General features: G+C 60.3%; 56 protein-coding genes and 1 tRNA gene (2 of these 57 running past the window's edge). 28 read left to right on the plus strand and 29 right to left on the minus strand.

What is annotated here, in order from left to right:
- The 3 genes from EQW76_RS01030 to EQW76_RS01040 form a co-directional block, all read right to left on the minus strand.
- Positions 1–1,716 carry the 5' portion of a bifunctional 2',3'-cyclic-nucleotide 2'-phosphodiesterase/3'-nucleotidase gene (locus EQW76_RS01030; RefSeq protein WP_142822451.1) on the minus strand. It extends 270 nt beyond the left edge of the window, so the window shows 1,716 of its 1,986 coding nt (coding positions 1–1,716); the start codon lies at positions 1,714–1,716; its stop codon lies off the left edge, out of view.
- Positions 1,717–1,828: 112 nt separating this feature from the next.
- Positions 1,829–2,173, minus strand: a complete 345-nt coding sequence (locus EQW76_RS01035; protein ID WP_244615219.1) for a PilZ domain-containing protein — start codon at positions 2,171–2,173, stop codon at positions 1,829–1,831.
- 88 nt (positions 2,174–2,261) lie between these two features.
- Complete coding sequence (locus EQW76_RS01040) at positions 2,262–2,723, minus strand: Lrp/AsnC family transcriptional regulator (protein ID WP_142822454.1); 462 nt, start codon at positions 2,721–2,723, stop codon at positions 2,262–2,264.
- Between the two features lie 151 nt (positions 2,724–2,874).
- On the opposite strand from EQW76_RS01040, the gene ald reads away from it, so the two are divergent.
- Entirely contained in the window at positions 2,875–3,993 is a 1,119-nt protein-coding gene (gene ald / locus EQW76_RS01045) for an alanine dehydrogenase (protein WP_142822456.1), read from the plus strand.
- A 15-nt stretch (positions 3,994–4,008) separates the two neighbouring features.
- Here the strand turns inward: ald and EQW76_RS01050 are convergent, their stop codons facing one another.
- Positions 4,009–4,518 (minus strand): DUF1203 domain-containing protein, encoded by a 510-nt coding sequence (locus EQW76_RS01050; RefSeq protein WP_142822457.1) that lies wholly within the window; start codon positions 4,516–4,518, stop codon positions 4,009–4,011.
- Between the two features lie 114 nt (positions 4,519–4,632).
- On the opposite strand from EQW76_RS01050, the gene EQW76_RS29285 reads away from it, so the two are divergent.
- Positions 4,633–4,797, plus strand: a complete 165-nt coding sequence (locus tag EQW76_RS29285; protein ID WP_202617105.1) for a hypothetical protein — start codon at positions 4,633–4,635, stop codon at positions 4,795–4,797.
- A 2-nt stretch (positions 4,798–4,799) separates the two neighbouring features.
- On the opposite strand, the gene EQW76_RS01055 is transcribed toward EQW76_RS29285, so the two are convergent.
- Genes EQW76_RS01055 through EQW76_RS01070 form a run of 4 tightly spaced genes read right to left on the minus strand, consistent with a single transcriptional unit; the run spans position 4,800 to position 8,022 of the window.
- Positions 4,800–5,363, minus strand: coding sequence for a GNAT family N-acetyltransferase (locus EQW76_RS01055; RefSeq protein ID WP_142822459.1), 564 nt, complete (start codon positions 5,361–5,363; stop codon positions 4,800–4,802).
- 2 nt (positions 5,364–5,365) lie between these two features.
- Complete coding sequence (sseA, locus tag EQW76_RS01060) at positions 5,366–6,220, minus strand: 3-mercaptopyruvate sulfurtransferase (RefSeq protein WP_142822461.1); 855 nt, start codon at positions 6,218–6,220, stop codon at positions 5,366–5,368.
- Between the two features lie 17 nt (positions 6,221–6,237).
- The gene (locus EQW76_RS01065; RefSeq protein WP_142823576.1) at positions 6,238–6,975 is read right to left on the minus strand and encodes an alanyl-tRNA editing protein; all 738 of its coding nucleotides are present in this window, start codon (positions 6,973–6,975) and stop codon (positions 6,238–6,240) included.
- 6 nt (positions 6,976–6,981) lie between these two features.
- On the minus strand, positions 6,982–8,022 hold the full coding sequence (locus EQW76_RS01070; protein WP_142822463.1) for a cysteine synthase A: 1,041 nt from the start codon (positions 8,020–8,022) through the stop codon (positions 6,982–6,984).
- Positions 8,023–8,234: 212 nt separating this feature from the next.
- Here EQW76_RS01070 and EQW76_RS01075 point away from each other — a divergent pair, with 212 nt between their 5' ends.
- Positions 8,235–8,885 (plus strand): ChrR family anti-sigma-E factor, encoded by a 651-nt coding sequence (locus tag EQW76_RS01075; RefSeq protein WP_142822465.1) that lies wholly within the window; start codon positions 8,235–8,237, stop codon positions 8,883–8,885.
- 100 nt (positions 8,886–8,985) lie between these two features.
- Positions 8,986–9,816 carry an SDR family NAD(P)-dependent oxidoreductase gene (locus EQW76_RS01080; RefSeq protein ID WP_142822467.1) on the plus strand — a complete coding sequence of 277 codons (831 nt, stop codon included), beginning with the start codon at positions 8,986–8,988 and terminating at the stop codon, positions 9,814–9,816.
- Here EQW76_RS01080 and EQW76_RS01085 read toward each other — a convergent pair.
- The 5 genes from EQW76_RS01085 to EQW76_RS01105 form a co-directional block, all read right to left on the minus strand.
- Entirely contained in the window at positions 9,752–11,188 is a 1,437-nt protein-coding gene (locus EQW76_RS01085; protein WP_224128474.1) for an MFS transporter, read from the minus strand. The two genes, EQW76_RS01080 and EQW76_RS01085, sit on opposite strands and share 65 nt — an antisense overlap.
- On the minus strand, positions 11,175–12,434 hold the full coding sequence (locus EQW76_RS01090) for a cyclopropane-fatty-acyl-phospholipid synthase family protein (RefSeq protein WP_142822468.1): 1,260 nt from the start codon (positions 12,432–12,434) through the stop codon (positions 11,175–11,177). Before EQW76_RS01090 ends, EQW76_RS01085 begins: the two co-directional genes overlap by 14 nt.
- A 95-nt stretch (positions 12,435–12,529) precedes the next feature.
- The gene (locus EQW76_RS01095) at positions 12,530–13,381 is read right to left on the minus strand and encodes a DUF1365 domain-containing protein (RefSeq protein ID WP_142822470.1); all 852 of its coding nucleotides are present in this window, start codon (positions 13,379–13,381) and stop codon (positions 12,530–12,532) included.
- The gene (locus tag EQW76_RS01100) at positions 13,378–14,733 is read right to left on the minus strand and encodes an FAD-dependent oxidoreductase (RefSeq protein ID WP_142822472.1); all 1,356 of its coding nucleotides are present in this window, start codon (positions 14,731–14,733) and stop codon (positions 13,378–13,380) included. Before EQW76_RS01100 ends, EQW76_RS01095 begins: the two co-directional genes overlap by 4 nt.
- A complete protein-coding gene (locus EQW76_RS01105; RefSeq protein ID WP_142822474.1) occupies positions 14,730–16,187 on the minus strand; it encodes a deoxyribodipyrimidine photo-lyase in 1,458 nt (485 codons plus the stop codon). Before EQW76_RS01105 ends, EQW76_RS01100 begins: the two co-directional genes overlap by 4 nt.
- A gap of 220 nt (positions 16,188–16,407) precedes the next feature.
- Here EQW76_RS01105 and EQW76_RS01110 point away from each other — a divergent pair, with 220 nt between their 5' ends.
- Positions 16,408–17,523 carry a sn-glycerol-3-phosphate import ATP-binding protein UgpC gene (locus EQW76_RS01110; protein ID WP_142822476.1) on the plus strand — a complete coding sequence of 372 codons (1,116 nt, stop codon included), beginning with the start codon at positions 16,408–16,410 and terminating at the stop codon, positions 17,521–17,523.
- Between the two features lie 144 nt (positions 17,524–17,667).
- Here EQW76_RS01110 and EQW76_RS01115 read toward each other — a convergent pair whose 3' ends face one another.
- From EQW76_RS01115 to EQW76_RS01125, 3 genes are all read right to left on the minus strand, one after another.
- Entirely contained in the window at positions 17,668–18,582 is a 915-nt protein-coding gene (locus EQW76_RS01115; protein WP_142822477.1) for an ABC transporter permease subunit, read from the minus strand.
- Between the two features lie 7 nt (positions 18,583–18,589).
- A complete protein-coding gene (locus EQW76_RS01120; protein WP_142822479.1) occupies positions 18,590–19,474 on the minus strand; it encodes an ABC transporter permease subunit in 885 nt (294 codons plus the stop codon).
- A 96-nt stretch (positions 19,475–19,570) separates the two neighbouring features.
- Positions 19,571–20,929: an extracellular solute-binding protein gene (locus tag EQW76_RS01125; protein WP_142823578.1), complete on the minus strand. Its 1,359-nt coding sequence runs from the start codon at positions 20,927–20,929 to the stop codon at positions 19,571–19,573.
- Between the two features lie 348 nt (positions 20,930–21,277).
- Here EQW76_RS01125 and EQW76_RS01130 point away from each other — a divergent pair, with 348 nt between their 5' ends.
- The 6 genes from EQW76_RS01130 (at position 21,278) to EQW76_RS01155 (ending at position 25,162) form a co-directional block, all read left to right on the plus strand.
- Complete coding sequence (locus EQW76_RS01130; RefSeq protein ID WP_142822481.1) at positions 21,278–21,472, plus strand: hypothetical protein; 195 nt, start codon at positions 21,278–21,280, stop codon at positions 21,470–21,472.
- A 137-nt stretch (positions 21,473–21,609) separates the two neighbouring features.
- The gene (locus EQW76_RS01135) at positions 21,610–21,885 is read left to right on the plus strand and encodes a hypothetical protein (RefSeq protein WP_142822488.1); all 276 of its coding nucleotides are present in this window, start codon (positions 21,610–21,612) and stop codon (positions 21,883–21,885) included.
- 134 nt (positions 21,886–22,019) lie between these two features.
- A complete protein-coding gene (locus EQW76_RS01140) occupies positions 22,020–22,706 on the plus strand; it encodes a hypothetical protein (RefSeq protein ID WP_142822490.1) in 687 nt (228 codons plus the stop codon).
- A 186-nt stretch (positions 22,707–22,892) separates the two neighbouring features.
- The gene (locus tag EQW76_RS01145; protein ID WP_142822492.1) at positions 22,893–24,548 is read left to right on the plus strand and encodes a phosphoethanolamine--lipid A transferase; all 1,656 of its coding nucleotides are present in this window, start codon (positions 22,893–22,895) and stop codon (positions 24,546–24,548) included.
- A gap of 180 nt (positions 24,549–24,728) precedes the next feature.
- On the plus strand, positions 24,729–25,034 hold the full coding sequence (locus tag EQW76_RS01150; protein ID WP_142822494.1) for an ETC complex I subunit: 306 nt from the start codon (positions 24,729–24,731) through the stop codon (positions 25,032–25,034).
- Positions 25,035–25,085: 51 nt separating this feature from the next.
- Positions 25,086–25,162, plus strand: a tRNA-Arg gene (locus EQW76_RS01155).
- A gap of 22 nt (positions 25,163–25,184) precedes the next feature.
- Here EQW76_RS01155 and EQW76_RS01160 read toward each other — a convergent pair.
- The 3 genes from EQW76_RS01160 to EQW76_RS01170 form a co-directional block, all read right to left on the minus strand.
- Complete coding sequence (locus EQW76_RS01160; protein ID WP_161991060.1) at positions 25,185–25,634, minus strand: PAS domain-containing protein; 450 nt, start codon at positions 25,632–25,634, stop codon at positions 25,185–25,187.
- A 278-nt stretch (positions 25,635–25,912) separates the two neighbouring features.
- A complete protein-coding gene (locus tag EQW76_RS01165; RefSeq protein WP_142823579.1) occupies positions 25,913–26,800 on the minus strand; it encodes a cation diffusion facilitator family transporter in 888 nt (295 codons plus the stop codon).
- 351 nt (positions 26,801–27,151) lie between these two features.
- Positions 27,152–27,826, minus strand: coding sequence for an isochorismatase family protein (locus tag EQW76_RS01170; protein ID WP_142822497.1), 675 nt, complete (start codon positions 27,824–27,826; stop codon positions 27,152–27,154).
- A gap of 329 nt (positions 27,827–28,155) precedes the next feature.
- Here EQW76_RS01170 and EQW76_RS01175 point away from each other — a divergent pair, with 329 nt between their 5' ends.
- Both EQW76_RS01175 and EQW76_RS01180 read left to right on the plus strand, forming a co-directional pair.
- Positions 28,156–29,994: a potassium transporter Kup gene (locus tag EQW76_RS01175; RefSeq protein ID WP_224128588.1), complete on the plus strand. Its 1,839-nt coding sequence runs from the start codon at positions 28,156–28,158 to the stop codon at positions 29,992–29,994.
- Positions 29,995–30,121: 127 nt separating this feature from the next.
- Positions 30,122–32,254, plus strand: a complete 2,133-nt coding sequence (locus tag EQW76_RS01180) for a mechanosensitive ion channel family protein (RefSeq protein ID WP_142822500.1) — start codon at positions 30,122–30,124, stop codon at positions 32,252–32,254.
- Between the two features lie 93 nt (positions 32,255–32,347).
- Here the strand turns inward: EQW76_RS01180 and EQW76_RS01185 are convergent, their stop codons facing one another.
- The 4 genes from EQW76_RS01185 to EQW76_RS01200 all read right to left on the minus strand — a co-directional run bounded on the left by EQW76_RS01185 (position 32,348) and on the right by EQW76_RS01200 (position 36,610).
- Positions 32,348–33,121: an amino acid ABC transporter ATP-binding protein gene (locus tag EQW76_RS01185; protein WP_142822501.1), complete on the minus strand. Its 774-nt coding sequence runs from the start codon at positions 33,119–33,121 to the stop codon at positions 32,348–32,350.
- 17 nt (positions 33,122–33,138) lie between these two features.
- The gene (locus EQW76_RS01190) at positions 33,139–34,293 is read right to left on the minus strand and encodes an amino acid ABC transporter permease (protein WP_142822503.1); all 1,155 of its coding nucleotides are present in this window, start codon (positions 34,291–34,293) and stop codon (positions 33,139–33,141) included.
- Position 34,294: 1 nt separating this feature from the next.
- Positions 34,295–35,488: an amino acid ABC transporter permease gene (locus EQW76_RS01195; RefSeq protein WP_142822505.1), complete on the minus strand. Its 1,194-nt coding sequence runs from the start codon at positions 35,486–35,488 to the stop codon at positions 34,295–34,297.
- Positions 35,489–35,581: 93 nt separating this feature from the next.
- Complete coding sequence (locus tag EQW76_RS01200) at positions 35,582–36,610, minus strand: amino acid ABC transporter substrate-binding protein (RefSeq protein ID WP_142822506.1); 1,029 nt, start codon at positions 36,608–36,610, stop codon at positions 35,582–35,584.
- Positions 36,611–36,977: 367 nt separating this feature from the next.
- Between EQW76_RS01200 and EQW76_RS01205 the strand changes: the two genes are divergently transcribed.
- A complete protein-coding gene (locus EQW76_RS01205) occupies positions 36,978–38,168 on the plus strand; it encodes a cystathionine beta-lyase (protein ID WP_142822508.1) in 1,191 nt (396 codons plus the stop codon).
- On the opposite strand, the gene EQW76_RS01210 is transcribed toward EQW76_RS01205, so the two are convergent.
- Positions 38,169–39,329 (minus strand): FAD-dependent monooxygenase, encoded by a 1,161-nt coding sequence (locus EQW76_RS01210; protein ID WP_142822510.1) that lies wholly within the window; start codon positions 39,327–39,329, stop codon positions 38,169–38,171.
- Between the two features lie 22 nt (positions 39,330–39,351).
- A complete protein-coding gene (locus EQW76_RS01215; RefSeq protein ID WP_142822511.1) occupies positions 39,352–39,597 on the minus strand; it encodes a zinc-finger domain-containing protein in 246 nt (81 codons plus the stop codon).
- A 176-nt stretch (positions 39,598–39,773) separates the two neighbouring features.
- Here EQW76_RS01215 and EQW76_RS01220 point away from each other — a divergent pair, with 176 nt between their 5' ends.
- From EQW76_RS01220 to clpA, 6 genes are all read left to right on the plus strand, one after another.
- Complete coding sequence (locus EQW76_RS01220) at positions 39,774–40,595, plus strand: alpha/beta hydrolase (RefSeq protein ID WP_142822513.1); 822 nt, start codon at positions 39,774–39,776, stop codon at positions 40,593–40,595.
- Positions 40,596–40,699: 104 nt separating this feature from the next.
- Positions 40,700–41,524 (plus strand): serine O-acetyltransferase, encoded by an 825-nt coding sequence (gene cysE / locus EQW76_RS01225; protein ID WP_142822515.1) that lies wholly within the window; start codon positions 40,700–40,702, stop codon positions 41,522–41,524.
- Between the two features lie 111 nt (positions 41,525–41,635).
- Complete coding sequence (locus EQW76_RS01230; RefSeq protein ID WP_111215499.1) at positions 41,636–41,839, plus strand: DUF3126 family protein; 204 nt, start codon at positions 41,636–41,638, stop codon at positions 41,837–41,839.
- Between the two features lie 188 nt (positions 41,840–42,027).
- The gene (locus tag EQW76_RS01235) at positions 42,028–42,387 is read left to right on the plus strand and encodes a phasin family protein (RefSeq protein WP_142822516.1); all 360 of its coding nucleotides are present in this window, start codon (positions 42,028–42,030) and stop codon (positions 42,385–42,387) included.
- Between the two features lie 263 nt (positions 42,388–42,650).
- The gene (gene clpS / locus EQW76_RS01240) at positions 42,651–43,004 is read left to right on the plus strand and encodes an ATP-dependent Clp protease adapter ClpS (RefSeq protein WP_111215503.1); all 354 of its coding nucleotides are present in this window, start codon (positions 42,651–42,653) and stop codon (positions 43,002–43,004) included.
- A 9-nt stretch (positions 43,005–43,013) separates the two neighbouring features.
- Positions 43,014–45,536: an ATP-dependent Clp protease ATP-binding subunit ClpA gene (clpA, locus tag EQW76_RS01245; protein ID WP_142822518.1), complete on the plus strand. Its 2,523-nt coding sequence runs from the start codon at positions 43,014–43,016 to the stop codon at positions 45,534–45,536.
- Positions 45,537–45,734: 198 nt separating this feature from the next.
- Here the strand turns inward: clpA and EQW76_RS01250 are convergent, their stop codons facing one another.
- From EQW76_RS01250 to EQW76_RS01265, 4 genes are read right to left on the minus strand one after another with little or no spacing between them, the layout of a single operon-like run.
- Positions 45,735–46,163 (minus strand): HIT family protein, encoded by a 429-nt coding sequence (locus EQW76_RS01250; protein ID WP_142822520.1) that lies wholly within the window; start codon positions 46,161–46,163, stop codon positions 45,735–45,737.
- Positions 46,164–46,206: 43 nt separating this feature from the next.
- On the minus strand, positions 46,207–47,394 hold the full coding sequence (locus EQW76_RS01255; RefSeq protein WP_142822522.1) for a GNAT family N-acetyltransferase: 1,188 nt from the start codon (positions 47,392–47,394) through the stop codon (positions 46,207–46,209).
- The gene (locus EQW76_RS01260) at positions 47,384–48,121 is read right to left on the minus strand and encodes a glycerophosphodiester phosphodiesterase (protein WP_142822524.1); all 738 of its coding nucleotides are present in this window, start codon (positions 48,119–48,121) and stop codon (positions 47,384–47,386) included. Before EQW76_RS01260 ends, EQW76_RS01255 begins: the two co-directional genes overlap by 11 nt.
- Positions 48,118–48,588: a RidA family protein gene (locus tag EQW76_RS01265; RefSeq protein ID WP_142822525.1), complete on the minus strand. Its 471-nt coding sequence runs from the start codon at positions 48,586–48,588 to the stop codon at positions 48,118–48,120. The genes EQW76_RS01260 and EQW76_RS01265 overlap by 4 nt, the downstream gene beginning before the upstream one ends.
- A 135-nt stretch (positions 48,589–48,723) precedes the next feature.
- Here EQW76_RS01265 and EQW76_RS01270 point away from each other — a divergent pair, with 135 nt between their 5' ends.
- The 8 genes from EQW76_RS01270 to rseP all read left to right on the plus strand — a co-directional run.
- Positions 48,724–49,554: a cell envelope integrity EipB family protein gene (locus EQW76_RS01270; RefSeq protein ID WP_142822527.1), complete on the plus strand. Its 831-nt coding sequence runs from the start codon at positions 48,724–48,726 to the stop codon at positions 49,552–49,554.
- A gap of 203 nt (positions 49,555–49,757) precedes the next feature.
- Positions 49,758–50,537, plus strand: a complete 780-nt coding sequence (gene rpsB / locus EQW76_RS01275) for a 30S ribosomal protein S2 (protein ID WP_142822528.1) — start codon at positions 49,758–49,760, stop codon at positions 50,535–50,537.
- A gap of 268 nt (positions 50,538–50,805) precedes the next feature.
- On the plus strand, positions 50,806–51,732 hold the full coding sequence (gene tsf, locus EQW76_RS01280; protein ID WP_142822530.1) for a translation elongation factor Ts: 927 nt from the start codon (positions 50,806–50,808) through the stop codon (positions 51,730–51,732).
- A gap of 98 nt (positions 51,733–51,830) precedes the next feature.
- Positions 51,831–52,550, plus strand: a complete 720-nt coding sequence (gene pyrH / locus EQW76_RS01285; protein ID WP_111215517.1) for a UMP kinase — start codon at positions 51,831–51,833, stop codon at positions 52,548–52,550.
- Between the two features lie 51 nt (positions 52,551–52,601).
- On the plus strand, positions 52,602–53,162 hold the full coding sequence (frr, locus tag EQW76_RS01290; protein ID WP_142822532.1) for a ribosome recycling factor: 561 nt from the start codon (positions 52,602–52,604) through the stop codon (positions 53,160–53,162).
- 44 nt (positions 53,163–53,206) lie between these two features.
- The gene (locus tag EQW76_RS01295) at positions 53,207–53,953 is read left to right on the plus strand and encodes an isoprenyl transferase (RefSeq protein ID WP_142822534.1); all 747 of its coding nucleotides are present in this window, start codon (positions 53,207–53,209) and stop codon (positions 53,951–53,953) included.
- A complete protein-coding gene (locus tag EQW76_RS01300) occupies positions 53,954–54,787 on the plus strand; it encodes a phosphatidate cytidylyltransferase (RefSeq protein ID WP_142822536.1) in 834 nt (277 codons plus the stop codon).
- A gap of 24 nt (positions 54,788–54,811) precedes the next feature.
- A protein-coding gene (gene rseP, locus EQW76_RS01305) for an RIP metalloprotease RseP (RefSeq protein WP_202617104.1) crosses the window boundary here: on the plus strand, positions 54,812–55,055 show its 5' end (the start). It continues 890 nt past the right edge of the window; the window shows 244 of its 1,134 coding nt (coding positions 1–244); its start codon is at positions 54,812–54,814; its stop codon lies off the right edge, out of view.

The following is a 55,055-nucleotide window of genomic DNA, read 5'->3' on the forward strand; positions in this document are numbered from 1 at the left end:
GCCGCCAGCCCTATAGTTGTTGGTGACCACCAGGAATTTCATCGCAGGATCAATCGGTTTTCCGTCGAACTGAAGGTTTTGGATGCGATTGGAATCGGCATTCACCAGCTTGCCGTCGTCATCGAACCGACGCTTCTGCGAAAGGTCGATCTGATAGGTGACGCCGTCTATGACGTCGAAATTGAAAGACGGGAAGGACTGGTTCAGCAGCGGTGCATCTTTTGCCCCGGGTGTGATCTGGTTGAACATCGATGCCGACATCTCGAGCCAGTTCTTGACCTGCGCTCCGTTGATGACCACGGCCTGCACTGTGTTCGGATAGAGGTAGAGGTCGGCGACGTTCTTGATGGCGATGGGGCCTGCGGCGACGTCGGTGTAGTAGTCCGGGCCGTTGCGGCCACCGCATTTGAACGGCGCTGCGGCAGATAGAACAGGCAGATCCTTGTACTGCGTCTCCTTCAGCATGTCCTTGATGTACCAGCTTTGCGCCTTGGAGACGATCTGGACCGAGGGGTCGTCGGCCACCAGCGCGAAATAGGAATAGAGCGGTGCTGCCGTCTTGCCGACCGGCGTGCGGACATAGGCGAGGGTTGCCTCGTGCTCGGCTTTCGCTGCCTCGACCACTTCCTTCTTGTCGCCGACATCGGCGATAACCTTCTTCTTTTCGTCGCGGTGATAGATCGGCCGGGCTTCGCATGTGAAGTCGACGATCTTCCAGTCCTTGCCGTCCTTTTCCAGCAACAGGTCGATAAGGCCGAGGTGGGAACCCCAGAAGCCCCCCATGACTGCAGGCTTGCCTTGCAGCGTGCCCTTGACGGGGTCGGCGCCCTTGATCCCATCCCACGTTTTCGGGCCGGGGAAGACCAGATGCTGGTGCCCCGTGAAAACCGCATCTATGCCTTCGACTGCCGCAACGTAGAGCGACGCATTTTCCATCCGGTCGGTTGGTGCAGCGCCATCGATGCCGGAATGCGACAGGGCGATGATGATATCGGCGCCCTGTTCCTTCATGACGGGTACCCATGCCTTGGCGGCCTCGACGATGTCGCGGGTCTGCGCCTTGCCCTCGAGGTTCTTGATATCCCAGAGCATGATCTGTGGCGGCACGAAGCCGATGAAGCCGATCTTGATCGGCGTCTCCTCGCCGGCGCCATCCTTGATGGTCTTGTCGAGGATCAGATAGGGCTTGAAGAACAGGTCGTCCTTCTTCGGGTCGCTGGCCAGCTGCCCCTTGGTGAGGTTGGCGCAGACGAACGGGAAGTTGGCGCCGCCCAGAACCTTGAACATGAAGTCGAGGCCGTAATTGAATTCGTGGTTGCCGAGCGTGCCGACATCGTAATTGAGCGTGTTCATCGCCTTGATGACGGGGTGGACGTCGCCGTCCTTCATGCCGTGCTGATAGGCCATGTAGTCGCCCATCGGATTGCCCTGCAGAACGTCGCCATTGTCCACGAGAATCGAATTGGTCGCCTCGGCGCGGATGGAATCGATGATCGTTGCCGTCCGCGTCAGCCCCATCGTCTCGTTCGGCTTGTCGGCGTAGTAGTCATAGGGGAAGACGTTGACGTGGATATCCGTGGTTTCCATCAGCCGCAGATGGGCCTGATTGCCGGCTGCGCGCGCCGAAAAGGGGTGCAGCATCACAAGTGCTGCAGACGCACCGAGACCGCCCAGCAACGAGCGGCGGGACATGGAAAAATCGAAACTCGCAGGCATGGCTTTCTCCTCAGGATTCATCGACGTCCCCCGACGCCGGGCGAGACTAGGATGATTTATCGAGGAGTGCACCCGTTAAGTGACAGGTAGATGGCACCGGTCCGGCAAGCGATCAGCGTTTCAGAACCGGCGTGATATCCTTGTGGAAAAATCGGAAATAGGAGCTGACTTGCGCCGCCGCATTGGAACTGCGGTTGAATTCGACGCCAATGCGGCCATTGCGCATCCAGCGGACCGTCCCCTCGATGGTGCCGATTTCTTCGCAGTCGATGCGGACCTTGCTGCCGGCCGCGCCAAGGAAGGCGCCGCCCAGATCGAGCGCCAGGCCCGTGGGCGAAAGATCGACGATGCGGCCCTCGGTTTCACGGTTGAGATATCTGACGCTGCCGACCAGGCGCGCATGGCGTCGAACCTGGCTGCGCACCTTCATACCGAGCATGTTAGGTTCGTTCTGCATTGTCATTCCTGCCTCCAGTTAAGGATTAGCCGACAGACGTTGATAATGAGTCTATGCCAAGCTTAAGTTTCGAAACGCCGTACGCCGGTCAGAGACCGACATTAGGCCTGTCGATCACCTCCCGCAGCGCGAAGCTCGAGTTGATCTTGACCACATGCGGCAAGGCGGACAGCCAGTCGCGGTGGATGCGCTCGTAATCTTCCAGATCGCGTGCGGCGACCCGCAGGATGTAGTCGTACTCGCCCGACATCAGATAGCAAACGAGCACGTTGGGACAAAGTTTCACCGCAGTTTCGAACTCCGTCAGCGTTTTGGCGAACTGGCCGGACAGCGATATATGAACAACCGCGATCATCCGGTAGTCCAGCGCCTTGTGCGAAAGGCGCGTGTGGTAGCCGCCGATGGTGCCATTCTTTTCGAGGATATCGACGCGGCGAGAGCAGGCGGATGGCGAAAGCCCCGCCTTGACGGCAAGCTCGGCGTTGGTGATCCGGGCATTCTGCTGTAGAGCTCGCAAAATGGCACGATCGATGGCATCCAGCTCAGACATTCGAATTTCCTTCGATATTTGACAGTAAAACGCAATTATCGACGAAAAGTGGCCGTTCTGTAAACCGTCTTTGCAAGGACATTGCGTCGCCGAAATGGTTCACTTGCGCATCACGATCCGCAGAGGCGGACGGCTATCGAGAGGAACGCACATGCGCATCGGCTGCCCGAAGGAAATCAAGAACCATGAATACCGCGTAGGCCTGACGCCTGCTGCCGTGCGTGACTACGTCGCCCACGGCCACCAGGTCTGGATCGAGACCAAGGCCGGGGCGGGCATCGGTGCCGACGACCACGCCTATGCGGCGGCCGGCGCCAAGATCGTCGGTACGGCCAAGGAAATTTTCGAGGGCTGCGACATGATCGTCAAGGTCAAGGAGCCGCAGCCGCAGGAATGGGCGCAGCTGCGCGAAGGCCAGATCCTCTATACCTATCTCCATCTTGCCCCGGATCCGGAGCAGACAAAGGGCCTGCTGGCCTCCGGCGTCACCGCCATAGCCTATGAGACCGTGACTGACGACCGTGGTGGCCTGCCATTGCTGGCGCCGATGTCGGAAGTCGCCGGACGCCTGTCGATCCAGGCTGGAGCGACGGCATTGCAGAAGGCCAATGGCGGTCTCGGCGTCCTCCTCGGCGGCGTCCCGGGCGTGCTGCCGGGCAAGGTCACCGTCATCGGCGGCGGTGTGGTCGGGCTGCACGCTGCACGCATGGCTGTAGGCCTCGGTGCTGACGTCACCATCCTCGATCGCTCCCTGCCGCGCCTGCGCCAGCTTGACGACCTCTTTGCCGGCCGGGTGCACACCCGCTATTCCAGCATTCAGGCGCTCGAAGACGAAGTCTTCTCGGCCGACCTGGTCATCGGCGCCGTTCTGATCCCCGGTGCTGCTGCGCCAAAGCTTGTGACGCGGGAGATGCTGACCGGCATGAAGAAGGGTGCCGTCATCGTCGATGTCGCCATCGACCAGGGCGGTTGCTTCGAAACCTCCCATGCAACGACGCATTCCGATCCGACCTATGTCGTCGAAGGCGTCGTGCATTATTGCGTCGCCAACATGCCGGGTGCCGTGCCCGTGACCTCCGCCCATGCGCTGAACAACGCCACGCTCCACCATGGCCTGGCGCTTGCCGATCGCGGCCTTCGCGCCATCGCCGAAGACCGCCATCTGCGCAACGGTCTCAACGTCCACAAGGGCCGCATCGTCAATGCAGCGGTTGCCGAAGCACTCGGCTATGAAGCCGTTGCGCCGGAAAGCATCCTGAACGTTGCCTGACCGCAAGGCCAACTGTTAGATGAAGGCGCCGGGCTCCCCGTGGACCGGCGCCTTTTGCTTGTCTATGCGGCACTGGTAGCAGTTGTTGCGCGCCGATCGAACGTGGACATAAGCTATTTCCGGCCGCGCCAGCAGCGTTTCGGCATAGGCGGGAATGTCGTCGGTGGTCGTGACGGCGCCCGTGCCGTAGACGATGCGATTGCTGTCGCTGTATCCCCGCACGATGAAGTCGCGGGTGCCGGACAGAACGGGCGGCAGGACCTCCTCTGCCGCATAGCGCTGGCAAGGCACCTTGTGCAGAAAGACCGGGCCGGTTTCGGCGTACGGCTGCAGCTCCGGAAAGGGCCGATAGGCAAAGACCAGAAACGCGTCCCCGGCATCGATATTGCGGAGGCAATGCCGGCAGGGATTGCCCGGACCGTCGGAGATCGTGGTTTCCGGCAGCCTCCCGTAGGCATCGGCGGCTCCGCTCCAGAGAGCTTCGGCATCGGCATAGGGCATGGTGGCGAAACGAATGTTGGACATGACAAATCTCCCTTTGAGGTCGTCATGACATGCGGCTCCGATCAGGGCGAAACCACCCGTTTCTTGCCGTTCGTTTTCAAAGCGCTATTTTGCGACAAAAAAGGGAGCTTCAGCATGCCGAACATCGATCTCGACTATCTTGCCAAGCAGAATGACAAGATACTGGAAGAACTCAGCGCGTTGCGGCGAGAGGTTGCCGATCTCAGGGCGACTGCCGGACAATCGCTCGAAATAGACCGGCGCACAGATCCGCGCCGGCCAAGCGGCCTGTCACGCTAGCCTCAGCCGCGCTTGATGATCTCGAGCAACTCGTCGTCAGTCAGCGGCGTGACGGTGCCCTGCGCCGTCGAAACCGGTGAGAAACCGAACATCTGGTAAAGCTGCAGTGCGCGCGGATGGTCGAGATTATTGGTGGTTACCACGATCTTCTGCGGGTTCGAAAGCCACAGGGCATAGAGAGCCTGCAGCAGGAACCACTTGCCGATGCCAAGCCCCAGCGCGTGCTCTATCAGCCCGAAGTGACTAAGCTCGATCGTGTCCTCGTCGACGCGAAAATGTTCGAAGAAGCCGGCGGGCGCGCCGTTGACGTAGAGCACGCTGACGTCGTTGCGCTCGTCATGGAGAACGTTCGTCAGTTCCTCGTCGCTCATTCTCATCCGGTCCACCCACTGCCATCGGGCGCCGACCTGGCGGTAGAGATAGCGGTAGAACGGCAGCGGGATCTTCGGCGCCCGCATCACTGCGGCCTGGATGTTGATCGGGATCGCCAGGCTGGTCTTCGGCGGCGCAGTCATCTTCAATCGGGTGATCTGGACCGGTATCGATGCGATGGATGTTTCAGTCATGTTCAAGCCTTGCCGGTGGCGATGGGGGTGTCCTGCCGGCTTCCCCATTCCGTCCAGGAGCCGTCATAGAGCCGGTTGTCGCTGTGATCGAGTGATTCCAGCGCCAGCGTAATGATTGCCGCAGTGATACCCGAACCGCAACTGGTGACGACCGGCTTGGAAAGATCGATGCCGGCGGCCTCTATGGTCTGCTTCAGTTCGGACAGCGTCTTCAGCTTGCCACCGGTCGAAAAGGAGCCGGAAGGCAGGCTGCGGGCACCCGGCATGTGGCCGGAGCGCATACCGGCGCGGGGCTCGGGTTCCTCGGCTGCGAACCGGCCGGCGCTGCGCGCATCGGCAATCTGCATGGCGCCGCTGGAGACGATATCGCGCATGTCCTCGAAGCCGACCACGCGCTTGTCGTCGAATACAGGGGTGAAGGTCGCTGGCTGCGGATCCGGCGTCGTCGTTTCCAGCGGACGGCCCTCGGCCTTCCAGCCATCGAGGCCGCCATCCAGAACTACGACGTTGCTAGCGCCCATGATGCGAAACAACCACCAGACGCGCGGTGCCGAAAAGATACCGGGACCGTCATAGACGACGATCCGGTCGGTTACCGATATCCCGAGCTTGCCGACCTGTTCGGCGAAATAGTCCGGGGAGGGCACCATGTGCGGCAGGTCTGTGGAGTGATCGGCGATCTTGTCATGATCGAAACGGACGGCGCCCGGAATATGGCCGGCGGCGTATTCGGCCTCCGCGTCCCGCTTCTGCGCCGGAAGATAGAACGCGGCGTCGACCACCTTCAGGTCCGGAGCGCCAAGCTGCTGTTGCAGCCAGTCGGCCGATACGACAAAACGGCTTTGGTCGACACTCATGCTGATCTCCATGCTGTTCAGGCTTCTTGCCCGGGCGTTCCGAAGCGGATGCGAAAGCGCCGGTTTTCCTTGCCCTTTTTTTCGATCTTGGCGATGAAGATCGCGCCGACCTCCTGCGTCTCCGACACATGTGTGCCGCCACAGGGCTGGCTGTCAACGGACGAACTCTCGCCGATGCAGACGAGGCTGACCCGGCCAAGTCCTATCGGAGGCCGAACGTTCTTGGACTTGACGATGCCCGGATTGGCCGCAAGCTCTTCGTCGGTAATCCATTGCAGGGTGATCGGGTGATTTTCGTTGACGAGCGTCATAAGCTTCGCCGTCACATCGTCCTTGTCGATCGCCTCGCTCATGTCGAAGTCGACGCGGCTCTCGTCTTCGCCGACGGCAGCGCCTGTGATCGGGTAGGGGCAGACGACTGACAGGAGATGGCAGGCGGTGTGCATCCGCATCAGCCGGTAGCGGCGCGGCCAGTCGATGTGCAGAACCACTGTCTCGCCGACGGAAGGCACGGCCTCGCCTTCGAGCGGTGTGTGCAGGATAATGTCCTTGGTCGCGCCATGGCGGGCCTGGCCAAGCATGATCCTTGAGCCGTCGCTGCGTTCCAGAAATCCGGTATCGCCGGGCTGACCGCCCGATGTTGCATAAAAGCAGGTCCGGTCGACCTCGATGCTGCCGTCCTCGTGCACTGCAGTCACCGTCGCCTCGACGGTCGACAGATAGAAATCGTCACGGAAGAGCGCCTCGACTGTCATCGGCAATCACGCGACCCGTTCATAGGGAACGGAAATCTGCGGGGACGCCGTCAGCCAATCCGGCACAGGCAGGCCCTTTGATTTCAGGAAGTCCGGGTTGAAGAGCTTGGACTGGTAGCGGTTGCCATAGTCGCAGAGGATGGTGACGATGGTGTGCCCGGGGCCGAGATCCTTCGCCATCCGCATCGCGCCGGCTATGTTGATGGCTGAGGAGCCGCCGAGGCATAGCCCCTCATGTGCTGCAAGGTCGAAGACAATCGGCAATGCGTCCGCATCAGAGATCCGGTAGGCAAAATCAGGCTTGAAGCCCTCGAGATTGGCTGTGATGCGCCCCTGGCCGATACCTTCGGTGATCGACGATCCCTCGGATTTCAGCGTGCCATGCGCATAGAACTCATAGAGCGATGCACCTTCGGGATCGGCGAGGCCGATCTTGATGCCCTTGTTGAAGCCATGCAGACCTATCGCCGTCCCGGCCAGCGTGCCGCCGGAACCGACCGCGCAGATGAAGCCGTCGACCTTGCCGTGCGTATCATCCCAGATTTCGCGCGCCGTCGTCTCGATATGCGCCTGGCGGTTGGAGAGGTTGTCGAACTGGTTCGCCCAGATGGCGCCGTTCGGCTCGGTCTTTGCCAGTTGTTCTGCGAGCCGGCCGGAGACTTTGACGTAATTGTTGGGGTTTTTGTAAGGGGCAGCCGGAACTTCGACCAGTTCCGCGCCGAGCAGCCTCAGCGCGTCCTTCTTCTCCTGGCTCTGCGTTTCCGGGATGACGATGACGGTGCGATAGCCCAGCGCCTTGGCGACAAGAGTGAGGCCGATGCCGGTGTTGCCGGCCGTGCCCTCGACGATGACGCCTCCCGGCCGCAGCAGTCCCTTCTTCTCGGCATCGCGGATGATGTAGAGCGCCGCACGATCCTTGACGGACTGGCCAGGGTTCAGGAATTCCGCCTTGCCATAGATCGTCGAGCCGGTCGCCTCTGAGGCGCCCTTCAGCTTGATAAGAGGTGTGTGGCCGATCGCTTCGAGGACGGAGGGGTAAACGCTCATGGGATCTGCCTTCTGTTTGATCCTATTGTAAGAACGGTCTTTTCTCTCCACAAGGCGGCATTGGCAAGAAATACCGTTCTCATAGGGCGGCCGGTGCGATAAAATTCATTGGCTCCAAGCAATAAGTCTGCCTTGGTGATCTGTTGATTGACTTTTGGCGTAAGCGTCAGCAGAAAAGTTCGAGCGGGTGAACGGTCTTGGTCGGAACGAATATGGTGGGCAATCAGATCGATACTTTCGACGCGCTTATGGCGCATTATGTTGCCGGCTCGCTTCCGGAACCTGCCCGCATTCTTGTTGCTGCCCATCTCGAGATGCAGCCCATCAATCGTTTAATCGTCCATGATCTGGAAGCACTTGCAGGCGAGGCTCTGGAACAGATGCCCGCCGCAAATCCCGGTGACAGGAACGCCCGGCTTGCTGCAATTTTCGCGTCGCCGGCCTCGTCGGAACCGGCGCCACGACCGGTCGAAAGATCAGGTGACGGCGGGTTGCCACAGACGCTGCGCGATTTCATCGGTTACGATCTTGCGGATATCCCGTGGCGCAGCAAGTTGCCGGGCTTCAAGAAATACGGCCTTGGCGAAATCGATGGCTGCAAGGTGAACCTGATGTGGATCCGAGCCGGCAGGAAGCTGCCGACCCACACCCATGAGGGCGCCGAGTTGACGCTGGTGCTGGAGGGTGCATTCTCGGATGCGCGCGGCCGCTACGGGCCGGGCGAGATATCGATCGCCGACGACAGCATCGTACACCGGCCGGTCGCCGAAAACGACCGGCCCTGCATTGCCTTTTCGGTGCTCGAGGCGCCGATAAAATTCAAGGGGCCGCTGACGCGTCTCGTTGGCGACCTGCTCGGCTGAAAGCAGCCACAATAGCGTGCTATCGGCAGCGACAAACTGCTGGACAGGAACTTTCTGACATCGCCTGGTGTTGAACCGGACCCGCCGAGGAGCAAACGAGATGCGTGACTATGTCGCCCGACCCGATCATGGGATCGTCTGGATTTCCGGAGCCAGCTCGGGCATTGGACGGGCGCTCGCGCTCAAGCTGGCGGGTGAGGGGTACCGGGTCGCCGTGACCGCCCGCAACCATGACAAGCTGCTCGAACTCCAGTTGGAGGCGGCAGGACTTGCCGGCAGCATCATCGTTCTCGATGGCGACGTTACCAGTGCCGAGGACATGGAACACACCGTCGCCGCCATAGAGTACCAGCACGGCACTCTGGCCATGGCGATCTTCAATGCCGGCGTCTATCTGCCCGTCGACGGTGCGCATCTGAAACACGAGGACTTCGAGCGGAGCTTCTCCGTCAACTTGTCCGGCGTGGTCAATTGTTTGATCCCCGCAGTCCGTCACATGAAGACGAAGGGGCAGGGCCAGATTGCTATCGTCTCGTCTGTGACCGGCTACGGAGGGCTGCCGACAAGTGCTGCCTATGGAGCCACCAAAGCGGCGCTCATCAACATGGCCGAAAGCCTGAAATTCGATCTCGATAAACTCGGCATCCGAATCCAGGTCATCAATCCGGGCTTCGTCGATACCGAAGCCACAAAGAACAACCAATTCCCTATGCCGTCGCTGGTGACCGCCCAGGTCGCTGCCGATGAGATTGCCGCAGGCCTGAAGTCGCTCTCCTTCGAGATCAGCTTTCCGAAGAGTTTTACACTACGGTTGAAGCTGCTGAAATTCCTGCCCTACAATCTCTATTTCAAGGTCATCAACCGGTTTACCGGATGGCCCGAGCGCGCGGTGGAGTCTCCGCGCGATCCCTCTCCGCATCCAGCCGAGTAGCGGCTGGCCTGCTGCCGTCGATGCGGGAGCGCAACAGCTTGTGCGCTGCCTCGTCGAGCGGAAAATTCCACATAAGCGCCACGGCGGCGAGCTTCAGCGCGATGGGTATCCACGCATAGGCGATGGCCAGCGTCCAGAGAGCCTCCGGCCGGTTGCCGGCGCCGGCCGCAGCATCGAAGCCGAAGACAGATAGCAGCGGAAAAATCAGCCCAACACCCGCAGCCAGTGACAGCTTGGTGGCCAGACCCCAGGCCGCAAAATAGAGGCCGCCGCGCTGCGAGCCGGATTGGGCGGTGTCCACATCGATGACATCGGCCTGAATTGCCGGGGGCAGAGACAAATCGAACCCCAGCATAAGGCCCGTGACGATGCAGATCGCGCCAAAACCATAGAGCGAACCGGAAGGCAGCAGCGGTGCCGCGACGAAGGCGGCACAGGCAACGATCATCGCAATGCACCAGGCGCGGTGCTTGCCGAAGCGTCTGGCAGCCAGCGTCGCCAGCGGAACACCGGCGATGCCGAACAGGAAATACACGAACAGCAGCGGCCCGCGCGATTGCGGCAACCCAAGCCGGTCCGATACGAAATAGAGAAAGAGTGTCGCGGGGATGCCGTTTGCAAAGCCGTTGATGAAATACGCGATCAGCAGGCGGACGAACGGCATGTTTGCCGCAAGAAATCCGAGGCTCTGTCGGAGGGCTATCCCGGCGACGCTATGCTCGCGCGGTTCCGGCACGAAGATCACGGCTATCAGGCCCGAGACCGGCAGACTGATCGCGACCACGATCCCGAGCACGGCGAGCCCGGAAATTGGAGCTCCGCGCTCCATGCCGATGGCGAACGGCACGACGATGGCAATCAGCACCCCGATCAATGAGATGCCCTCGCGAAGGCTGGTCAGCGATGTGCGCCCGCTGTAGTCGTCGATAAGCTCCGCCCCCCATGCCGAATAGGGCACCATCGCCATCGTATAGCCGAGCGACAGCACTACGCCCCAGACGCCAAGCCACAGAAGCGTCACACCCGGTGGCGGCGAATAGAGCATCAGCGCGGCAAGCGAGGCGATGGGTACCGAAAGCGAAAAAAGCAGGCGACGTCGGCCGAAGCGAGGTCGGAAGCGATCCGCGACCATGCCGACCAGCGGATCGGATACGGCATCGAATATTCTCACCAGCAGCAGCACGAAGCCGACGCCGGCAAGGGGGAGGCCTATGGTTTCGGTGTAGTAGGTCGGCACCACCGCATAGAGCGGCAGGCCGAGCGCTGCGAGCGGCGCTGCCGGCAGCGCGTAAGCCAGAAGCCGCCACCAGCCGATCTGTCGTTGACCGCTCGACTGCGGTGAACGCAGTCCGTCCGCGTCACGCCCTGGCAAAAACCACCTGGCGCACGTCGATATTGCGCGAGAGGAAGCCCGCCTCGCAGTAAAACAGGTAAAAGTCCCAGAGCCGCTTGAAACGGTCATCGAACCCAAGCGGCTTCACCCGCTCCCAGGCGGCCCAGAAACGGTCGCGCCATTCAGCCAGCGTCCGGGCGTAGTCGAGCCCGAAACCGAAATCCTTGACCATCGACAGGTCGACCTTCCGGCTCAGCGCCAGGAGATGTTCCGGCGTCGGGAGCATGCCGCCGGGAAAGACGTATTTCTGGATGAAGTCCGGGTTGGCCTTGTACTTCGCGAAGGCCTCTGGCTTGATGGTGATGATCTGCAGGCCAGCCTGGCCACCCGGCTTCAGGCAGTCCTTCAACTTGGAAAAATAGGTCGACCAGTATTTCTCCCCAACCGCCTCGAACATTTCGATGGAGATAATCTTGTCGTAGACACCGGTTTCGTCGCGATAGTCCTGGAAGCGGAAATCGACGCGATCGCTGAGGCCAGCCTTGCGGATACGCTCTTCGGCGAAGACCAGCTGTTCGCGGCTGATGGTCAGGCCAGTAACGCGGCACCCCATTTCCCGCGCGGCGAATTCGGCAAACCCGCCCCAGCCGCAGCCGATCTCCAGCACATGGTCGCCCGGCTTGATGCCGGTGGCCTCTGCCAAGGCCCGGTATTTCGCATTCTGGGCCGACTGCAGGTCGTTGGCGCCGGTCGAATAGAGCGCGGAGGAATAGGTCATGCTCGGGTCGAGCCACGCTTTGTAGAAGTCGTTGCCGAGATCGTAATGCGCCGAAATATTGCGCTTGGATCCGGCCTTGCTGTTGCCGCGCATCCAGTGGCGGATCTTCTCGACGACCTGCATGATGCCGCCGGTGCCGTTGGCATACTGGTCGGCTGCTTCGCCGTTGATCAGGAAAAGCTGCAGGAAGGACACGATGTCGGGGCTGTCCCAATCGCCGTCCATATAAGTCTCCGCGACGCCAATCGTGCCCGTAAGCAGCGCCCGGTAGGCGAGCTTCCAGTTTCGCAGCGTCACGGCCGCCTTGGGACCCTCCATCTTGCCGACGACGACTACCTTGCGGCCGTCCGGCATCTGGATGGCGAGCGAACCGGTCTGCATCTGCAGCAGCCCGCGAAGGGCAAGTCGCGCCTTAAACGGCAATCCCTTGGAGACGCGCGCGATGTTGTCGTGCGTCAGAATCTCGGCGCCCTCGGCGAATTTCGTCCAGTCCTGCCTGTCAGTCATCGATGCTCCGGTAGCAATTGGCTTGGCTCCTGCACCTATATGATGTGCGACCGGGACTTGCCAGTCCTTGGCATCTATTGTCGGGGAATCCCAAGTCATTCTGCGGCCTCCAGGGTTATGCGCTGCGGCTTGATGCTGACGGGAGGCGGAGCCTTTGGCTTGGGGATGTATTTAGCCCCCTTGAGCCATAGCTTCAGTGCCTCCCAGTGAATGCCGGCGACGATCTTCAGGGTCAGGAATGGGATGCGGACTGTCAGCGCGAGAAGCGTCGCGGTTGCCATTGTCTGCCGACGTCCAGTGAATGTGGCCGCCAGCAACGGACCCTCCGCATCGGTTTCGAGGATACGCCAGCGAATTTCATCGCCCGGCGGGAGCATGCGGAAATGATAGCGCATCTGCATCGGGATGAAGGGCGAAACGTGAAAAATCTTGTCGCAGCTCTGGCGCAGTCCACTTTCGGTCATCTCGCCGTCGCTGACCGGGCACACATAGGTGTGCCGCTCGCCGAACGTGTTTCGGACCTCGTAGATGGCAGCCATCAAGCGCTCGTTGGCGTCGTAGGCGTAATAGACGGAAATCGGATTGAAGACGTAGCCGAGGATGCGCGGGTAGCAGACCAGCACGATGCGGGCGGCCCGTTCTGGAAGACCGGCGTCTGCCAGCAGTCCGTCGGCATAGGCGCGTAGCGTGGCACTGTCGCCGCAATGGTCCTTCTCATGGAAAGCCACCAGGTTTCTCTTGTTCACTGAAAACAGGGCCGACAGTCTGTCCGCCTCGACCAGACGATCGAGATCGACGAACAGCGAGAACACCCGGTACTGGAAGCGGTGTCCGAACGGCTTCATGCGCTGGTGCATCACCTCGCCGGTATAGAGCGCAGCGGGCACAAGAGGCACCGGACCGTTGCGCTCGAGGTTGACACCGCCCTTTTCCAGAGGCTTCCTCATACCAGGACTTCAAGTTCTTGCTTGGCACGGACGGCAGCCTGCCTCGGGGCGCGCCACGGGATGACGCCGCCGAGCGCCTCGGCTGCCGCGAGACCGGAGGTCAGGCCGTCTTCATGGAAGCCGTATCCAGTCCAAGCGCCGGCGAAATGGCTGTGGTTCCGCCCCTGTATGCTGGCAAGCCGCAATTGTGCATCCATACTGCCGCCGTTGAATTGCGGGTGGTCGTAGGAATACTCGGCAAACACCTTAGACGGATCGGGTTCGCGATCAGGGTTGAGGGTGACGAACAGGGGATGGTCGTCACGAATGCCTTGCAGCCGGTTCATCCAGTAGCTGACAGCGCAGCCTTTCTCGCCTTCGCCTGCGCTGGAGCGGAGATAGTTCCAGGACGCCCAGACCTTGCGGCGCTTCGGCATCAGGGAGAGGTCGCGGTGGAGCACGACACGGTTAGGGCCGTAGGGGATAGCGCCGAGCAGGCGTCGTTCTTCGGGCGTTGCGTCCTTCAGCATCGCCAGGGTCTGGTTGCTGTGGGCGGCAAAAATCACCTTGTCGTAGATCGCTTCGCGACCATGCTCGTCGGTGATCAACACGTGATCGTCGCGACGCTGGACGGCGCGGATACCGCATGACAGCTTCAGTCGGTCGCCGAGCGGTGACAGAAGCTTTTCCAGATAGTTGCGGCTTCCCCCGGTAACCGTGCGCCACTGGTGCTGCTTGAGGTAGATCAGGCGGTGATTGTCGAAGAAATTGACGAAATGCTCGGCGGGGAAGTCGAGCATCTGCGCTGCCGGTGTCGACCAGATGGCGGCCGCCATGGGGATCAGGTAGTTGTTGGTGAAGCCCGGCGAAAAACCCCGCCAGTCGAGGTAGTCGCCGATCGAGCGTTCGGCGAGATGGCCCGCGGCGCGGTCCGTAAGGCAGGTCTTGTTGAAGCGCATGATCTCGCGCACCATCCAGAGAAAGGATGGGCGTAGCAGGTTGCGTTTCTGGGCGAACAGCGTCCCCAGATTATCGCCACTCCATTCCATCCTGCCGCGGTCGAGCGATAGTGCAAAGCTCATGTTGCTGGCATGGGTTTTGACACCCAGTTCGGAAAATAGCGCCGTCAGGTTCGGATAGTTCTGCTCGTTGTAGACGATGAACCCGGTGTCGACGGAAATCGGCGTGCCGTCATAGTCGATATCGACAGTTGCCGTGTGCCCGCCCGCCCGGTCCGCCTTTTCGTAGAGCGTGACATCGTGCACCGGGTGAAGCGCCCAGGCGGCGGAGGTGCCGGAAACGCCGGAGCCGATTACCGCGATTTTCATGCGGTGGGCGCCGTTGTGTCCAGGGTCTGCAAACAGGGCGTTCATGCGGCGTCCTTTACTGCACTATAGGCTTTCAGCGCCCGGTCACGGGCCTTTGCGTGGTCGACGATCGGGTTGGGGTAGGTCTTGCCGAGGGCGATGCCCGCCTTGCCGAGCACCGATGCCGGTGCCTCGAACGGCCGGTGAATGTACTTGTTGCCGAGTTCGGCCAGTTCCGGAACGAACTCGCGGACATACGTCCCCTCGGGATCGAATTTCTCGCCCTGCAGGATGGGATTGAAGATGCGGAAAAACGGCGAGGCGTCGGCCCCGGAGCCCGCGACCCACTGCCAGGAGGCAGCATTGCTGGCGGGATCGGCATCGACGAGCGTATCGCGAAACCACTCCTCGCCCTTACGCCAATCGATCAGCAGATCCTTGATCAGGAACGAGGCGACGATCATGCGGACGCGATTGTGCATCCACCCATGCTTCCACAACTGCCGCATGCCGGCATCGACGATGGGGTAACCTGTGCGCCCTTGCGTCCAGTCCTCGAACAGATCCGTTTCCGTCCTCCATTCGAAGGCGTCGAAACGCTTGTTCCAGTTGGCGGAGGGAAGGGCCGGGAAGTGAAACAGCAGATGATAGGAAAAGTCCCGCCAGGCCAGTTCCTTGCGGAAATGGATGACGTCGTCCTGCGGCGTGCTCTTCGGGAGGTTGCGCGTCGCATACCAGATGCGGGCCGGCGATATCTCGCCGAGTGCCAGATGCGGAGAAAGCATCGAGGTCGCGGGCTTGGCCGGGAAATCACGATCCGCCTTGTAACCGGTCAGCGCCTCGTCGACGAAGTCGTCGAGCCGTTCGCGAGCCGATGCCTCGCCCGGCACCCAGACGTCGGAGAACGACAGCGCCCAGTTCGGCTTTGTCGGCAGCAGTTTCCAGTCCGACAATGGCTCGCTGTCCGGCCACGCTTCAGGGGCTGTGATTTCCTTCGGTGCATCCAGCGGCTCCGGCGGCTCGCCGCGGCTTTCGAGCGCCCGCCAGAACGGCGTGTACACGCGGTAGGGTGTGCCTCCGCCGGTCATCAGCTTCGAAGGCTCATGCAGCAGCTGGCCGGCGAAGCTGGTAGCCTCTATGCCGCGCTCGGCGAGTTGCCGCTTGATCTCGGTGTCGACGGCGATACCGGCCGGGTCGTAGCGGCGGTTCCAGACGACGCCGGTCGCGCCCGAGGTTTCGATAAGCCTGGAGAGCGCGGAAAGTGCCTCGCCGCTTGCAAATATCAGGTCGCTGCCAAGGTTGCGGAGAGACGCCTGAAGCGCGGTCAGCGAGTGGTGGAGCCACCAGCGCTGTGCGGCGCCGAGCGGTCCCGTGCCGTCTTTATCGGGTTCGCGTATATAGAGGGGAATGATCGGCCGGCCTTTTTCGCAGGCGGCATGCAGCGCGAGGTTGTCGTCGAGCCGGAGGTCCTTTCGGAACCAAAGGATGGTGCATCCGCTCGCCTTCGTCACTGCTGTCATCCCCCTTTTTCCTTCTGATTGAAGTCTGTTACGCATCTACGTTGTTGTCGGATCAAAGGTTTCAAGGCTTGCGGCGAAAACCCGCGCAGCCTTGTCCCCGGCGCCGGATGCCGCCGTGAAAGCAAGCGAAATGCAGTGTCGCATCAGATTCTCCGAGGGCTGTCACCGTTCTGTTATGCAACGTGGTTAGCTCTCCGGCCATATCGGCAAGGAGTGTAGCATGGCAGAAATCCGCATCGAACAGGTCCGCAAGGCCTATGGCAGCAACAAGGTTGTTCACGGCGTGGATCTGAATTTTCGTTCCGGTGAGTTTGTCGTCATCCTCGGGCCGTCCGGTTGCGGCAAGTCCACCCTGCTCAGGATGATCGCAGGCCTCGAGGATATCACCAGCGGCGAGATCGTCATCGACGACGTGGTTGTCAATCAGCTGGAGCCCCGCGAGCGCGGCTGCGCCATGGTGTTCCAGAACTATGCGCTCTATCCGCACATGAACGTCGCGGCCAACATGGGCTACGCGCTCAAGGTTTCCGGCGTGCCAAAAGAGGAACGCGACCGCCGCATCAAGGAAACGGCGCGCATCGTCGGCCTCGAGGATTTTCTCGACCGCAAGCCGGGCGAGCTATCCGGCGGCCAGCGTCAGCGCGTCGCGATGGGCCGCGCCATCATCCGCGAGCCGAAAGTCTTCCTGTTCGACGAACCGCTGTCCAACCTCGATGCCAAGCTGCGCGTCCAGATGCGCGTCGAGATCCGCCGCCTGCACAAGCGCCTGTCAGCCACCTCCGTGTTCGTCACCCACGACCAGGTCGAGGCGATGACGCTCGCCGACAAGCTGGTGGTGATGTACAAAGGCAAAGTCGAGCAGGTCGGCACGCCCCTGGAAGTCTACAACAAGCCGCGCACCCGTTTCGTCGGCTCGTTCATCGGTTCTCCCGCGATGAACTTTCTCGAGGGCTCGTTCGCCGCAGACGGCACGCACTTCATCTTCGACGGCATTCCGATCCCGGTCGATCCGGCCATCGGCAGGGCCAATGCCGGGCGCGCTGCAGCCCTCGGCATTCGTCCTGAGCACGCCTACATGGTGCCGGTGGGGACGCCAGGCAGCATCCCGGCGACTGTCGATTTCGTCGAGGAGCTCGGCGCCGGTCGCGTCATCCACTCCGACATCAACGGCTCGAACTTCGCGCTCAGCATTTCCGACCATATCACCAGCGAAACCGGCCAGGAGATCGCCCTGCACCTGCCTGCCGAGCACATCCACCTGTTCTCCAACGAAACCGACCTGCGCCTCGACCTGCCGGAAACGGCACCGGTGCGGAAGCTGGAACTGGTCTCCTGATCTGACGTGAATTTATCAAGATGGTCTATCTAATGCCGTTGGAGCCCTACTCCAGCGGCATTTTCATGAGCAGTCGCGGGCGGGAACGAAAATGGCGGGCACGAGGCCCGCCATCATATTGGTCTGGGTCGAAGGGAAGTAGGCTTACTTCTCCGTGGAGATCAGCCCGCGCACGAACCAGCGCTGCATCAGGACAACGACAATCATCGGCGGCAGCATCATGATCAGCGTTCCGGCCATGGCGATATTCCATTCCGGTATGCCGCCGAAGTTCGGAACCAGCTTCTGCAGCGCGGTGCCGACGACGTAGCGGTGGGGATCGGTCGTCACCAGCAGCGGCCAGAGATATTGGTTCCACGCCCAAAGGAACATGATCGTTCCGAGCGCCGCCATGTTGGTGCGCGACAACGGCATCAGGATATCGATGAAGAATCGCACCGGACCGGCACCGTCCATGCGGGCGGCTTCCGTCAACTCGTCCGGTATCGTCAGGAAGAACTGGCGGTACAGGAAGGTGCCGGTGGCGGTCGCGACAAGCGGCAGGATCAGGCCCGGATAGGAGTTAAGCAGGCCGAAGTTCATCTTGAGCTCGACGCCGGTGAGGGTCTGGATGAGCCAGGTCACGCCGGTGACGTCCAATATGGTCTGGTACGGCGAGAGCACGTCGGCGGCGACGGCGTAGGTCGGGACGATACGGACTTCGAGTGGCAGCATGAGCGTTATGAAGATCATCCAGAACATCACATTGCGGCCTGGAAAGCGGAAGTAGACGATCGAGAAGGCTGTCAGCGCCGAGACGAGAACCTTGGCGGCGGCAACGCCAACGGCGACGATCATGCTGTTCAGCAAAACCGAGCCAAGGTTGGCGTTGACCCAGGCAGTCTTGATGTTGACCCAGAAATCGCTGCCGGGAATCAACGGCATCGGTGTCTGGTTGACATCGGTCAGGTTGTGGGTCGACGCGATGACGACCATGGCAAAGGGCGCTGCGGCGACCAAAAATCCTAGAAACAGGATCAGGTGCGTGAAGAAGTCCAATAGGGGGGTACGTTCGACCATGATTGCCTCAGCGGTAGTGCACGCGCCGCTCGATGAAGCGGAACTGGAAAATGGTAAGCAAGACGATCAGGGCCATCAATATGATGCTCTGGGCAGCCGCGCCGGAAAAATCGAGGCCTTTGAAGCCATCGGAATAGATCTTGTAGACCATCAGGTTCGTGGAGTTTGCTGGGCCTCCCGATGTCATGATGTCGATGATGCCGAACGAGTCCTGGAAGCTCTCGGTGATGTTGATGACGAGCAGGAAAAAGATCGTCGGTGTGATCAGCGGAAACTGAATGTCCTTGAAGCGCCGCATGACACCTGAACCATCCATGGCGGCGGCTTCAATGAGGGACCGGGGGATGCTCTGGAAGGCGGCGAGGAAAAAGATGAAATTGTAGCCGATGTATTTCCATGAAAACGCGGCGATGATGGATGCCATCGCATCGAAACCATCGAGGCCCGGATCCCAAAGCCCCGGCCACCAATGGTTCACCACGGAAATGATGCCGGCTTCAGGTGCCAGGATGAAGCGGAAGGCAAGGGCAAGCGCGGGCGCGGCAATTCCGTACGGCCAGATGAGCACGACCCTGTAGAACTTCGAGCCTCTCAACTGCCTGTCTGTCAGAGCCGCGAGCACGAGACCCACCGTCATCGACAAGCCGGTACTGATTGCCGCAAACACGAGACTGCGGCTGACCGAGTTCCAGTATTCGGCATTGGTGAGGATCGATCTGAAATTGTCGAGTCCGACGAAGATATTGCCGCCGCCCCAGGGCTGCTGCAGCGTCAGCGACCAGAAGACCGCCTGACCCGCCGGCCAATAGAAGAAGGTGAAGATGAGAAGGAGTTGCGGTACCGCGAACAGTATACCGATGGTCGACTTGTTGAATGTTGTTCGCTTTTCCATGATTTTTTCCGGCAGGCATCGGGCTCGAAGAACTGTGCTTCATGATAAAAAAGCGCCGTCCAAGGTTGGACGGCGCCGGTTTGCGAGCATTCGGTATCAGGGCAGGGTCTTGCCCTTGTAGGTCTGTTCGAAGCGTTCGAGGTTGGCGTCGCCGTTCTTGACGAGGTTGTCGATGCCTTCCTTGACGCTGACCTTGTTGGAGAAGATCGCCTGCATCTGGGTGCCGAATTCAGCGCGGATCTGCGTGAAGTTGCCGAGACGGATACCGCGGGTGATCGGCGTAGGCTCGGAGGCCGTCAGGCTCGCGATGGCGACTTCGCGGCCCTTGTAGGGTGCCTTGTCGTAGAAGCCGGTGGACTTCATGTAATCGAACCCCGACTTGGTAACGGGGATGTAGCCGGTGTTGGTCGACCAGAAGAGCGCGGTCTTCGGATCGTGGATGAAGTTGAGGAAGGCAGCCGCGGCCTTGTACTCATCCTTGGACTTGCCCTGCAGAACCCAGAGCGAAGCGCCGCCGACGAGCGAATTCTTGCGCTCGGTGCCGGCATAGACCGGAAGTTCGGCAACGTCCCAGGCCATGCCGGCCTTCTGGGTCTTGCCGACCGTGCCGTGATCGCCGACCGACGTCATGATCATCTGGCAATCGCCGGATGCGAAGGCCTGGACCATGTCCTGGCCAAGATCCTTGTTCTTGATCTTGATGAGACCCTGATCATACCAGCTCTTGAGGTCGGTCACGTACTTGACGAACAGGGTCTTGTTGACCGTCAGGCGGGCGTCGAGGCCGTCATAGCCGTTGTTCTTGGTTGCGATCGGCTGGTTGTGGATGGCAGAGAACTGCTCCATCAACTGCCAGCTCTCGTTGTTGGAGATGTTGATCGCCATCGGGCATTGGTAACCGGCGGTCTTCAGCGCCTTCATGTCGTCGGCTGCTTCTTCCCACGTCTTCGGTGCTTCCGTCTTGCCGATCTTGGCAAAGGAGTCCTTGTTCCAGTAGAGCAAAGCGGTCGAGGAGTTGAACGGGAAGGAGAGCAGCTCGCCCTTGGAGGTCGCATAGTAGCGGGCGATGCCCGGGAAATAGTCGTTCCAGTCGATCTTGTAGCCGTTTTCTTCCATCAGCTTGCCGGCAGGATAATACGCGCCCGACAGCATCATCGATGCCGTGCCGGCGTCATAGACCTGCACGACGGCCGGCTGCTTGCCGGCGCGGAACGCGGCAATGGTGTTCTGCAGCGTGGCGTCGTAGTTGCCCTGGCTGACGCAGGCGACTTCGTAGTCCTTCTGCGACTCGTTGAAGTTCTTGCACATCTGCTGGACGACGCGTTCTAGGTCGCCCGACAGGCCGAACCAGAAGTCGAACTTGACCGGCGCAGCGGCAGCCGGCAGAGCGAGCGACAGGCTGATCGCCGCAGCGCCAGCAGCCGTCAGGCAGCGCTTCACGCCCGGCAGACCCATATAATGATTGAGTTTGAACATAATCCCTATTTCCTTTTGATCGACAAGGCTGCAGGCCCCACGCAGCCCTTGGCAGCGGTTTTATAGACACGCTGTGTGACAGTTTATTGCGGGCAGATGTTGCGGCGCGAAATGGTTCTGGACAGGCTGTGACGCACCGTCGGAGAGACGATCGAAGGCGACCGGCAAGCACCGAAAATGACAAGGCATGATCGACTGCGCGGGCTCCGCTGCCAGCCACTGACCCTCAGCGCTCTGTCATGCACATTTTCGTGATCCCTGGAATAAGAAGGAACCCTTTGTAACTCTTTGCCGTTATGGCGTTGTGAATTCCAAATGAGGTCCAAAATGCGCAATTTTATTCTTGCTTCCGCAGTTGCACTGGCTGCAACCCTTTCGTCGGGCGTAGCTGCTCGTGCTGACGACATGTCCATGCGTCACAATATGCACGGCATGCACCAGAAGCATTGCATGATGAAGACGGTAAAGCACCGCGACCGCCACGGTCATATGGTCGTCAAGAAGATGCGCGTTTGCCGCTAAACGGCCGGCCAGTCGTTTTGATGGAAACCCGGTTGATGATAAGTCAGCCGGGTTTTTTTACGGGATGGGACGTGGTCCGTGACAGGATGTGCGATCCGCATTAGGATAGCCCACTAGCATTTTTAGGGAAAACCGACATGATAAATGTCCGCCAGATCGCCACCGCCGCAGTCTTCGGCGCTTCTATCTTACTCATGACCGTCGCTCCGGCGGCCTCGATGCCGATTTCTGGTGTGACTTCGGTGCAGACCGGCACCCCAGACGTCATTCAGGTCAGGAACCGCAGTCATCATCATGATCACCACCGGCGCGACCACCGCTTCCACGGCTGTGACGATTACTATGACAATAACGACCAGAGCGGCGTCCTCTTCAAATCGTTCGTAACCGGCACTTTGTTTCACGCCCGCTAGTCAAAAACCTGTCGCCCCGAGATATCCCAAAGTGTGCGAGATCTTCGATCTCGGTCAGCCTGTTTCCACCCCGGCGCCAACCTTTCGGAAAGGGTTGGCTGGGATAATGCCGCTCGCTAGTGAAGGAGCGGATAATGGCACAAAGGCGCAGCACGCGAAAACCAGCCCGCAGGACGGCCAAAAAGAAAAGCGGCGGCGGCGGAAGCATTCTGCCATGGTTGGCCGTTGCGACAGTGCTGGCGATTGTCGGATACGATCACTGGCAGTCCATCAAGCCTGAATTGACGACCCTGGCAAAGGGCACCGTTGCTGCACCCGTGGTAGCCGCCCTCCCGTCACCGGCTGCCAGGCCGCAGGCTCCGGCCGTCCGTGCCGTGGACAACAGCCCGGTTCCGCCAGCGCCCATTCCCGTCGCCATGCCCGTTCCGACACCGAGCCCGCAGCCGGCCTCCGCCTTGACTGCGACATCCGTCTCCGAAAGCTTCGGTCTTTGCGGCCAGGGCACGCATATCAACTGCGTCTTCGACGGCAGCACGTTCTGGGTCCGCGGCACGAGGATCCGCATTGCCGATATCGACACACCGACGCTCGGCCCCTCGCGTTGCGTCGAGGAAGAGCGGCGCGCCAATGCCGCCAAGCTGCGCCTTCTCTCCTTGCTCAACGCCGGCCCGTTTACGCTCCAGCCGGCATCGTCGACCACAGAGCCTGCGGGCACAACGCAGCGTCGCGTCCTGCGCGCCGGCCAGTCCTTCGGGGATACCCTGGTGCGCGAGGGCCTCGCCCACCGTCGCATGGACCGCCCTGTTTCCTGGTGCGCCTGACCTTCAGCTGGTAAGCAAACTTTATCCAGAGAGATAAGGCACGCTCTATTTCTGTGCACGTCCCGCCTGTTCAGGTAGCTGTCAGGAAACTCACCTAAGTGCCGCCGCTTTTGTGGGGTCTAGGGCAGTACCGATTCCGGGCGGCTTGCAGAAGTCGTCCCTGTCTTTCCATCTGGAGAAGATTTATTGACCGATCATGCCGGCGGGGGCGGGCGCCATTCATTCCGTCCACGAGTAGGCAGCGTCACGCTTTGCCTGTTGACGAGCCTCTACATCGTCCTTTTCACCAACTACACATTCTGGACGCGGGCTCACACCTACCTCTCGAGCGATCCTATCGCCTTCGTGGCTTTCGTCGTCGGCGTCTGCGCGCTGATATCGGCCGTGATGATCATTCCCTCGGCAAAGTACCTGATCAAGCCGGCGCTGGTCTTCTTCGTCCTGGTAGCCTCGGTATCGTCCTGGTTCACCGACCAGTTCGGAACGATCATTGATCGCGAGATGATCCGCAATGCGGCGGTGACGACCACAGCCGAGGCGGGGCACCTGATCACGGTAGGCTTTGCCACCCATGTGATCCTGACCGGCATCCTGCCGTCGCTTTTCATCATCTGGGTGCGGGTCCTTCATCGGCCGTTTCTCAGCAAGCTCGGCTATAATCTCGCAGTCATTGCCCCATGCCTTGCCATATTCGTGGTAGCCGGCCTTAGCTTTTCGCGCACCTACGCTGCCGTCGGCCGCAAGAACCCGGATCTCGTCCTGACGCTCAACCCCTTCGTGCCGATCGTCAGCGCCGTCAAATATCTCGTCGGCACGGAACGAGACCGTAACATCGTTGCCGCCCCCATCGGCACGGACGCGCACCGGACTGCGCCGGGCCAGAAGCCACGGGTCACGATCATCGTCGCCGGCGAGACGGCGAGGGCGCAGAATTTCTCGCTCGGAGGCTACGGACGCGATACCAATCCGGAATTGAAGAAGCAGGATATCGTCTATTTCCCCAACACGACGAGTTGCGGCACCGCGACGGCGACCTCGATCCCGTGCATGTTTTCCATCTACGCCCGCGCCGAGTACAGCCACCGCAAGGGACTGGAGACCCAGAACCTGCTGGATGTGCTTTCCTATGCCAAGGTCAACGTCACCTGGCTGGACAACGACACCGGCGCTTATGGCGTCGCCGACCGCGTGCCCTACACCTTCCTGCCGAAGGCGGCCGATCCGCGCTTCTGCAAGGACGGCGAATGCCTCGATGCCATCCTCCTCGACAAGCTCGACGACTACCTCGCCAACGCCAAGCAGGACAGCGTTCTGGTGCTCCACCAGCTGGGAAGCCACGGCCCTGCCTACTACCTACGCTATCCCGAGAATTTTCGGCGCTTCACCCCGGATTGCCGCGCTGCCGAGTTCGGAAGCTGCAAGCCCGAAGAGATTGTCAACGCCTACGACAATTCCATCCTCTATACCGACCACATCGTCTCGGAGGTCATCAACAGGCTGAAGGCTCATCAAGGCAACGTGGCGGGCGCGATGATCTACGTCTCCGACCATGGCGAATCGCTCGGCGAAAACGGCCTCTATCTCCACGGCGCACCCTATGTCATTGCCCCGGCGGAGCAGACGCGTGTGCCGTTTCTCGTCTGGCTGGCAGGCGACCTGCAGGCGTCTGCCGGCTTCGACATGGCCTGCCTTTTGGCCAGGGCAGGGGCGTCCTACTCCCACGACAACTTCTTTCACAGCGTGCTCGGCCTGATGGACATCGGCACCAAGGTCTATGACCCCGCCCTCGACATCTTCGCCAGCTGCCGGAAAAAGGTGGCTGGGGCGCCAAGTCCGGGATAGCGGCGGCGGCGCTGCGAAAGGCCAGCGCGGGCGTGTCGCAGCCTTCGCCTTTTTGCTTGAAAACAGAGGGATTCGCGGTTAAGCAAAGCCCAATGCCTAGCCGCGGACAGTGTTTGCGATATCATCTGCGGAACATAGACAGCAACGGCGGGAAATCCGCTCTTTCGGAGGCGAGCAGCGATGTCTGCAAAGATCTACCGTCCGGCGAAGACCGCCATGCAATCCGGCAAGGCCAAGACCCACAGCTGGGTTCTGGAGTTTGACCAGGAAAGCCCGCGAAAGATCGATCCGATCATGGGCTACACCTCGTCCGACGACATGCGCCAGCAACTGAAGCTTTCATTCGAAAGCCAGGAGCTGGCCGAGGCCTACGCAACCCGCAACGGCATCGAGTATCGGGTAATCCCGCCGAAGGAAACCGTCCGCCAGACTGTTTCCTACACCGACAACTTTCGCTTCAATCGCAACCAGCCCTGGACGCACTGATTCATCAGGCTCCGTTCGCCACGCTGCCATCTCAATGCAGCAAAAACATCCGGCCCCTTAGCTCAGCTGGATAGAGCACCTGCCTTCTAAGCAGGTGGTCGCTGGTTCGAATCCAGCAGGGGTCACCACTTTTTTCAGAATATCAGAATCCTAATGCCGCGTGACAGCCGCCGTAATCGGAGCCGCCTCTGGCAACGTCAGGCTGGCGACGGCGAGTTCCAGCAGTTGGCTGACGGGGTGGTTGTTGGCGCTTTCAGCGGCGTTCCGGGCGGTCTGGCACAGCCGCAAAAGTGCTGTGGAAGGACACTCGGGTGTCGCATTGCTCACTGGGAATATCATGCCGGCGTATTGGGATGGGGTGCCCGCGGGATCGCGGAAGCATTGGCCGTATGCAATCACCCGCGTCGTTTTCCCGTCGCCGTCGATGACCCTATAGGTTTGCTGATAGGGACTGCCGCTGATGATTTCCTCGTGGATCGCTCTCGCGACGGCACCTCGATCCTCCGCATGCACCTTTTCGATGAACCGCTCTATCGGCAGGCCACGTCTGACGCGATCGGCTGGCAGGTCGAATAGCTGAGCGACGCTGGCGCTGGCCATGATTGTATTCGTCGCGAGGTTCCAGGAGTAAGTTCCCGCTTCGCGGGTAGTCGGTCCCCTGGATGGTTCGAAATACAGTCTGCTCATCATGCCCCCGATATTGCAGCTCCAAGAATCAATATCCCAGATACAATTTATGGGCGAAGTTTCGCCATATACAAGACGTTCGAATATTCTAATTTAAATAATGTCAAATTTAGCATTTTGTAGGAGGGCATTCGAACGTCGTGGGCCACCGTGGTCCGCCTTCGAACACTGGAATGCTAGGGCGCCAGGCCTCAGATAACGATCACGCCCTTGTGCTTCGCCTTGTCTTCCGGCTCGACATGGATGGTCGTGATAGCGCCCGACACGGCTTGCTTCAGGGCGGCCTCGATCCTGTCGCAAATCGTATGGGCGTCGCCGACGGTCATTGCGGTCGGGACGACGAGGTGGAAGTCGATGAATGTGACGCGGCCGGCATGCCGTGTCCGCAGAGCGTGCGCCTCGAGAGCGTCGCTGGCATTGGCGGAAATCACCCCGCGGATCAGCGCAAGTTCTTCGGGCGGGGCGGCTTCGTCAAGCAGGCCGCTGGCGCTTTCGCGGATGACGCCCCATCCGCTCCACAGCACATGCAGCGCCACCAGCGCGGCAATGATCGCATCCAGCTGGATGATGCCGGTGAAGATTACCAGCGCCACGCCGATGAGCACGCCGAGCGAGGTGACGACATCCGCCATCAGATGCTTGCCATCGGCGACCAAGGAGGCCGACCGGTGGAGCTTTCCCTGGTTTATGAGGACGTAGCTCCAGCCGATGTTGAGGATCGTGGCGGCGGTGCTGACGATCATGCCGGTCCAGGGTGCATCGATCGGCTTCGGGGCGATGAAGCCATGATAGGCTTCGTTGAGAATGGCAATTGCGGCGCCGACGATCATTGTGCCGACCACTACGGCAGAGAGATATTCAGCCTTGTGGTGACCGTAGGGATGCTGCTCGTCCGGCGGCACCGCGGCTGCCTTGATAGCGAAAATGACGGCCATAGCGGTGACGACGTTGATGATGCTCTCCAGCGCGTCGGAGAACAGCGCGACGCTGCCGGTGATCCAGAACGCAGCATATTTAATGGCCAGCACGACGATGCTGACAACGAAACTGCCGAGTGCGATTTTCAGTGACCGGTCCATCAATTCCTACTCCGCCGGCAGCGCAATCCGGTCGTTGAGGTGACCGGTGCCCTGACAAAAGACGGAAAGCTCTATGAAAAACAACGGAAGATGCACTGCGCGCTGATGCGCGAGCGTCATACTGTGTTCCTGAAAAGCAATCCCCTGAGCCGAGAGATAAGAAAAGCGCCATCGGCTGTCAAGCCGCTAAAATGGCTTTTATCTAGTAATAAGAATGACTTGCAGGTAGATTGTGCGAATGGGAATGAGTTGCATTAAGCATGCAGCAACTCCTGCCACCTGCATGGCGTGTGGCGTCACACCCTATCAAGGCCTGGTCGGGACGGGCGCTGCTTCCAGCGCCCTCCACATTCAGAACGAGATCATGTCGATCGCCGTCAATGTCGTCTTGGCCGCGACGCCCGGTGCGTGTGTCATGTGCCACGCGACATATTGCTCGGCATAGAGTTCGGTCGACGACATAGCGTCGACAGGCAGGATGATGTTCATGCCGTGAAATGCAGCGTCGCTCGCGGTCGCAAGCACGGCTCCCTCGGATGCCGTACCGGTGACGATGACGCTCTTGATCCCCTTGGCTGCCAGGATCTTGTCGAGGTCGGTATTGACGAACTTGTCCGGGCCGGATTTGACGATCGCCTCGCCATCCCGAGGCGCCAGAACGGTGGCAATGTCGGCTTTGGTGCCGGCGCCTGCGAGGCTGTAGACCACGAGCATGCCCTTGGCGCGCGCCTCGGACAACAGCTTGGCAACCTTTGGAAGCGACTCTAGGCACCGGGGCTTGGTCTTGCTGTTGCATGGCCCCTTGGTCGGATCCTGCGCGCCATTGAAATCGAGAAGCAGCAACGCTGTTGTTGGCAGATCGACCTTCACCGGCTTGAGTTCGGGTGGAGACGGTACCTTCACCTCTTTCCAGGTATCGATGATCGTCTGCGCCGACGCTGCACCGGATAAGGCGACGTTGCAGGCCAGCGCCGCAGCGATCATGGCAGGGGTTGCGGTTTTACGTAATGTCTTCGATTTCCTCATTTACTTCTCCCGGAGCGGTTATCGCCGCTACTTTGACCAAGGATGAGGGGAATGTAACGAAAACTATACGTGAACGGGCTATCTGTGGACTTTGTCGAGTGGCATAAGAGACAAGCTTGCTGCAAAGTTGAACGGTAATGTTAGGCTCGGGCGTTCGAAAGAATCGCCGGCAGTAAAACATCAGTTGTCTTCGGCACATTTGATCGCCATATGCGTTGCCTCACCATCAACTTCGATGAATAGGGCTCTGAAGGGCCGGAGATACGATGACAGCCGTGCCGCGTGATACCTCCGCACCTGCCAAGGGCCTGCCGAGCATCCTGTTTCCGATGATCGGTTCCATCGGTGTCGTCTATGGTGATATCGGCACGAGCCCGCTCTACGCCTTCCGTGAGGCACTGCGACCCTTTGTCGAAGACGGCGTGACACGCGGCGAGATCCTCGGCCTCGTGTCGCTGATGCTCTGGACGCTGACCGTCATCGTGACGTTCAAATATGTTCTTTTCTTGCTGCGTGCCGACAATGACGGCGAGGGCGGCACGCTCTCCCTGCTTGCTCTGCTCGCGAAGAAATCGAGCCGCTACAAGAATGGCCTGCTGTTTGCAGCGCTGATCGGCACCGCCCTGTTCATCGGCGACGCGATGATTACGCCAGCTCTGTCGGTGCTGTCTGCCGTCGAGGGGCTGAAGCTGGTGACCCCGGTGTTCTCGACCTATGTGGTACCGATCGCCGTCGTCATCATGATCTTGCTGTTTGCCATCCAGTCGCGCGGCACGGCCACAGTCTCGCGCTTTTTCGGTCCTATCACCCTTCTCTGGTTCCTGGTGATCGCCCTCGGTGGCCTGTCGCATATCATCGAGTCCCCCTCCATTCTGACCGCACTCAACCCGATCCATGCCGTCCGCTTCATCGCCCATGCCGGGACGGTGGGGCTTGTCGTGCTCGGCGCCGTGTTCCTGACGGTGACGGGTGCTGAAGCGCTCTACGCCGATCTCGGACATTTCGGTCGCAAGCCGATCCAGGCTGCCTGGTTTTTCGTGGTCTTTCCGTCGCTGGCATTGAATTATCTCGGGCAGGGCGCATTGGTTCTGCATGACCGCGCCGCAGCCGCCAATCCGTTCTTCCTGATGTTTCCGGACTGGGCGCTGCTGCCCGTCGTCATCCTCGCTACCTGCGCAACCATCATTGCCAGCCAGGCTGTCATTACCGGCGCTTTTTCGCTAGCTCGGCAGGCAATCCACCTGGGTCTTCTTCCGCGCCTTGAAATCTGCTTTACCTCCGAAACCAACACCGGGCAGATTTACCTGCCGACCGTCAACGCCATCCTGCTGATCGGCGTGCTCGGGCTCATCTTCCTGTTCAGGAGTTCGGATTCTCTCGCCACCGCCTACGGCATCTCGGTGACCGGCGCCATGGTGGTGACGACCATCCTCTCCATCCAGTTTGTGCGTCTTTTCTGGAAATGGTCGCTGGCAACGGCACTTGCCGTTCTGCTGCCGCTGCTGGCGCTCGAATGTATCTTCCTTGCCGCAAACCTGCTGAAGATCACCGAAGGCGGCTACATTCCCGTGCTGATCGCCGGTGCACTCATCGTTATGATGTGGACCTGGCGAAAGGGCACCGGCCTGTTGAAGCTGAAGGCCGCCCGCAACGACGTCCCGCTGACGCAATTCATTGGCTCTATCGAGCGCAAGAGCAACCACGCGCCCGTCTCCGTGCCCGGCACTGCCGTGTTTCTCACCAGCTTTCCGGATCTGACCCCGAACGTGCTGCTCCATAACCTGAAGCACAACCACGCACTTCACAACCAGAACATCATCCTGACGATCAAGACCATCCCTCGACCGATGGTCCCGGAAGGCGAGCGCTACATCATCGAATCGCTGTCGAAGCGGTTCATGAAGATGGAATTGCGCTTCGGTTTCATGGAGACGCAGGATGTGTCGAAGGCCCTGAGCCTCTGTCGCAAGGATGGCTTCAAGTTCGATATCATGACGACCTCTTTCTACATCGGTCGCCGCAAGCTGGTGGGTAGCCCGACCTCCGGCATGCCGCTCTGGCAGGACCGATTGTTCATTCGCATGGCGGGCCTCGCGATCGATCCTTCCGATCACTTTCACCTGCCCAATAACCGCGTGGTCGAGATCGGCGAGCAGGTCATCATCTAGGACCTGCCCGTCAGACGATGTGGCATATCGAGGAAGCAGAAATTGCTGCTTCTTTCGCTCCCGAAACGGTGACATGGTTGCATTGACACAACGCAACTTCGCCTGACTGCGGGAGGATCGTCTGCCCATGCCGTTTGCCAAAATATTTTACTGTCTTTGGAAAATGGCAGCGCTGGTCGCCATCCTGTTGGCTGGTACGCTGGCGCATGCCCAGCAAGCTCCTCCCGTGGCTGCAGGCCAGCAGAAGGTCGACCAGCTGATCAAGTTGCTCGACGACCCCGAGGTTCGTGCTCTGCTCGCCGCCCAGAGGCCCTCCACCACCACGACTGCGATGATGCCCAACATGTCAGCCTCCGCGCTGACGACGCTGCTCAACGGCGTTCAGGGCCACCTTCTCGCGGTCCGGGAGGCAATCCCGCTGGTTCCCGGCGAATTCTCCCGGGCCGGGACGACGATCATGGCGGGGGTCGATAACCGGAGCGCAACGCACGTTTTTCTGCTGTTCCTGCTGCTGGTGGCACTGGGCCTCGCTGCCGAGTACGGTTTCAGTCTTCTCGTCGGCCACCTCCACGCCGGACGTTCCGCCATCCCCGGAGATCCGACACCTGTGCGGAGCATCCATACGCTCGGTCGCCACCTGTTTGGCGAACTGGCGCCTCTGGTGATTTTCGCCATCGCCAGCGTGGGCATGTTCCTGATGGTGAGCTGGCCGCCACTGCTGCTGGACCTGATCGTGCCGACGCTTCTGGGACTGATCGCCGCCCGTCTGGTGATACGTCTCTGCCAGATCGTCCTGGCGCCCTCAGCCGCCAAGTCCGCTACGACACAGGCCCGCCTGATCCCGATGGACGACGCAGCGGCGCGGTTCTGGTTCTCGCGCGTCGTCGTGTTCACGCTGACATTCTTCGTGGGTTGGGCGGCGGAAGGTATCATGGGCGCGCTCGGCTTTCTTGCGCCGGTGCGGGCTGCCGTCGGATATGCCATCGGCGTCGGGCTGCTGGCCATTGCCATCGAGATCGTCTGGCGCCGGCCACGACCGATCGATCGTCCGCGCCACCAAGGGATATTCCACTGGCTGGCGACATTCTGGCTTTGCGTCATCTGGGCGCTATGGGTGGCAGGGCTGGATGTGATGATGCTGCTCTGTACCTACGTTATCGTGATCCCTGCAGCGCTGCGGATATCGTCCGGGGTCGTTCGAAGCGCCTTTGCGGCTCAGGGAGGACCGGGAGGGGCGGATAGCCCCGTCTATCAGGTCTTGGTCGAGCGCGGCCTGCGGGCCACGATCATCGCAGTAGCCATTTTGTGGCTCACCATGATCGTCAGCCTGCAAACAAGCGCGATGGTGGAAAATGCGCAAGTCGCGGGCATCATTCGCGGCGCCCTGACGGGCATCGTCATCCTTTTGGCGGCCGATATCGTCTGGCAGATCGCCAAGGCGCTGATCAACCACCGTCTCGCCCTTGCGCGTGCCCACGAAGGCAATGACGCCGAAGTTGCCCGCAGTGGCCGGCTGCTAACGCTACTTCCCATCTTTCGAAACTTCCTCGCGATGCTCATCATCGCCATTTCCGCCATGATGGTTCTCTCGGCACTCGGCATCGAGGTCGGGCCGCTCATCGCCGGCGCCGGTATCTTCGGGGTTGCGATAGGCTTCGGATCGCAGACGCTGGTGAAGGATATCATCAGCGGCATTTTCTACATGACGGACGACGCATTCCGGGTCGGAGAATACATCCAGAGCGGCACCTACAAGGGCACCGTCGAATCCTTCAGCCTGCGGTCCGTCAGGTTGCGCCATCACCGCGGCCCGATCTTCACCGTGCCTTTCGGCGTGCTCGGGGCGGTCGAGAACATGTCGCGTGACTGGGTCATCGACAAGTTCCTGATCTCGGTCAGCTACGAGACGGACGTCGCTGTGGTAAAAAAGCTGGTGAAAGGCATCGGCGCGGAACTGCTCGAAGATCCGGAACTGGGGCCGAAGATTATCGAGACCCTCAAGATGAAAGGTGTCGAGCAGTTCGGGGACTACGGTATTAACCTGAGCTTCGCGGTCATGGCAAAGCCCGGCGAGCAGTCGATGATCCGGCGTCGCGCATTGGCGCTGATCCGCGAGGCCTTTACTGCCAACGGCATCGAATTTGCCTCGCCGACAGTCCGTGTCGGCAATGACGAGCGGGCAGCTGAGGCGGTTGCAGCACTGACCTCGAACAACAATGCTCTCGCCCAGAAGAAGCTTGCGGGCGAGGCGGCGCAGTAGGCGGACGTGCGTCACACCAGCATCCACCCGATATGAAAAAGGCCCGGCGTCGAACTGAACGACACCGGGCCTTTTATGTGAACGTGTGGACGATCAGTGCAGGATCTGGCTGAGGAACAGCTTGGTGCGCTCATGCTGCGGATTGTCGAAGAACTCGGCGGGCGAGTTCTGCTCGACGATCTGTCCCTGATCCATGAAGATGACCCGGTTCGCAACCTGGCGGGCAAAGCCCATTTCGTGGGTGACGCAAAGCATCGTCATGCCTTCTTCCGCAAGGCCCACCATGGTGTCGAGAACTTCCTTGATCATTTCCGGATCGAGTGCCGACGTCGGTTCGTCGAAGAGCATGATTTTCGGGTTCATGCAGAGCGAACGGGCAATGGCGACGCGCTGCTGCTGCCCGCCGGAGAGCTGGCCCGGATACTTGTTGGCCTGGTCGGGGATCTTGACGCGGGTGAGGAAGTGCATCGCAACTTCCTCGGCCTGCTTCTTCGGCATCTTGCGCACCCAGATCGGCGCCAGCGTGCAGTTCTCGAGAATTGTCAGGTGCGGGAACAGGTTGAAGTGCTGGAACACCATGCCCACTTCGCGGCGCACTTCATCGATCTTCTTCAGATCGTTGGTGAGTTCGACGCCGTCGACGAGGATATTGCCCTTCTGGTGCTCTTCCAGCCGGTTGATGCAACGGATCATCGTCGACTTGCCGGAGCCCGACGGGCCGGCGATGACGATGCGCTCGCCGCGCATGACCTTCAGGTTGATGTCGCGCAGCACGTGGAAATCGCCGTACCACTTGTTCATGTTGATAATTTCGACGGCGACGTCGGTCGTCGAGACTTCCAGTTTTTTCAATTGAGCTTCAGCCATGATCTATTCCCTCGATCTTATTTCCTGTGGCCAGTGTCTAGGTGGCGTTCCATGAAGTACGAATATCGCGACATGCCGAAGCAGAACAGCCAGAAAACGAAGCCGGCAAATATCAGCCCCGTCAGCGGTGTCACCGGCGTCAGCCATCGGGAATCGCCGAAGCTGGCTTTGACGATTCCGAGCAGGTCGTACATGTTGATGATCGACACCAGCGAGGTGTCCTTGAACATCCCGATGAACGTGTTGACGATGCCCGGTACGACCAGCTTGATGGCCTGCGGCATGATGATGAACGTCATCTTCTGGAAGTAGTTCAGTCCGAGCGAGTCCGCACCTTCGTACTGTCCTCTGGGGATAGCCTGCAGACCCCCACGAATGACTTCCGCCATGTAGGCCGATGCGAAAATTGACACGCCGACGAGCGCCCGCAGGAATTTGTCGATATTCGTGCCAGGAGTCAGGAACAGCGGCAGCAGCACGCTGGCCATGAACAGCACGGTAATCAGCGGTACGCCACGCACCAGTTCGATGAAGCCGATGCAGGCACCCCTAAGGATCGGCATGTCCGATCGTCGCCCGAGGGCGAGCACGATCCCGAAGGGCAGCGATACGACGATGCCGACGAAGGACAGGATCAGCGTCACCATCAGGCCGCCCCAGAGGGACGTCTCGACATGGGTCAGGCCGAATGAACCGCCGAGAAGCAGGATATAGGCGAGGATCGGCAAGCCCACCAGCAGAAGAGCCGCATTCCAGCCTTTGCGCGGTGCAGACGGTATCAGGAATGGAACCAGCAGTGCCACGAACAGCACGGCGATCAGGATCGGCCGCCAAATCTGGTCACGGGGATAGGAGCCGACCATGAAGGCCGTGAACCAGTCGCCGACATAGGCCCAGCAGGCGCCGCTCCAGCCATCCGGCTGGATGCCGCCCTGGCTGACAGTGGCGCAAAATGTCCTGTCTTTCCCGACCCAGACGGCGTTGATGAACAGGAATTCCACGACCGAAAGCAGGAACCAGACGGCAATGACTGCCACCACGACGCTGAGGATGGCGTCCTTGGGCGTAGCGAAAAGATTGTGCTTGGCCCAGCCGCGAACGGTCTTGTCACTCAGCGGAGCCGCTTCCGGGGCAATGAGTTTCTCTCGAAGAAAAGCAATCTGAACGGCCATCTTAGCGCTCCACCAATGCCATACGGGCGTTGAACCAGTTCATGAACAGCGACGTGATCAGGCTCAGCGAAACATAGATCGCCATCCAGATGCCGATGATCTCGATCGAGTGACCGGACTGGTTGAGGATCGTCCCTCCCACGGCCACCAAGTCCGCATACCCGATGGCGACGGCCAGCGACGAGTTCTTCGTCAGGTTCAGGTATTGCGATGTCAGCGGTGGAATGATGATCCGCAATGCCTGTGGCAGGACGACAAGCCGCGTCGTCAGGCCGGGGCGGATGCCCAGCGCATGGGCTGCTTCCGATTGCCCCTTTGAGACACCGCGGATGCCGGAGCGTACGATTTCGGCGATGAATGCGGCGGTGTAGAACGACAGGGCCATGTACAGCGACAGGAATTCGGGTCCGACCACCGTGCCGCCGTTCATGTTGAACTTGCCGAGCACGGGGATATCGAACGTCACGGGGAAACCTGCGATGGCGAAGGCCAGTAGCGGAAGGCCGATAATCAGGGCGAGATTGACGAGAAGAACCGGCGGACGCTTGCCGGTTGCCAGCTGGCGCTTGTTGGCCCAGCGGGTGTAGACGATGGCGCCGATAATGCCCACGGCACAGACGACCGGGACAGTCCATATACCGGCGCCGAAGATCGGCGCGGGCATGTATACGCCGCGATTGCTGACATAGACGGACAACGGCAGAGACATGGCCTTCTTGACATCCGGCAGCAGCGACAGCACGCCTTTGTACCAGAAGAAGATGACCAGAAGCGGCGGAATGTTGCGGAAGATCTCGACGTAGACCGTCGATAGTTTGGCGATCAGCCAGTTGTGCGACAGGCGACCCATGCCGACCAGCAACCCGATGATCGTTGCGGTCACGATCCCGCAGGCGGCCACGATGAGCGTGTTGATCAGGCCGAGGGTGAGGGCACGCAGATAGGTCGAGTCACTCGAATACTGGATCGGCGTCTGCGCGATATCGAAGCCGGCGCGGCCGTTCAGGAAGGTGAGGCTCGCCCTCATGTTGGCTTTTTCAAGGTTCTGCGCGGCATTCGAGCTTGCGTACCAGACCAGCCAGACAATAAAGATTACGGTCAGCGCCTGGTAGATAAATTGGCGCAGTTTCGGGTTGTAAAGCAAAGAGTGCCACGAACGACGGCTGCCGTTCCCCTCTGCGGCTGCAACGGCCATGCATTATCCCCTTATATCCACTCGCCCTTTCTGGGCGTTATAGTTCGACTGCGGGAACCAAGCATGGGTTCCCGCAGCGTGGTCAGTCGGTGATTAGCGGATCGGCGGCGAGTACTGCAGGCCGCCCTTGTTCCAGAGAGCGTTGAGGCCACGCTTGATCTTCAGCGGGCTGCCTTCGCCGACGTTGCGCTCGAACACTTCGCCGTAGTTGCCGACGAGCTTGACGATGTTGTAGGCCCACTTCTCGTCAAGTCCGAGATCCTTGCCGATCGTCTCGTCCTTTTCCTGGCCGAGGAAACGCTTGATGTCCGGATTTTCGGACTTCGTCATTTCATCGACATTTGCCTGTGTGATGCCGAACTCTTCAGCAGAAACCATGGCGTAGTGGGCAAAGGAAACCACGTCGAACCACTTGGAGTCGTTCTGGCGAACGGCTGGGCCGAGCGGCTCCTTGGAGATGATTTCCGGAAGGACGATGTTGTCGTCGGGATTGGCGAGCGACAGGCGGATCGAGTACAGGCCCGACTGGTCGGTCGTGTAGACGTCGCAACGGCCGGACGAATAGGCGGCGTCGACTTCTTCCTGCTTTTCGAACACGACAGGCTTGTATTCGAGCTTGTTGGCCTTGAAGTAGTCGGCGAGGTTGAGTTCGGTCGTCGTGCCGGACTGGACGCAGACGGCAGCGCCGGAAAGTTCCAGAGCAGATTTCACGCCGATTGCCTTGTGGACCATGAAGCCCTGGCCGTCATAGTAGTTGACCGCACGGAAATCGAAGCCGAGCTGGCTGTCACGGCTGGCGCTCCAGGTCGTGTTGCGGGCAAGAATGTCGATTTCGCCAGACTGAAGCGCCGGGAAACGATCCTTCGCCGAAAGCGGGGTGTACTTGACCTTGGAAACGTCGCCGAAGACGGCGGCTGCAACTGCCTTGCAGAGGTCGACGTCGAGACCGGACCATTTGCCAGACGAATCCTGCGCGCCGAAGCCAGCCAGGTTCGAGCCGTTGACACCGCACTGCACGAAGCCCTTCTTCTTGACATCGTCAAGCGTGCCAGCGTGCGAGTAGGATGCACCAAGGACGAAGATCGCCGCGCCGACCGCACCTGTCAGAATCTTGCTGCTCATTGTTTTCCCAACCTTTGTTGTTCTCTTGTTATATTTGAACCTCTTCACGCGTTGGCACAACTTTTCGTTGGTGACGTTGGTTTGCCCCCCGGCGTGAGTGCCGACATCACAATCGCAAATTCGGTCACGGTCAACCCTCGGTCACGATAAACATGATTTCCGAAAGTGTTTTCTCGGTTTTTGACCGGACAATGAGCGCATGCATAATGAATGGGCTTGGGCTGCAAATTAAATAGTCAGGTCTTCGCTGCGGTTAAAAAGGGCAGGTTGCGTTGGCCTGCCGGACCGGCCTGCCCACGAGACTTGACGACACCGAGTTCGCCAGCCACAAGTCAAGCTTTCCGATAGGCCCGAGGCAGTTATTAAGATGATCGAAAACAAGAGTTTCCTGCAAAACGCCGGCATCAATACCCGCTTGTCGCATGCTGGGCCGAAGCCTTCCGACTACTATGGTTTCGTCAACCCGCCGGTTGTCCACGCATCGACCGTCCTGTTTCCCAACGCCCGTGCGATGGAGATCCGCGAGCAGAAGTATACCTATGGCACGCGCGGCACGCCGACGACGGATGCGCTCTGCGAGGCAATCAATGAGCTCGAGGGCTCTGCAGGGACCATTATCGTGCCCTCCGGTCTTGCTGCCATTACTGTGCCGTTTCTGGCGTTCCTTTCGGCCGGAGACCACGCCCTGATCGTCGATTCCGTCTATACCCCGACCCGCAACTTCTGCGAGACGATGCTGAAGCGCCTGGGCGTGGCCGTCGATTACTACGACCCGCTCGTCGGCGCCGGTATCGAGCAGTTGATCAAGCCGAATACCAGGCTGGTGCACACGGAAGCGCCGGGCTCGAACACCTTCGAGATGCAGGATATATCGGCGATTGCAGCCGTTGCCCACAAGCATGGTTGCGTCGTTACGATGGACAATACCTGGGCCACGCCACTCTATTTCAAGCCCCTCGACCATGGCGTCGACATCTCGATCCACGCCGCGACCAAGTATCCCGCTGGCCATTCGGATGTGCTCATGGGCACCGTCTCGGCGAATGCGGCCCATTGGCAGCAGCTGCACGACGCCAGAATCGCACTTGGCATCTGCGGCGCCCCTGACGATGCCTACCAGGTGCTGCGCGGGCTTAGAACGATGGGCATCCGCCTCCAGCGGCACCAGCAGAGCGCGCTGGCGCTCGCAGAATGGCTGGAGAGCCGTGACGATGTCGCACGCGTGCTGCATCCGGCGCTGCCGAGCTTTCCGGGCCACGATCTCTGGAAGCGCGACTTTACGGGTTCGAGCGGCATCTTCTCAATCGTGCTTGCCGTCGACACGCCGGACATGTTCCGGGCCAAGGCGCATGCCTTTCTCGACGCCCTGTCGATCTTCGGGCTCGGCTATTCCTGGGGCGGGTTCGAAAGCCTTGCTGTTCACGTCAATCTCAGTGACCGGCGGATCTGCAAGGCACCCAAGGAGGGGCCGGTGCTGCGCCTGCAGATCGGGCTTGAGGATGTTGCTGACGTCAAGGCCGACATCGAGAGAGGCCTTGCTGCGGCAGCGGCCGTCTGATCAGCCGAAGGCGCGGTAGTCGAAGATCCAGTCGAGGTCTGCCGCAAGGGTTTGCGGTGGGCGCAGCGACAGGACCAGGTCACGTCCAAGCCGGATCGGTCCTCGCGCATGGTAGGCAAAGCGGTTGAAGGCGGCGCGTTTGCGCAGCCGGGCAACCCGCGGTTCGCGCCTCGCCTCGAAGTCAACCAGCGCTTCCGGCAACGGCTGACGGCTGACGGCGCCGGCAAGTTCGAAGGCATCCTCGATCGCCATGGCTGCGCCCTGCGCCGCAAACGGCATCATCGCATGCGCGGCGTCGCCGATCAGCACCGTGTCGCGGTCGTTGTGCCAGCGTCCCGCGCCGACTTCGTAGAGCGGCCAGACGGTCGGATCCGCTTGCCGATCGAGCAGATCAGACAGGTCACTGTTCCAGTCGGCAAAATGCTGGCGCAACAGCGTGCGCTGCGCAGGACTTGCGGCAGCGCTCCAGTCGTTTCCGACGCCGCCGCCGGCGCAGATCGCCACGAAGTTGAAGGCTGACGCCTCTTTCAGCGGATAACAGACGAGATGTGCGGCGGGGCCCAGATAGGCGGTCACGCTGGTACGATCGAGAATTGCCGGCGCTTCGGCCTCGGGGACCATGAAGCGCCAGGCGATGTTGCCGGAAAATTTCGGGTTGCCGCTGCCAGCCACGCTGCTGCGCACCTTCGACCATACACCGTCGGCGCCAACGATCAGCTCAGGCTTACGTCCGCCTGGCCACAGGGCATCCGGTGTTGAGGCATCGAAGCCTGCGCCGAAATGCAGACGACAGAGCGGATTGGCTTGCACCGCCCGCAACAGGACGCCTTGCAGGGTCGCGCGGTGCAGGGCGCCGTAGGGTGCATCCCAGCGGACGCGCGCAAAGGCACCGCTCGGCACGGCAGCGATCTGGCGTAGCGAGCGTCCGGAAACGAGGCGGATGGCCTCCGGCTCAAGCCACAAGTCGGCGAGCTCGTCGAGCAGGCCGAGTTCATCGAGGATCCGCGATGCGTTCGGCGATATCTGCAGGCCGGCGCCGACTTCTGTCAGCGTCTCGGCCCTTTCGAAAATTTCTGATTCGATCCCGTGCCGGGCAAAAGATAGGGCTGTGGTCAGCCCGGCGATGCCGGCACCGATGATCGCGACCTTCTTCAGGGGCATTGGAGCGTCCGCTCCCGGCGGGTCAAGCGGCCCTGAACTCGAAGACACAGCCAGTCGGATTGGTCTGATCGGCTTTTATCGAGGCGTTATAGCGATAGAGGGTCGAGCAATAGGAGCAGACTTTTTCGTTATCGTCGCCCATGTCGATGAAGATATGCGGATGGTCGAAGGGGGAGGAGGCGCCGGTGCACATGAACTCCTTGACGCCGATCTCGATCACCCGATGGCCGCCGTCGTTCTGGAAATGCGGAATATTATGGCCGGCCATGCGGATCTCCAAAAGCTTCTGATAAGTGGCGCGACCTTATAATCCTTCGACCGGGTTGTGTAGTGCGAAACGCAAGGCGACGTGACAGATTTTGTGCCTCACCAGATTTTGTGCAGGGCAGGGTTCACCGGGCGGCGACGATAATTTAGGAAGGGCGTCGACACAGGAACGATACCATGAACCTCAACGCCCCCGATTTCTCCACTTTTCGCCATGACGATCTGGAATTGGCCTATTTCGACGAGGGCGACCGTCAGGCTCCGCCAGTCCTGCTGATACACGGCTTCGCTTCTACTGCCGCGGTCAACTGGGTCTATCCCGGCTGGCTGAAGACGCTGGGCGAGGCGGGCTACCGGGTCATCGCTCTCGACAATCGCGGCCATGGCGCCAGCGGCAAGCCACATGAACCGGACGCCTATCGCCCTTGGGTGATGGCGGAAGATGCATCGGCGCTTCTCGATCATCTCGGCATCGCGCGCGCCCATGTGATGGGCTATTCAATGGGCGCCCGTATTTCCAGCTTCCTGGCGCTCGCCCGGCCCGAGAGGGTTCGCTCGCTGGTGCTCGGGGGCCTCGGGATCGGCATGACGGATGGCGTCGGCGACTGGGATCCGATTGCCGATGCGCTTCTGGCACCGTCGCTGGAGACCGTGGAGCATGCGCGAGGCCGCATGTTCCGCAGCTTTGCCGACCAGACGAAAAGCGACCGCGTTGCGCTGGCCGCATGCATTCGCGGTTCCCGAGATCTCATCAGCCGGGACGACATGGGAACGATTGCTGCGCCGACCCTGATCGGTGTCGGCACCAAGGACGACATCGCCGGTTCGCCGCAGGAACTTGCAGCGCTGATGCAGCGTGCGCAAGCCCTCGATATACCGGGTCGCGATCATATGCTTGCCGTCGGCGACCGCGTCTTCAAGGCGGCGGTCCTGGAATTCTACCAGCGGGTGGCGCTGGAAGATGGCGGCAGCCAGCCGGGTGGCGAGGTCTCGGCCTAGGGTCCAGCAAATCCATTCCAAAGATTGAGCCTGCGTCACCCATTTATATTGCTCTGATCTTGCTCTATATAACGATCTTCCAATACGGAAAGAGGACGCGACCCATGGTAGCGACATCGGATATTCGCCATATCGACAGCGTCAAGACGGTCGACCCTATCTGGGACAGCATGCGCGACGAAGCGCGGGCTGCGGCCGAACGGGATCCTGTGCTGGCCGCTTTCCTCTATTCGACCGTGGTCAATCACCGGTCGCTCGAGGAATGTGTGATCTACCGGATCTGCGAACGCCTCGACCATCCCGATATCCAGGCAATCCTCTTGCGCCAGACGTTCGACGAGATGCTTACCGATTGGCCGGAGTGGGGCGCCATCCTGCGCGTCGATATCCAGGCGTTTTATGACCGCGATCCGGCCTGCCTCCGCTTCATGGAACCGGTGCTCTATTTCAAGGGGTTCCAGGCGATCCAGACGCACCGGCTTGCGCACTGGCTGCTCAATCGCGGCCGCCGGGATTTTGCGCTCTACCTGCAGAGCCGTGCATCGAGCGTTTTCCAGACCGACATCAATCCGGCCGCGCGTCTCGGCAAGGGCATCTTCCTCGACCATGCCACTGGCCTCGTCGTCGGCGAGACGGCTGTTATCGGCGATAACGTCTCCATCCTGCACGGCGTCACCCTTGGCGGCACCGGCAAGGAAGGCAGCGATCGGCACCCGAAGATCGGCAACGGCGTGCTCATCGGCGCCGGCGCCAAGATCCTCGGCAATATCGCCATCGGCCATTGCTCGCGGATCGCGGCAGGCTCCGTTGTGCTGAAGGAAGTACCGCCGAACACCACCGTTGCCGGTGTGCCGGCCAAGGTCGTCGGAACCGCCGGTTGCTCCGAGCCATCGCGCATCATGGACCAGATTATCGGCGCCGGAATCTGACCGAGCCGCCATGCTCCCGGCGGTAGGGCAGCTGAGGGCCGCCTTTGTCTTTACATCGCCGCTTTTCCCATGCAACAACCCGCCCCCAATCTACGGTTACGGAGATCAATCGTGAAGCCAGACGAAATCAAGAAGCTCGACGCCTATTTCAAACGCAGCCTCAATCCGCTGATGGCGGTCAAGGCACGTCCTCGCAAGGACGATTCGGCCGAAGTCTACCTCGGCGACGAGTTCCTGGGGCTCGTCTATGTCGACGACGAGGATGGCGATCGTTCCTACAATTTCTCAATGGCAATCCTCGAGGTCGATCTTTGATCTATAGATGCCAACCGGCCGCTTCGGCGGCTGGTTCAGGACCCGGCTATGCCGCTGAGAGGCAAGCATCAGCGCCGAGGTCACTGACCCGTCTTACAACTCAAGGTGATGCACAAAATCGTCAAAACGGTTGACTATTTGTGCAGTGCACCTAAATTTTCTCCAATCGACTACGGTTGGAGGACCATATGCTGAACAACAAACAGAACGCTGCGCCCGACACCGACGCTATCGACGAGGCGCTTAAGAATTACACCCAGGCCGCGTTGAGCGTGCAGGCCATTGCCGCAGAGGCGGCCGGTTATTCCAAGAAATCATTCGAGGACGCAGTGTCGCATGTCGGCACGCTGTCGAGTGTGACCAGCCTCGATGCTGCCTTGGAGCTTCAGAGCAATTTCGCGAAATCCTACTACGAGAGCTTTGTCGCTGAGGCGGCGAAGATCGGCGAGATGTACGCCGGTCTTGCCAGGTCCGTATATGAACCCGCCCGGAAAGCTGCTGCCGGATCAAGCGGTAACGCCGGGGATTCGGCCAACAGCGCGGCCTGATTGCGGCGACGAAAGACAGTGGAAGAGACCATTCAGAAGGCCGGTCGTGCAACGCGCGCCGGTCTCTTGCATTTTTGTTCGGGCGTCATCGTTGTTTTCGGGCGATTTTTAGGGTGTGGCCCTGTTTGAAGACGAATTGTGATTGCAGTGTTGAGCGGGGGGCTTAAAATCCCGCCAATATGAACTAAGTTAGGGTTTCGGATATTCGGCCGGTGATTTGCAATTGAACGATGCCCGCCGAGTGCTTTGAGGAATGAACGACTATGATCGCCAAGCCGATCCGGATGCAGAAGGATAGCGAAAGGAACGGGGGCAACGGTAATCGCGAGACCTCGGTCATTACGCGGACGAAAGCCAAGACGAAGAAGCCCAATCTATACCGCGTGCTGATATTGAATGACGACTACACACCAATGGAATTCGTGATCCACATTCTGGAGCGTTTCTTCCAGAAGGACCGCGAGGGAGCCACCCGTATTATGCTGCTCGTTCATAATCACGGTGTGGGCGAATGTGGAATATTTACATATGAAGTGGCGGAGACCAAGGTAAGCCAAGTGATGGACTTCGCTCGGCAGCACCAGCACCCGCTACAATGTGTTATGGAAAAGAAGTGAGGATCTGACGTGCCAACATTTTCGCCTAGTCTCGAGAAGGCACTGCATCAGGCACTGACATACGCGAACGAGCGGCATCATGAATATGCCACACTCGAACATCTGCTGTTGGCGTTGGTAGACGACGCAGATGCAGCGGCAGTCATGGGCGCCTGTAATGTCGACCTCGATTCGCTTCGCAAGACGCTGATCGAATATGTGGACAACGAACTATCGAACCTGATCACCGGATATGACGAGGACTCCAAGCCGACATCCGGCTTCCAGCGCGTCATCCAGCGGGCGGTGATCCATGTGCAGTCTTCGGGCCGTGAGGAAGTGACGGGCGCTAATGTTCTCGTCGCTATCTTTGCCGAGCGCGAAAGCCATGCCGCATACTTCCTGCAGGAGCAGGAAATGACCCGCTACGACGCGGTGAACTACATCTCGCACGGTATCGGCAAGCGTCCGGGCTCCTCCCAGGTCCGGTCTCCACGTGGCGTCGACGACGGCGATGCCGAAAGCAAGCCGACATCGCGTGGCGAGCAGGAAGAAGGCGGACCCAAGAAGGCGCAGGATGCTCTCAAGGCCTATTGCGTCAACCTCAACGAGAAGGCCAAGACCGGCAAGATCGATCCGCTGATCGGCCGCCACTCCGAGGTCAACCGAACTATCCAGGTCCTGTGCCGGCGCTCCAAGAACAACCCGCTCTATGTGGGCGACCCCGGCGTCGGCAAGACCGCCATCGCCGAAGGTCTGGCCAAGCGTATCGTTGAAGGCAAGGTTCCGGAAGCGCTGCAGGATGCAACGATCTTCTCGCTCGACATGGGCACGCTGCTCGCCGGCACCCGTTATCGCGGTGACTTCGAAGAGCGCCTCAAGCAGGTCGTCAAGGAACTCGAGGAATATCCGGGCTCCGTGCTGTTCATTGACGAAATTCATACCGTCATCGGCGCCGGTGCCACGTCCGGCGGCGCAATGGACGCGTCCAACCTGCTGAAGCCAGCCTTGTCTTCCGGTGCGATCCGCTGCATCGGCTCGACGACCTACAAGGAATACCGTCAGTTCTTCGAAAAGGACCGGGCACTCGTGCGCCGCTTCCAGAAGATCGACGTCGTCGAACCGTCGATCGAGGATGCCATCGAAATCATGAAGGGCCTGAAGCCCTATTTCGAAGAGTATCACCATCTGCGTTACTCCAACGAGGCGATCAAGTCGGCCGTCGAACTGTCGGCCCGCTACCTGTCCGACCGCAAGCTGCCGGACAAGGCGATCGACGTCATCGACGAAACGGGTGCAGCCCAGATGCTGCTGCCGCCGTCGAAGCGCCGCAAGCTGATCACCGAGAAGGAAATCGAAGCGACGATCGCGACGATGGCCCGCATTCCGCCGAAGTCGGTCTCCAAGGACGACGAGATGGTTCTCGCCAACCTGGAAAAGGAACTGCGCTCGGTCGTCTACGGTCAGGATCCGGCCATCGAGGCCCTGTCGACGGCAATCAAGCTCGCCCGTGCAGGTCTGCGCGAACCCGACAAGCCAATCGGCTCCTACGTCTTCTCCGGCCCTACAGGCGTCGGCAAGACCGAGGTTGCCAAGCAACTGGCCTCGTCGCTCGGCGTGGAACTGCTGCGCTTCGACATGTCCGAATACATGGAGCGTCACACGGTCTCGCGGCTGCTCGGCGCACCTCCCGGCTATGTCGGCTTTGACCAGGGCGGTCTGTTGACCGATGGCGTCGACCAGCATCCGCATTGCGTCGTGCTGCTCGATGAAATCGAGAAGGCCCATCCGGACATCTTCAACATCCTGTTGCAGGTCATGGATCACGGCTCGCTGACGGACCACAACGGCAAGAAGATCGACTTCCGCAACGTCATCCTGATCATGACGACGAATGCGGGTGCGTCTGAAATGGCCAAGGCTGCCATGGGCTTCGGCTCGGCAAAGCGGACGGGCGAAGACGAGGAAGCGCTGAACAGGCTCTTCACGCCGGAATTCCGCAACCGCCTCGATGCGATCATTCCGTTCGCAGCGCTGCCGAACAAGGTCATCTACAAGGTGGTGCAGAAGTTCATCATGCAGCTGGAAGCCCAGCTGTCCGAACGCAACATCACCTTCGACCTGCACGACGATGCCACCAACTGGCTGGCTGAAAACGGCTATGATGAGAAAATGGGTGCTCGTCCGCTCGGACGCGTCATCCAGGAGAACATCAAGAAGCCATTGGCCAACGAGATCCTCTTCGGCAAGCTGAAGAAGGGTGGCGTGGTCAATGTCACGGTCGGCCCGAAGGAAGACGGCAAGCCAGGCATTCTGCTCGAATGCATTGCAGAGACGGCCCGTATCAAGCCGAAGCCTGAAGCCGAGGTCGTCGATCCGACGATTGAGGTCGAAGACGGCGATGTGGTGATTGCCGAAAACGTCGAGAATGCCGACATCGCAACCGGCGCCAAGCCTGCACCCAAAAAGGTGAAGGCCACAGTTGGCGGCGACGAAGACGCCAAACCGGCCCGCAAGAGCTCGACGGTGCCGAAGGTGCCACGCAAGAAGTAACGACTATCCAAGAAAATGCCGGGTCAAAAGCCCGGCATTTTTTATGGTGTGAGAGCAGTCGATGCATGCCCCTTGCTGAACTGCGACAGCAGAACATGCACAGGCGTCCACGCGTCAGCTACCTACGGGCCACTCGTCCTACGACATTGACAAACCGACAGCTATTAACTCGCATTGATCAACGGTCCGCGCCAATCCTCACGACATCGCCGCAATGATCTTGCGCGCGTTTTCGGCCAGCACTCCGCCATCCTCCATCTTGCCGGAATGCGGCTTGAGTGCTGCTCCCTCGTGGCGCGGGATGATGTGGAAGTGGAGGTGGAAGACGGTCTGCCCGGCGGATGGCTCGTTGAATTGGACCACGGAGACGCCGTCGGCGTCGAACGCTTGCTTGACTGCATTTGCAACCTTTTGAACCACCACGATCAGATGCGACAACGTCTCGGGCGAGGCGTCGAGCAGGTTGCGTGACGGCTGCTTGGGGATAACCAGCGTGTGGCCGGGCGCCTGCGGCATGACATCCATCAGTGCCAGGCTGAAATCGTCCTCGTAGACCTTGTGACACGGGATCTCGCCACGCAGGATTTTTGCAAAGATGTTGCTGCTGTCGTAGGCGGAACTGGTCATCGAAATCGTCTCCTCGGTTGATCCGCTGCTGTCTTGGCTGCGCTCAGTTATCCTGCCGCTCGCCCTTTCGGAAGGGGCTGTGCTCGGCAAGGATCTCGCCCATCTGCTCCACCTCCTGCCGCTCGCGCTCCAGATAGTCGCCGACGGCCCGACGGAGGCCGGGATGGGCGATGAAATGTGCCGAGTGTGTGGTGACGGGCAGGTAGCCGCGCGCCAGCTTGTGCTCTCCCTGTGCTCCCGCTTCGACCCGCTGCAGCCCCTTGGCAAGCGCGAAATCGATGGCCTGGTGGTAGCAGACCTCGAAATGCAGGAAGGGGTGATCCTCGATGCAGCCCCAATGGCGGCCGTAGAGCGCATCGCCGCCGATGAAGTTGATGGCGCCGGCAACATAGCGGCCGTCGCGCTTGGCCATGATCAGCAGGATGTCGTCGGCCATCCGTTCGCCGATCAGCGAGTAGAATTTGCGGGTGAGGTAGGGCCGGCCCCATTTGCGGCTGCCGGTGTCCATGTAGAAGGCAAAGAACTGATTCCAGATATCCTCGGTGAGGTCCTTGCCGGTCAGCCAGTCGATGGTGATGCCGCCTTCGAGTGCCGCCCGCCGTTCTTTCTTCAGCCCCTTGCGCTTGCGCGAGGCGAGCGTTTCGAGAAACGCATCGTGGTTTGCATAGCCATTGTTGATGAAGTGAAACTGCTGGTCGGTGCGGTGAAGGTAGCCATCCGTCTCGAACAGTTCCACCTCGGCTTTCGGCAGGAACGTGATGTGTGCCGACGAAATACCGATCTGCCGCGTGACTTCCTTGAGGCCCTCGGCCAGTGCCGGCTGCAGCATGTCGCGATCATGGCCTTCGGCCACCAGCAGCCGTGGCCCGGTTGCCGGCGTAAAGGGCACCGCGCATTGCAGCTTGGGATAATAGGAACCGCCGGCCCGCTCGAAAGCATCGGCCCAACCCTGGTCGAAGACGTATTCGCCCTGGCTATGGTTTTTCAGATATCCGGCGACGGCGCCGAGCAAGGTGCCATCTGGTTTTTCCAGCAAAAGATGGTGCCCGAGCCAGCCCGTCCTCTCGGTCGCCGACCCGGATTCCTCCAGTGACGAGAGATAGGCATGCGACACGAAGGGATTGTAGGGCAGGATGCTGCCGGACCGCGAGGCCCCGGCAAGCCGGGACCAACTCTCCGGAGAGATGGATTTGAACGACTGTTCGGCGCGAAAGATCAGTTCATCTGTCATGGATGAGGATAGGGCTTTCCCTGGGGTCAAAACCTTCGAAGGTCATCTGGTCGGCGTTGGCGAGCGTACGCTTGATTCCCGCCTCGTCGCGCACGGTCCAGGTGATGACCGGTATGCCGCGCTGGCGCTGCGCCGTCACGAAATCGTTCGGCAGGTCGCCGTGAAAATACGAGATGAAGTCTAGACCCAGTTGCATGGCTTCGTCATGGGCAAAAAACGTCTCAGGCTTGAAACCATCGGCGGTGAGGCCAACCGGGTAGGGCGGCTTCAGCGCCTTCAGATCCTTGAGCAGCCAGTGATCGAAGCTCATCAGTGCGACATGGCCCTTGTAACCTTCGAGAACCTCGAGCACGGTCTCGGCGAAACCTGCATCCTCGCCCGCCTTGCCTTTCAGTTCGAGTACCAGCGGCACCTTCCCGTCGCAGAGCTGCAGCAGCTGTTTAAGCGTTGGGATGCGGTCTTTTGTGCCTCCGACCGAGAGCAGACCGAGTTCCTGCGAACTGCGGTCGCGCAGCGCGCCCGGCAGGTTGCAGAGCCGCTGCAGGTCGTCGTCGTGGAAGACCACCGGGACGCCGTCGGCGGCGTAGTGCAGGTCGCACTCGATCGCAAACCCGGCCTCGATAGCACGGGAGAATGCCGAAAGCGTATTCTCCCAGACAGTCTTGTTCATGTCGTGATACCCGCGATGGGCAACCGGTTGCGCGGTGAGCCAGGCGATCTCGCTCATTCGCCGATTTCCATGATGGCATCGATTTCGACGGCGGCGTTGAACGGCAAGGCAGCCATGCCGACGGCTGCGCGGGCATGCTTGCCGGCATCGCCGAGCACGGTTGCCAGCAGGTTGGAGGCACCGTTGATGACAAGGTGCTGCTCGCCGAACTCAGGGACGGAGGCGACAAAGCCGTTGAGCTTGATCAGCCGCTTGATACGGCCGAGATCGCCGCCGAGGGCAGCACTCGCCTGCGACAGGATATTGATGGCGCAAAGCTCCGCCGCCCGCTGACCGGTGGCGACATCGACGTTTCGGCCGAGATGACCGGTGACGGCGACCTTGCCGTTTTCCATCGGCAACTGGCCCGATATGGTAAGCATGTTGCCGCTGATGACGTAGGGAACATAGTTGGCGGCTGGCGCTGCCGCCTGGGGCAGGGTGATGCCCAGCTGGCTCAGGCGGGCATTGATCTCGTCGGACATTTTCGTCTCCCGTTTGTTGTAACTTCGTCAAAAATCCGTCATCAAGGCTCAATCCGCGCAATGTGCGGGCGCTTGCCTTTGTTTAACCGAAAGCGTTCTTATAACATCGTGTGCGAGTCCAACAGGAGATAATGCATGTTCCGTTCGAGTCTTGCCGCGGTTCTCCTTGGCAGTACAGGCGCTCTTTGCCTGTCTTTTGCAACGGCGCAGGCAGCCGGTCCGAGCGGGCTGGTGGCCCATCGTGCGATCTACGATCTCGAACTCAAGGATGCCACGGATCGCTCCGGTATCGCCGGCATGTACGGTCGCATGGTCTATGAATTCACCGGTTCTGACTGCTCCGGCTTCACCACCAATTTCCGGTTCGTGACCCAGATCGACACCGGCGACGCGACCCGCATGAGCGACCAGCAGACGACGACCTTCGAGGACCTGACCAAGCGGATCTTCAAGTTCGAGACCAAGTCGTTTACCGACGACGCACTGGACAAGGATGTCCGTGGCGCCGCCGCCGACAGCGCCAAGGGCGTCAAGGTCGATCTGGCGCAGCCGTCTGCCAAGCAGATCGATCTGGCCGAGAGCCGCTTCCCGACCGAGCATATGCTGGACATCATCCACAACGCCAAGCTCGGCAAGACCTTCTTTGAGGCCCACGTGTTCGACGGGTCGGACGATGGCGATCGCTCGCTGGCCGCAACCACCGTGGTCGGCAAGGCTGAAACGCCCAAGGCCGGCGACACAACGGACGCCGACAAGGCGGGTGCCTTTGCTAAGACGCCGTTCTGGCCTGTGACGGTCGCATACTTCAACGAGAAGGCCCATGGAGACGCCACGCCCGTCTACCGCATGTCATTCAAGCTCTACGAAAACGGCATCACCCGCGACCTGACGATGGACTATGGCGATTTCGTTTTGACTGGAAAGTTGACCAAGCTCGAAATGCTGGACGCCAAAGCCTGCAAGTAGGCCTTTGGCATGCGAGGTCCTGGGCTAGCGTAATTTTAACGACACTGCTTGCCTTTCTGCTCTGGGAAGAGTATGGGCACCTCATTCCACACGTGAGGCAAGGGATTGTCCGGGAGAAATCCGGACCGTTCCACCCGGTGGTATCTTCCTAGAAGATGCTGTTCGCCTTGCGGAGGTTCAACCGGATAAGGAGTAACCCAGGCATGGCATTGCCCGATTTTTCTATGCGCCAGCTTCTCGAAGCCGGCGTTCACTTCGGCCACCAGACACACCGCTGGAACCCAAAGATGAAGCCATACATCTTTGGCGACCGCAGCAACATCCACATCATCGACCTTCAGCAGACCGTTCCTTTGCTCAGCCGCGCCCTGCAGGTTGTCAGCGACACCGTTGCCCGTGGCGGCCGCGTCCTGTTCGTCGGCACCAAGCGCCAGGCGTCTGAAATCATCGCTGACAGCGCGAAGCGTTCTGCTCAGTATTACGTTAACTCGCGTTGGCTCGGCGGCATGATGACGAACTGGAAGACCATCTCCAATTCGATCCAGCGCCTTCGCAAGCTCGACGAAATCCTCAACGGCGACGCCCAGGGCTTCACCAAGAAGGAACGCCTCAACCTTGAGCGTGAACGCGAAAAGCTGGACAAGGCTCTCGGCGGTATCCGCGACATGGGCGGCACACCTGACCTGATGTTCATCATCGACACCAACAAGGAAAAGATTGCCATCGACGAAGCAAAGCGTCTCGGCATCCCGGTTGTTGCGATCATCGACTCGAACTGCGATCCGGATCAGATCGATTATCCGATACCGGGCAACGACGACGCCTCGCGCGCCATCTCGCTCTATTGCGAACTGATCTCGCGCGCTGCCATCGACGGCATCGCCCGTCAGCAGGGCTCGTCCGGCCGCGATCTCGGCGCTGCTTTCGAAGCACCGCTCGAGCCGACCCTGGAAGAAGAAGTTGCTCCTGCTCCGCAGGCTTGATTGACCAAGCGGCAGGCGGATGAAAATCTGCCTGGCCGCGACTGAAATTCAGATAAGGCCGTTGGTGACTTGAGCAAGTTTCAGCGGCCTTACCTGTTTCAGGCGAAGGCATTCGGCGTAGATCCACCGATTGCTATCGTTTGAAAATCATTCCGTGTGGCGCGCTTTCATAACGCTGTCATGCATAGGGGTACATTTCGTCCCTCAAACCGGGTGCCGCGCCGGCTGATGCCGTCAGCGCACCATACCAACCGACAAGAGGCAAATAATGGCTGAAATCACGGCTGCACTGGTAAAGGAACTGCGCGAAAAGAGCGGCGCAGGCATGATGGACTGCAAGAAGGCACTCACCGAGACCGCCGGCGACATGGAAGCCGCGATCGACTGGCTGCGCGCCAAGGGCATCTCCAAGGCTGACAAGAAGTCTGGCCGCACGGCTGCCGAAGGCCTCATCGGCGTTGCCAGCGCCGGCACATCGGCCGTTGTCGTCGAAGTCAACTCCGAAACCGACTTCGTTGCCCGCAACGATGCCTTCCAGGGTATCGTCCGCAACATCGCCAAGGTCGCCCTGACGACCGACGGTTCGGTCGAAGCCGTTGCCGCTGCGACCTATCCAGATTCTGAGAAGTCCGTCGCCGACACCATCAAGGATGCCATCGGGACGATCGGCGAGAACATGAATCTGCGTCGCACGGTTCTGCTGTCGGTCAAGTCGGGCGTCGTCTCGACCTACATCCACAATGCAGTCTCCGACGGCCTCGGCAAGCTCGGCGTTCTCGTTGCGCTGGAATCGACCGGTGACAAGGATGCGCTGAATGCCATCGGTCGCCAGGTTGCCATGCACATCGCTGCCACGGCACCGCTCGCCCTGCGTCCTGAAGACGTCGATGCTGCTGTTGCTGAACGCGAACGCAACGTGTTCATCGAACAGGCTCGCGAATCCGGCAAGCCGGAAGCCATCATCGAAAAGATGGTCGATGGCCGCATGCGCAAGTTCTTCGAGGAAGTCGCTCTTCTGTCGCAGGCTTTCGTCATCAATCCTGACCTGACGGTCGGCGCTGCCATCAAGGAAGCCGAAAAGGCAGTCGGCGCGCCGATCGAGATCACCGGCATGGCACGCCTCCTGCTCGGCGATGGCGTCGAGAAGGAAGAGACTGACTTCGCAGCTGAAGTCGCTGCCGTCGCCAAGGGCTGATCGTCGGTCTGCTTACTGCGGGAAAACCAGAGGGCATCGCGTGACAACGCGATGCCCTTCGTGTATCCGGCTTTTTACGATCAATCTTAGGAGCAACCATGTCCGAGCCGATTTACAAGCGCGTCTTGCTGAAGGCGTCTGGTGAAGCTCTGATGGGGACACAGGGCTTTGGCATCGATGTCGAAGTTGCCGACCGGATTGCCTCAGACATTGCCGAAGCCTGCCACATGGGCGTCGAAGTCGGCGTGGTTGTCGGCGGCGGAAACATCTTTCGCGGCGTCGCCGTGGCCTCCAAAGGCGGTGACCGCGTCACCGGCGACCACATGGGTATGCTGGGAACCGTCATCAACGCGCTGGCGCTGGCGACTTCCTTGCGCAAGCTTGGAATCGACACCGTGGTGCTGTCAGCTATCGCCATGCCTGAAATCTGCGAGAGCTTTTCGCAGCGCGCCACGCTCTATCATCTGTCGCTCGGCCGCGTCGTGATTTTTGCTGGTGGCACCGGCAATCCGTTCTTCACCACCGATTCGGCTGCTGCCTTGCGCGCGGCGGAAATGGGCGCCCAGGCGATCTTCAAGGGCACGCAGGTCGACGGCATCTATTCGGCCGATCCGAAGAAGGTGCCGGACGCTACCCGTTTCGAACATCTGACCCACAGCCAGGTGCTGGAAAAGGGTCTGGCCGTGATGGATGTCGCCGCCGTCGCACTGGCGCGCGAGAATTCCATCCCGATCATAGTATTTTCGATCCATGAAAAGGGCGGTTTCGCCCAGATTTTGACCGGCGGCGGCTACAAGACCGTCGTATCCGACAACTGACGATCTCATGGCGTCGTGGATCGACGCCGCATTGACGACGGGAGTAAAGACATGAGTGGCAACACCGACCTCAACGAAATCAAGCGCCGAATGGACGGCGCGATTTCCGCCTTCAAGGGCGACATCGCCTCGCTGCGCACCGGCCGTGCGTCGGCAAACATCCTCGATCCGGTAACGGTCGATGCATACGGTTCGCGCGTGCCGCTGAACCAGGTCGCCAACATCACCATTCCGGAACCCCGCATGCTCTCAGTCTCTGTCTGGGACAAGTCCATGGTGAGCGCCGTCGATCGCGCCATTCGCGAATCCAACCTCGGCCTGAACCCGATCATGGATGGCCAGAACCTGCGCATTCCGCTGCCGGAACTCAACGAGGAGCGTCGCCGCTCGCTGGTCAAGGTTGCCCACGAATATGCCGAGAAGGCCAAGGTTGCGATTCGCAACGTCCGCCGCGATGGCATGGATGGCCTGAAGAAGGCCGAAAAGGACGGGGCTCTCGGCCAGGACGAAACCCGCGCCAAATCGGACCGCGTGCAGAAGATGACGGATGACTCGATTTCCGACATCGACCGCTTGCTCATCGATAAGGAAAAGGAAATCATGCAGGTTTAGGTCTGCACGAACCAGCGTCCTGCCGTCGAACGAACTGGATACCCATGTCAGAGTCTAGCCTTATGGTAGTCCCCGAGCACGTCGCCATCATCATGGACGGCAACGGCCGCTGGGCCAGTGCGCGCGGCCTGCCGCGCACCATGGGGCATCGCAAGGGCGTCGACGCAGTCCGCGAGACCGTGCGCGCTGCTGGCGATGTTGGTATCAAGTACCTGACGCTGTTCGCATTTTCTTCGGAAAACTGGCGCCGCCCAGAGGCCGAGGTCACGGACCTGCTTGGGCTTCTGAAGGCATTCATCCGTCGCGACCTCAGCGAGTTACACCGGCAGAATGTCCGCATCCGCGTTATCGGCGATCGCCAGAACCTGCGGGGCGACATCCTGCCGCTGTTGATCGAAGCCGAAGAGACAACCAAGAATAACACAGCGCTGACGCTGGTCATCGCCTTCAATTATGGCTCCCGCGACGAAATCGCCCGCGCCGTTGTCAGTCTTGCCAAGGATGTCGAGGCGGGACGCTTGCGGCCGCAGGATATTACGGCGGCACTGATCGACGGGCGGCTGGATACGGCCGGAATTCCCGACCCTGACCTCATCATCCGCACCAGCGGCGAGGAGCGGCTCTCCAACTTCCTGCTCTGGCAGGCTGCCTATTCCGAGTTCATGTTTGTGCCGGACTACTGGCCGGATTTCAGCCGCGCCCTGTTCCTGTCCGCACTCGAGCGCTACGCCGCCCGTGATCGCCGCTTCGGGGCCCTGTCGGCCAAGCCGACCGCCGCCGTGGGTCTCTAAATGAGCCGCGAACTCAGGCTTCGAATTATATCGGGCGTCGTCATGGCAGTCGTGGTCCTGTTGGCCACCTGGCACGGCGGCTCGGCGTTCCGGCTGCTGGCATCGGTCATAGGGCTCCTCATCTACTACGAGTGGTCGACCATCACCGGCCTGCGAGATCGCGACTTTCCGGGAGCTGCCCTAGGCTGGCTCGCGGTCGTCGTCATTGTCATCGCCACGCTGGCGCGAGAATCGGTCTATGCGGTCGGCGCGCTGCTGCTTTTCACGGTCCTCGGCATGGGCCTCGTTGCGGCCCGAAAAAAAAGCTGGTGGTTGCCGGCCGGCATCGTCTACGCGGGCCTGACGGTCATCGCCATGTCGGAAATCCGCGACGACGACTTCCTCGGCTTCGTATTGATGCTGTTCATTTTTGCGACCGTCTGGGCAACCGACATCCTTGCCTACTTCGTCGGCCGCGCGCTGCGTGGGCCGAAGTTTGCGCCGCGCATTTCCCCCGGCAAGACGTGGTCCGGAGCCGCAGGCGGCACTCTTGCGGCTGTGATCATAGGCCCGGCAGTCGTCTGGTGCTTCTTCCCCGGCACAGGGCTCCGGGTGGTACTGGTGGCTCTCCTGCTGTCGGTCTGCAGCCAGGCTGGCGACCTCTTCGAGTCCTTCATCAAGCGTCGTTTCGGCGTCAAGGACTCCGGCCATATCATTCCCGGACATGGTGGCGTGATGGATCGTGCCGACGGCCTCGTTTTCGCTTGTTTTGCAGGCTTCTTGTTGGCTATCGTGCTGTCGTTGATGGCGGGAGGCGAGATGTCGTCCTTGGGCGGCGTATTGCTGGGTGTCTGAAATCAAAACATACAGGATACGTTCATGGGCAGCATAATGAGCATCGTCAGCTTCCTCGTAGGCTACATCCTGCCCTTCGTGCTGGTGCTATCGCTGCTGGTGTTCGTCCATGAGATGGGCCACTACCTCGTCGGCCGATGGTCCGGCATCCGCATCCTGGCATTCTCCGTCGGGTTCGGCCCGGAGATTGCCGGCTATACGGACAGCCACGGCACCCGCTGGAAACTCTCGGCAATCCCGCTCGGCGGCTATGTAAAATTCTTCGGTG

Source organism: Rhizobium sp. rho-13.1 (assembly GCF_007000305.1).
Taxonomy (GTDB): Bacteria; Pseudomonadota; Alphaproteobacteria; order Rhizobiales; family Rhizobiaceae; genus Rhizobium; species Rhizobium rhododendri.

What these genes read in the sequence shown, in the direction of transcription:
- EQW76_RS01115 (WP_142822477.1), bottom strand. Translation starts at nt 18,582, where the DNA reads ATGGTCGAACGTACCCCCCTATTGGACTTCTTCACGCACCTGATCCTG.
- EQW76_RS01125 (WP_142823578.1), bottom strand. Translation starts at nt 20,929, where the DNA reads ATGGGTCTGCCGGGCGTGAAGCGCTGCCTGACGGCTGCTGGCGCTGCG.
- EQW76_RS01295 (WP_142822534.1), top strand. Translation starts at nt 53,207, where the DNA reads ATGTCAGAGTCTAGCCTTATGGTAGTCCCCGAGCACGTCGCCATCATC.
- EQW76_RS01090 (WP_142822468.1), bottom strand. Translation starts at nt 12,434, where the DNA reads ATGACTGACAGGCAGGACTGGACGAAATTCGCCGAGGGCGCCGAGATT.
- EQW76_RS01190 (WP_142822503.1), bottom strand. Translation starts at nt 34,293, where the DNA reads ATGGCCGTTCAGATTGCTTTTCTTCGAGAGAAACTCATTGCCCCGGAA.
- cysE (WP_142822515.1), top strand. Translation starts at nt 40,700, where the DNA reads ATGGTAGCGACATCGGATATTCGCCATATCGACAGCGTCAAGACGGTC.
- EQW76_RS01080 (WP_142822467.1), top strand. Translation starts at nt 8,986, where the DNA reads ATGCGTGACTATGTCGCCCGACCCGATCATGGGATCGTCTGGATTTCC.
- EQW76_RS01300 (WP_142822536.1), top strand. Translation starts at nt 53,954, where the DNA reads ATGAGCCGCGAACTCAGGCTTCGAATTATATCGGGCGTCGTCATGGCA.
- EQW76_RS01075 (WP_142822465.1), top strand. Translation starts at nt 8,235, where the DNA reads ATGGTGGGCAATCAGATCGATACTTTCGACGCGCTTATGGCGCATTAT.
- EQW76_RS01065 (WP_142823576.1), bottom strand. Translation starts at nt 6,975, where the DNA reads ATGACAGTCGAGGCGCTCTTCCGTGACGATTTCTATCTGTCGACCGTC.
- EQW76_RS01095 (WP_142822470.1), bottom strand. Translation starts at nt 13,381, where the DNA reads ATGAGGAAGCCTCTGGAAAAGGGCGGTGTCAACCTCGAGCGCAACGGT.
- EQW76_RS01120 (WP_142822479.1), bottom strand. Translation starts at nt 19,474, where the DNA reads ATGGAAAAGCGAACAACATTCAACAAGTCGACCATCGGTATACTGTTC.
- EQW76_RS01185 (WP_142822501.1), bottom strand. Translation starts at nt 33,121, where the DNA reads ATGGCTGAAGCTCAATTGAAAAAACTGGAAGTCTCGACGACCGACGTC.
- EQW76_RS01235 (WP_142822516.1), top strand. Translation starts at nt 42,028, where the DNA reads ATGCTGAACAACAAACAGAACGCTGCGCCCGACACCGACGCTATCGAC.
- EQW76_RS01210 (WP_142822510.1), bottom strand. Translation starts at nt 39,329, where the DNA reads ATGCCCCTGAAGAAGGTCGCGATCATCGGTGCCGGCATCGCCGGGCTG.
- EQW76_RS01180 (WP_142822500.1), top strand. Translation starts at nt 30,122, where the DNA reads ATGCCGTTTGCCAAAATATTTTACTGTCTTTGGAAAATGGCAGCGCTG.
- tsf (WP_142822530.1), top strand. Translation starts at nt 50,806, where the DNA reads ATGGCTGAAATCACGGCTGCACTGGTAAAGGAACTGCGCGAAAAGAGC.
- EQW76_RS01050 (WP_142822457.1), bottom strand. Translation starts at nt 4,518, where the DNA reads ATGTCCAACATTCGTTTCGCCACCATGCCCTATGCCGATGCCGAAGCT.
- EQW76_RS01260 (WP_142822524.1), bottom strand. Translation starts at nt 48,121, where the DNA reads ATGAGCGAGATCGCCTGGCTCACCGCGCAACCGGTTGCCCATCGCGGG.
- EQW76_RS01150 (WP_142822494.1), top strand. Translation starts at nt 24,729, where the DNA reads ATGTCTGCAAAGATCTACCGTCCGGCGAAGACCGCCATGCAATCCGGC.
- EQW76_RS01205 (WP_142822508.1), top strand. Translation starts at nt 36,978, where the DNA reads ATGATCGAAAACAAGAGTTTCCTGCAAAACGCCGGCATCAATACCCGC.
- EQW76_RS01250 (WP_142822520.1), bottom strand. Translation starts at nt 46,163, where the DNA reads ATGACCAGTTCCGCCTACGACAGCAGCAACATCTTTGCAAAAATCCTG.
- EQW76_RS01130 (WP_142822481.1), top strand. Translation starts at nt 21,278, where the DNA reads ATGCGCAATTTTATTCTTGCTTCCGCAGTTGCACTGGCTGCAACCCTT.
- ald (WP_142822456.1), top strand. Translation starts at nt 2,875, where the DNA reads ATGCGCATCGGCTGCCCGAAGGAAATCAAGAACCATGAATACCGCGTA.
- EQW76_RS01135 (WP_142822488.1), top strand. Translation starts at nt 21,610, where the DNA reads ATGATAAATGTCCGCCAGATCGCCACCGCCGCAGTCTTCGGCGCTTCT.
- rpsB (WP_142822528.1), top strand. Translation starts at nt 49,758, where the DNA reads ATGGCATTGCCCGATTTTTCTATGCGCCAGCTTCTCGAAGCCGGCGTT.
- pyrH (WP_111215517.1), top strand. Translation starts at nt 51,831, where the DNA reads ATGTCCGAGCCGATTTACAAGCGCGTCTTGCTGAAGGCGTCTGGTGAA.
- EQW76_RS01040 (WP_142822454.1), bottom strand. Translation starts at nt 2,723, where the DNA reads ATGTCTGAGCTGGATGCCATCGATCGTGCCATTTTGCGAGCTCTACAG.
- EQW76_RS29285 (WP_202617105.1), top strand. Translation starts at nt 4,633, where the DNA reads ATGCCGAACATCGATCTCGACTATCTTGCCAAGCAGAATGACAAGATA.
- EQW76_RS01160 (WP_161991060.1), bottom strand. Translation starts at nt 25,634, where the DNA reads ATGGCCAGCGCCAGCGTCGCTCAGCTATTCGACCTGCCAGCCGATCGC.
- EQW76_RS01200 (WP_142822506.1), bottom strand. Translation starts at nt 36,610, where the DNA reads ATGAGCAGCAAGATTCTGACAGGTGCGGTCGGCGCGGCGATCTTCGTC.
- EQW76_RS01265 (WP_142822525.1), bottom strand. Translation starts at nt 48,588, where the DNA reads ATGTCCGACGAGATCAATGCCCGCCTGAGCCAGCTGGGCATCACCCTG.
- frr (WP_142822532.1), top strand. Translation starts at nt 52,602, where the DNA reads ATGAGTGGCAACACCGACCTCAACGAAATCAAGCGCCGAATGGACGGC.
- EQW76_RS01195 (WP_142822505.1), bottom strand. Translation starts at nt 35,488, where the DNA reads ATGGCCGTTGCAGCCGCAGAGGGGAACGGCAGCCGTCGTTCGTGGCAC.
- clpS (WP_111215503.1), top strand. Translation starts at nt 42,651, where the DNA reads ATGATCGCCAAGCCGATCCGGATGCAGAAGGATAGCGAAAGGAACGGG.
- EQW76_RS01175 (WP_224128588.1), top strand. Translation starts at nt 28,156, where the DNA reads ATGATCGGTTCCATCGGTGTCGTCTATGGTGATATCGGCACGAGCCCG.
- EQW76_RS01070 (WP_142822463.1), bottom strand. Translation starts at nt 8,022, where the DNA reads ATGAGCGTTTACCCCTCCGTCCTCGAAGCGATCGGCCACACACCTCTT.
- EQW76_RS01100 (WP_142822472.1), bottom strand. Translation starts at nt 14,733, where the DNA reads ATGAACGCCCTGTTTGCAGACCCTGGACACAACGGCGCCCACCGCATG.
- EQW76_RS01170 (WP_142822497.1), bottom strand. Translation starts at nt 27,826, where the DNA reads ATGAGGAAATCGAAGACATTACGTAAAACCGCAACCCCTGCCATGATC.
- sseA (WP_142822461.1), bottom strand. Translation starts at nt 6,220, where the DNA reads ATGAGTGTCGACCAAAGCCGTTTTGTCGTATCGGCCGACTGGCTGCAA.
- EQW76_RS01220 (WP_142822513.1), top strand. Translation starts at nt 39,774, where the DNA reads ATGAACCTCAACGCCCCCGATTTCTCCACTTTTCGCCATGACGATCTG.
- EQW76_RS01165 (WP_142823579.1), bottom strand. Translation starts at nt 26,800, where the DNA reads ATGGACCGGTCACTGAAAATCGCACTCGGCAGTTTCGTTGTCAGCATC.
- EQW76_RS01255 (WP_142822522.1), bottom strand. Translation starts at nt 47,394, where the DNA reads ATGACAGATGAACTGATCTTTCGCGCCGAACAGTCGTTCAAATCCATC.
- EQW76_RS01055 (WP_142822459.1), bottom strand. Translation starts at nt 5,363, where the DNA reads ATGACTGAAACATCCATCGCATCGATACCGGTCCAGATCACCCGATTG.
- EQW76_RS01215 (WP_142822511.1), bottom strand. Translation starts at nt 39,597, where the DNA reads ATGGCCGGCCATAATATTCCGCATTTCCAGAACGACGGCGGCCATCGG.
- EQW76_RS01140 (WP_142822490.1), top strand. Translation starts at nt 22,020, where the DNA reads ATGGCACAAAGGCGCAGCACGCGAAAACCAGCCCGCAGGACGGCCAAA.
- EQW76_RS01105 (WP_142822474.1), bottom strand. Translation starts at nt 16,187, where the DNA reads ATGACAGCAGTGACGAAGGCGAGCGGATGCACCATCCTTTGGTTCCGA.
- EQW76_RS01110 (WP_142822476.1), top strand. Translation starts at nt 16,408, where the DNA reads ATGGCAGAAATCCGCATCGAACAGGTCCGCAAGGCCTATGGCAGCAAC.
- EQW76_RS01270 (WP_142822527.1), top strand. Translation starts at nt 48,724, where the DNA reads ATGTTCCGTTCGAGTCTTGCCGCGGTTCTCCTTGGCAGTACAGGCGCT.
- EQW76_RS01035 (WP_244615219.1), bottom strand. Translation starts at nt 2,173, where the DNA reads ATGCAGAACGAACCTAACATGCTCGGTATGAAGGTGCGCAGCCAGGTT.